Consider the following 45,981-nt stretch of genomic DNA (forward strand, 5'->3'; position numbering starts at 1 on the left):
CGTACACGGTCCGTCCGGCCCTCAGGGACGGGAACTAGTTGATCGCCTTGATCAGCTCACCGTCGGTCGTGTCGCCGCTCAGCTCCCAGAAGAAGGTGCCTCCCAGGCCCTGCGCGTTCTTGTAGTCCATCTTGGTGCCGATGGTGGCGGGGGTGTCGTAGCTCCACCAGTTGTTGCCGCAGTGCGCGTACGCCGTACCGGCCACCGTGCCGTTGGCCGGGCAGGTGTTCTTCAGGACCTTGTAGTCCTCGATGCCCGCCTCGTACGTACCGGCCGCCGCGCCGGTCGCGCTGCCGCCCGGCTCGGCCTGGGTGACCCCGGTCCAGCCGCGCCCGTAGAAGCCGATGCCGAGCAGCAGCTTCTCCGCGGGAACGCCCTTGGCCTTCAACTTGGTGATCGCCGCGTCGGAGTTGAACCCCTCCTGCGGGATGCCGTCGTACGACGTCAGCGGCGAGTGCGGAGCCGTGGGGCCCTGCGCCGCGAACGCGCCGAAGAAGTCGTACGTCATCGGCAGGTACCAGTCGAGGTACTGGGCCGCCGCCCCGTAGTCGGTGGCGTCGATCTTGCCGCCCTCGGACGCGTCGGCGGTGATGGCCGACGTGATGAGGCTGTCGCCGCCGAATTCGGTACGGAGCGCCGACACCATGTTCGTGAAGGCGTCGGGCCCGCTGGTGTCGCAGGTCAGACCGCAGGCGTTGGGGTACTCCCAGTCGATGTCGATGCCGTCGAAGACATCGGCCCAGCGGGGGTCCTCGACCAGGTCGTGGCAGGACTTGGCGAACGCGGCCGGATTCTGCGCCGCCTCACCGAAGCCACCCGACCAGGACCAGCCGCCGAACGACCAGATCACCTTGAGATCGGGGTGGAGCGCCTTGAGCTTGCGCAGCTGGTTGAAGTTGCCGCGCAGCGGCTGGTCCCAGGCGTCCGCGACACCGTCGACGCTCTGGTCGGCGGTGTACGCCTTCTCGTAGTCGGCGAAGGCGTCACCGATGGTGCACTTGCCGCCCTGGACGTTGCCGAACGCGTAGTTGATGTGCGTCAGCTTGTCGGCCGACCCGGAGGTCTCGATGTTCTTGACGTGGTAATTCCGGTCGTAGACACCCCAGTTGGCGAAGTATCCGATGACCTTCTCGCCGGCGGCTGTGGGGGCCGCCGGGGCCTTCTCCTGGTCCGCCGCGGCGCTGCCGGCGCCGGCGAGCAGGGATACGCCGAGCACGGCCGTACAGGCTGCGGCGACGAGCGCCCGGAAACGGGTGCGGGATCGGTGCGGTCTGAGCATGAGGTCTCCTCGTGGGGAGGGAGATCGACGTCCATGAAGTCGACTTGGCATGGACGCGAAGTGTGTTCACCGGGACGTTAGAAGGACTAGACCAGTGGGTCAATGGTGCGGACCAACTTCCTGTACGGAGGTCCGACGGCCCGGAAACGGAACCGAAGCGGAACCGGACAGGGGCTGACCTCCCGTGACTGCGTCCCGCCGATCAGGCATACTCAACGCGCCCACAGCCGCAGGTCAGCCACTCCCGTGATCCGGGAGGGCAGCATCGGCCGGGCAGTATTCCTGTCCGGGGGCACCCCCGGGCCTCGACCCGACCGGCGGCCGCCGCCACACCCAGCGTGCGCGCCCGCCGTAGCGTCCCGACAGGGAGGAGAGCGCCGCCATGCCCGACCGCGCCCCGCGAACGGTGGAACGTCAGCTGCCCACCGAGGAGTCCAAGGACCTGCTCACACTCGTACGCGACATCATCGAGCGGGAGATCGTCCCCAGGGCGGCCGAAGAGGAGGAGGCGGGCCACTTCCCCCGGGAGAACTTCTCCCTCCTCTCCGAATCTGGACTGCTCGGCCTCCCGTACGACTCCGAGTACGGCGGCGGCGACCAGCCGTACGAGGTCTACCTCCAGGTCCTCGAAGAACTCGCCGCGGCCCGTCTCACCATCGGCCTCGGCGTCAGCGTCCACTCCCTGGCCTGCCACGCCCTCGCCTCGTACGGCACCGCCGACCAGCAGGCCACCCACCTCCCCGCGATGCTGGGCGGCGGTCTGCTCGGCGCGTACTGCCTCTCCGAACCCGCGTCGGGCTCCGACGCCGCCTCACTGAGCACCAAGGCCGTCAGGGACGGCGACGAGTGGGTGATCACCGGCACCAAGGCGTGGATCACCCACGGCGGCGTCGCCGACTTCTACACCGTGCTCGCGCGCACCGGCGGCGCCGGCGCCGGCGGTATCTCGGCGTTCCTGGTGCCCGGCGACGCCGCCGGGCTGGTCGCCGCCGCGCCCGAGAAGAAGATGGGCATGAAGGGCTCGCCCACCGCCCAACTCCACTTCGACGGCGTCCGGATCGGCGACGACCGGCGGATCGGCGACGAGGGGCAGGGGTTCGCGATCGCCCTCTCCGCGCTCGACTCGGGCCGGCTCGGGATCGCCGCCTGCGCCGTGGGCGTCGCGCAGGCGGCCCTCGACGAGGCCGTGGAGTACGCGACGGGGCGCCGTCAGTTCGGCCGCCCCATCGCCGACTTCCAGGGCCTGCGCTTCATGCTCGCCGACATGGCCACCCGGATCGAGGCGGGGCGCGCCCTGTACCTCGCGGCGGCGCGACTGCGCGACGCGGGACTGCCGTTCTCCCGGCAGGCCGCGATGGCGAAGCTGTTCTGCACGGACGCGGCGATGCAGGTCACCACGGACGCCGTTCAAGTACTCGGCGGCTACGGCTACACCGCCGACTTCCCCGCCGAGCGCTACATGCGCGAGGCGAAGGTGCTCCAGATCGTCGAGGGCACCAACCAGATCCAGCGCATGGTGATCGCCCGGCACCTGGCGGGACCCGAGACCCGCTGAACCGCCCGTCGTACCTGTCCCGTCCGTCAGTTGTCACCAACCGGCGGACGGGTCAGGCGGATTGACGGGCGGTCAGCGCGACAGCAGGATCGTCTGGATCGTGACGAGGCGTCAGGCGGCGTGCCGGCGCGGCTGCGGCAGCTTGACGGGGCGTGAACTCGGGCCGCCCGCGTGGGAGAACGGCTGGGTGCGCCAGTCCAGTCCCTGAGGCAGCGTCAGCAGCAGCGCGGTGTCCTGTTCCTGGGCGTCGAGCGACTCGTCGGCCGGCCCGGCCTCCGTGGCCGAACGGCCCGTACCCGCGCACACGGTGAGCACGAACGGATTCCACGGGCTGGGGCACAGCGCATGCTCCGGCAGGACGTCCTCGTCCGCCAGCAGGGCGATCGGCTGGGAGCAGTCCGGGCACACGACCCGGAACATCTCGAAGGTGTCGTAGAAGTCGAGCTCATCGGCCTCGACGGAATCAACGGGCTCCGGTTCGATACGGCCGGCGCGCTTCAGGCTCTGCATTCAGGCACTCCCCCTCGGGTGGGCCGACAGCCACGTGCGGCCTCGACCACAGCAAGCAATTCCCGTCGCGCGAGGCAGGTAACCGTAAGGTCTCGACGGACCCCGCGACATACCTGTGGTGTTCGTCACATGCCCGGCGCAAGTGACGATCCGGTACGCCGTCGGCTGTGCCGGAAGCGACCTCGGGCAATAGGTTGATCCGCATGGAGGAGCTGGATCGTCAGATCGTGGAATTGCTCGTCAAGGACGGGCGGATGAGCTACACCGACCTGGGCAAGGCCACGGGTCTGTCCACCTCGGCGGTGCATCAGCGCGTCCGCAGGCTGGAACAGCGCGGAGTCGTACGCGGCTACGCCGCCGTCGTGGACCCGGAAGCCGTCGGGCTGCCCCTGACCGCGTTCATCTCGGTCAAGCCGTTCGACCCCAGCGCGCCCGACGACATCGCGGAACGGCTGGCCCCGATCCCCGAGATCGAGGCGTGCCACAGCGTGGCCGGCGAGGAGAACTACATCCTGAAGGTGCGGGTGGCCACGCCGCTGGACCTGGAGAACCTGCTGTCCCGCATCCGCTCCCTCGCGGGAGTCTCCACCCGCACGACGGTCGTCCTGTCCACCCCGTACGAGGCGCGACCGCCGTACTTCTAGAGGCTCGGTTCGCCTCCGGGGCGCTTTGAGTCGGTGTCGACGGTCGACCGTGCTCAGCCCCTCGTTCCTCGGGGCCTCCGCGCGCTCTCCCTTTCGACACCGACGCGCCCCTTCGGCTCACTCGCCTGGGCACCTGGCCCTCGGCTCACTCGCCAGGGGGATTCGCCGGGCGGGCAGATCCGGCCCGTCCGGCGTTCGAGGGCGAAACCGCCCACCGGGCGGACCCGGTCACGTCGTACCCCTGCGTGCCCGCACGTCCCGCGAGGCGGGAGACTGGGCGGCATGAAAGATCGCGCCGCCCCCCAGAGCGAACCCCGCACCGTGCTGCTGCGCGGTGGAGACGTCCACAGCCCCGCCGACCCCTTCGCCACGGCGATGGTCGTCGAGCGCGGTCATGTCGCCTGGGTCGGCTCGGAAGGCGCCGCCGACTCCTTCGCCTCCGGTGTCGACGAGACCGTCGACCTCGAAGGTGCCCTCGTCACCCCCGCGTTCACCGACGCGCACGTTCACACCACCGCCACCGGCCTCGCCCTCACCGGACTCGACCTGTCCGGCGCCGGGACCCTGGGTGACGCGCTCGCGCTCGTACGCGCCCACCGCACCGCGCACCCCGGCGACCGGGTGCTCCTCGGCCACGGCTGGGACGCCGCGCGCTGGCCCGAGCGCCGGGCACCCACCCGCCAGGAACTCGACGAGGCGGCCGGCGGACGATCGCTCTACCTGACGCGCGTCGACGTCCACTCGGCCGTCGTGACCACCGCCCTGCTCGACCTGGTGCCCGGCGTCACCGAACTGGCCGGATTCCACCCCGACGCCCCACTGACCGGCGACGCCCACCACGCCGTACGCGCCGCCGCGCACGCCTCCGTGACCCCCGCGCAGCGCAACGATGCGCAGCGCGCGGCGCGCGCCCGCGCGGCCTCGCTCGGCATCGGCACGCTCCACGAGTGCGCCGGCCCCGACATCTCCGCCGAGGACGACTTCACCGGGCTGCTCCGGCTCGCCGAGGACGAGCCGGGCCCGCGCGTCCACGGCTACTGGGCCGAGCTGATCAGCGACGACAAGGGCGCGGCACGCGTCCGCGAACTCGGCGCCGTCGGCGCGGCGGGCGACCTCTTCGTGGACGGCTCGCTCGGTTCGCACACCGCCTGGCTGCACGAGCCGTACGCGGACGCGCCCCACACCGGCGCCGCGCATCTCGACGCGGCCGACATCGCCGCCCATGTCACGGCCTGCACCGAGGCCGGTCTCCAGGCGGGCTTCCACGCCATCGGAGACGCCGCGATCAGCGCCGTCGTCGCCGGGACGCGCGCCGCCGCCGAGACGCTCGGCCTCGCCCGGATCCGGGCCGCCCGCCACCGGGTCGAGCACGCCGAGATGCTCACCCCCGAGACGATCGCCGCCTTCGCCGAACTCGGCCTGACCGCCTCCGTCCAGCCCGCGTTCGACGCGGCGTGGGGCGGTACGGAGGGCATGTACGCCGACCGGCTCGGCGAGGCGCGCGCCGGCACCCTCAACCCGTACGCCGCCCTGCTGCGCGCCGGTGTCCCGCTCGCCTTCGGCTCGGACAGCCCGGTGACGGCGCTCGATCCCTGGGGCACCATCAGGGCCGCCGCCTTCCACCGCACACCCGCCCACCGGGTCTCCGTACGCGCCGCCTTCACCGCCCATACGCGCGGCGGGGGCCGCGCCGCTGGCCGCGACGACACGGGGGTGCTCGTGCCCGGCGCGCCCGCCGACTACGCGGTCTGGCGCACCGAGGAACTGATCGTCCAGGCCCCCGACGACCGGGTCTCCCGCTGGTCCACCGACCCGCGTTCGGGCACGCCCGGCCTGCCCGATCTCACCCCCGGCGCGGCCCTGCCGGTCTGTCTGCGGACCGTGGTGGGCGGGCGAACGGTCTTCGTGCGACCGAACGAGTGATGTACCCGCGTTTCCGTACCGCCGACCGATGCCTGCCGGCCACTGTCGCGACCAGCGGATCTTCCCCGCTGACCTGCTGAAACGGGTAAATGCCGCAGGTCAAAGGAGTATTGACAGCAAGCACTCACCGGCCGGTAGGTTCGGCCGGGTCCACCAAAGGACGTCCGACCGGCAACTCCCACGCAGTCGTCGAACGCCGCTGGGTCATGGGGCGGTGTGCCGCACCGGCGCACCACCACTGGGAGCCAGGTTCAGCGCCCGCGCCTCGGGGGCGAGGGAAGGTTTCTGCCGGTCGGCGGGTGCGACCCGGGTAGGGCCCCGGCGTTCAGTAGACAACGGCTTTCGGTCGACCCGCAGCCGGCGGGTCCCAGGTCGGCCCGAAGGACGCCGGGACCCGATCCGTAGGCCCCCCGGATCTCCCCGCCCGCCCACCGCGCCGCCGGATTCCGGCCGCCCGCGCCCTTTCCCGTACGACACCCCGCCACCGTGTGGACGGCGACCCCTCGCGTGCTCGCTAAGGTGGTACTTCTGCGTACGGCGATTAAGGGGCAGTTGTGAACGACGGTGGTCAGAGGCAGTACGGCCCGCTCGGCGCAGCCTTGGTGATCATCCCGACCTTCAACGAGGCGGAGAACATCAAACGGACCATCAGCCGCGTGCGCGCGGCGGTCCCGGAGGCCGACATTCTCGTGGCCGACGACAACAGCCCCGACGGGACCGGAAAGATCGCCGACGAACTCGCCGCCGACGACAGCCAGGTCCACGTCCTGCACCGCAAGGGCAAGGAAGGACTCGGCGCGGCCTATCTGGCGGGCTTCCGCTGGGGCATGGAGCACGACTACGGCGTCCTGGTCGAGATGGACGCCGACGGCTCCCACCAGCCCGAGGAACTGCCCCGGCTGCTGACCGCCCTCAAGGGCGCCGACCTGGTGCTCGGCTCGCGCTGGGTGCCCGGCGGCCGGGTGGTGAACTGGCCGCGGACCCGCGAGATGATCTCCCGCGGCGGCAGCACGTACTCACGCGCGCTGCTCGGCCTGCCGCTGCGCGACATCACCGGCGGGTTCCGCGCCTTCCGTACGGAGACGCTCGACCGCCTCGGCCTGGACGAGGTCGCCTCGCAGGGCTACTGCTTCCAGGTCGACCTCGCGCGCCGCGCCGTGGAGGCGGGCTGCCATGTCGTGGAGGTGCCCATCACCTTCGTCGACCGCGAGCTGGGCGACTCCAAGATGAGCCGGGACATCCTCGTGGAAGCGCTCTGGCGGGTCACCGCGTGGGGCGTCGGGACGCGGACCAACCGCATGCTGGGGCGCAAGCCGCTCTGATCCGGCCGCCCCGTACGACAACCCGGGCCGCGCCCAGGCACACTGGACTCATGACGACCGGCGCACCGCCTCCCGCGGCTCCGCAGCGCTCCCGCGCGCGCAAAATTGTCCCTCTGGGCATCGCTCTCTGGCTGGTGCTCGAAATCTGGCTGCTGACCGTCGTGGCCGGCGCGACCAACGCGCTGACCGTGGTGGCGCTGCTGATCGGCGCCGGCATCCTCGGCTCGGTGGTCGTGAAGCGGGCGGGCCGCCGGGCCTTCCGGAATCTCACCGAGACCCTGCAGCAGGCCCAGCGGCAGCAGCAGAACCCCGACGCTCCCGAGAACGCCGACGAGAACGCGAACACCAGCTCCGGCAACGGCTTCCTGATGCTGGGCGGCCTGCTGATCATGCTGCCGGGGCTGATCTCGGACGCCGTCGGCCTGGTCCTGCTGATCCCGCCGGTGCGGTCGCTGCTGAGCCGCAGGGTCGAGCGGTCGCTGGAGCGCCGGATGCGCGCCGCGGGCCCCGGCGGTCTCGGCGACGCCTTCCAGCAGGCTCAGCAGGCCAGGATGTCGCGCCCGGACGGCAAGGTCGTCCAGGGCGAGGTCATCAAGAACGACGAGCCGCGGCCGCCGCGCGATCCCGGCCAGGACGGGCCGCGCCCGCCCCTGACGCCGTGAGGCGCTGACCCCGGGCAGGAGACCGAACAGCCGTGGGCCGCGACACTGTGTGTGTCGCGGCCCACGGCTTCTCGCATGTGCTGTTGTGGCGGTGCCCAGAGGGTCAGGCCGACTTCCGGCTGTCCCTCGGATGCACCGCGATGTTCATGGCGCCGGAGCGCAGGACGGCCAGCCGTTCGGCCAGCACCTCCTCCAACTCCTCGCGTGTGCGCCGCTCCATGAGCATGTCCCAGTGCGTACGCGCAGGCTTGCCCTTCTTCTCCTCGGGACCATCCCCGTCAACCAGGAGTGCCTGGGCGCCACACGCCTTGCACTCCCACTCCGGCGGAATTTCCGCCTCTACCGAAAACGGCATCTCAAATCGATGGCCGTTCTGGCATGCGTACTCCACCGCCTGGCGCGGGGCCAGATCGATGCCGCGGTCCGTCTCGTAGCTGGTAACCACAAGTCGCGTGCCGCGGAGAGCTCGCTCACTCATGAATCGTGCCTCCCGGGCTTGTCGCCCACAGGACAGGTGTCGCTGTCGTCGTCTTCCGGTCAACGTCCGGTCGGCGGTAAAGATTCCCGTTGCGGGTCATACGTCGCCGTCGTACCGCCCCTTGTTGTACCCACCAGTGCCCGGTTTGTCACATCTGGTGCTGAATGTCAGCCGACGTTGTCGTTTCTGTGACACGCAGTAACGGTCCGGCTGACAGGCCAACGGCGTACACTACCGCGCTTTCACTTCAACGTCTAAATTCAACGTCTAGATCCGCTCCGGCACAGGATTCCCCGCCTCGATCACGGCCCTGCGGACCGGCACCCGCGCGAGCAGTACGAAACCGATCACGAAGAAGACCACCAGGGAGAGGATCGCGTCCCGGTAGCTGCCGGTGACCTGGTAGGCGAGGCCGAACACCAGGGGCCCCAGCCAGCTCAGCCCGCGGTCGCTCATCTCGTACGCGGCGAAGTACTCGGCCTCCTTGCCGCGCGGCACCAGGTGCGAGAACAGCGAACGCGACAGCGCCTGACTCCCGCCGAGCACCATGCCGATCGCGGCGGCGAGACCGAAGAACCAGACCGGCGCGTCGGCGGGCAGGAAGTACCCGGCCCCCAGGATCAGCGTCCAGACGGCGAGCGAGGCGAGAATCGTGCGTTTGGCCCCGTGCGTCCGCGCCAGCCGGCCCATGCCGAGCGCGCCGGCCACCGCCAGGATCTGGACCAGCAGGACGGCCGTGATCAGCGTCGTCTGGTCGAGTCCCAGTTCCTCGGAGCCGTAGATCGAAGCCTGGGAGATCACCGTCTGTATGCCGTCGTTGTAGATCAGATAGGCGAGGAGGAAGGAGAGCGTGAGGGGATGGCGGCGCATGTCGCGCAAGGTGGCCAGCAGTTGGCGCCAGCCCGTACCGACCGAGCCCTCGCCCGCGTGGCCGCCGTCCTTCGCCACCCGTCGGTCGCGCAGCCGGCTCAGCGGCACCAGCGTGAAGGCGCCCCACCAGACACCGGCGGAGGCCAGACAGATCCGTACGGCGGTCGACTCCGAGACGCCGAACGACTCGTGGCCGGTGTAGAGGATCAGGTTCAGTACGAGGACGAAGGCGCCCGAGGTGTAGCCGAAGGCCCAGCCGCGTGAGGACACGGCGTCGCGCTCCTCGGGCGTGGCTATCTGTGGGAGGTAGGCGTTGTAGAGCGCCATGGACACCGACAGCGAGGCGTTCGCGACGATCAGCAGGGCGACACCCAGCAGATAGCGGTCGCCGTCCAGGAAGAACATGCCCGCCGTGGCCGTCGCCCCGACGTACGCCGCGACGGCCAGCAGCGGCTTCTTCCGCCCCGTACGGTCCGCGACCGCGCCGGCCAGCGGCATCAGCAGCACGGCCACCACGATCGAGACGGACACCGAGTACGCGAAGACGGAACCGGCCCGTACCGGGATGCCCAGCGGATGGACGAAGCCGTCCGCGTCGGCCGCGGCCTTCGCCACGGACGTCAGATACGGCCCGAGGAAGACGGTGACGACGCTCGTCGAGTAGACGGAGCACGCGAAGTCGTAGAAGTACCAGCCGCGTTGCTCACGTATGCGGCCCGTCCCGTCGTCGGTCAGGTCCGCGGTGTCGGCGGTCACCCCGCGCCCCCTCATTCGTCCCCGAAGGGGACATCCGTAACCGTCAGTGCCAGGCCCCTCGCTCGGTGAACACCGCGCGCAGGGTCTCCAGTTGATCGGTCATGATGCCATCCACTCCGAGTTCCAGGAGCGCCCGCATCCGATCCGCGTCGTTGATCGTCCAGACGTGCACCCGCAGACCACGGGCGTGCGCCGTCCTTACGAAGCGTTCGTCGACCACCCGTACGCCGCCCCGGTCCGGCGGGACCTGCGCGCACACGGCGCCCTCGCGTACGGGCGCCGGCACCCCGTACGAGCGCAGCCGCAGACCGAGCACCCCGCGTACGCCGTACGACGTGGCCAGCCGGGGGCCCGCCAGCCGCTGCGCCCGCGCCACCCGCGCCTCCGAGAACGAGCCCACGCACACCCGGTCCCAGCTGTCCGTCCGGCGGATCAGTTCGATCAGCGGGCGCAGGGCGGGCTCCGCCTTCATGTCGATGTTCCAGCGGGCGTCCGGGAACTCCTCCAGCAGCTCCTCGAAGAGGGCGAGCGGTTCGTTGCCGCCGACCCTGGCCCGGCTCACCTCGCTCCACGGCAGCTCGGAGATCCGGCCGCGCAGATCGGTGACCCGGTCGAGCGTCTCGTCGTGGAACGCGACGAGACGGCCGTCGGCCGTGGTGTGCACGTCGGTCTCGAAGTAGCGGAAACCGAGTCCGGCGGCGCGCCGGAACGCGGCCGCCGTGTTCTCGAATCCGTCGGCCGCGCCGCCTCGGTGGGCGAACGGGATCGGCGACGGATGGTCCAGATAGGGATGGCGTACGGGAGTCACGGCCGAAGTATGGCCTGCTCCGGGGAACCCCCGGCGACGACCGTGCCGCCGCCGTCCGTCGGCGGGACGACGAAGACGCGCAGGAACAGCTGCGCGAGCGGCCCGATCGCCAGCGCGTAGACGATCGTGCCGATCCCGACGGAACCGCCGAGGACGAAACCGGTGGCGACGACCGCCACCTCGATCCCGGTGCGGACCAGCCGCACCGAGCGGCCGGTGAGGCGGTGCAGCCCCGTCATCAGACCGTCGCGGGGGCCGGGGCCGAACCGGGCGGCTATGTAGAGACCGGTGGCCACGCCGTTGAGGACGATGCCGGCGATCAGCAGCGGGATCTGTACGGCGAGACCGCGGCCGTCCGGGACCAGGGCCAGGGCGGCGTCCATCGCGATGCCGACGACGAAGACGTTGGAGACCGTGCCGAGCCCGGGGCGCTGCCGGATCGGGATCCACAGCAGCAGCACGACCGCGCCGACGACGATCGAGACGACGCCCATCGTCAGCCCGGTGAGTTCGGAGAGGCCCTGGTGCAGCACACCCCACGGCTCCAGCCCCAGACCGCCCCTGACCAGCAGGGCCGCGCTCACGCCGTACAGCGTCAGACCGGCGTAGAGCTGGAGAAGTCGGCGGGGGAGCCGCTTGCCGCGGAGGGCGGGCGTGATGGACAAGGTGCTGTCCTCCAGGAGGAGTGGAAGGTGCGGGGCGGACGGAGCGGGCTGGAACGAGTGGACTGGTACGTGTCACTCTGTGGCGAGGTGGCATCGGCCAACCATGGCCAATTCGGGGAAGGTGGACTGATTTCCATGACGCAGTGGACTTCGGCGGTCGGAGCGGCACAGCTCGCGCGACAGCTCAACGCCCAGCAGCCGCGACCCGCCGGCCCCGGCACCCGTAAACCACCCGCCTACCGCGCCCTCGCCGACGGCGTCCGACTGCTCGTCCTCGAAGGCCGCGTGCCGGTCGCCGCCCGCCTCCCCGCCGAACGCGAGCTGGCCCTCGCGCTCTCCGTCAGCCGTACGACGGTCGCCGCCGCCTACGAGGGACTGCGCGCCGAGGGCTTCCTGGAATCCCGCAGAGGCGCCGGCAGCTGGACCGCCGTACCGGCAGGGAACCCGCTGCCCGCCCGCGGCCTCGAACCGCTGCCGCCGGACTCCCTCGGCTCGATGATCGACCTCGGCTGCGCCGCCCTGACGGCCCCCGAACCCTGGCTCACCCGCGCCGTACAGGGCGCGCTGGAGGAACTGCCCCCGTACGCGCACACCCACGGCGACTACCCGGCGGGACTGCCCGCGCTGCGCCAGACCCTCGCCGACCGCTACACCGCGCGCGGTATCCCGACGATGCCCGAGCAGATCATGGTCACCACCGGTGCGATGGGCGCGATCGACGCGATCTGCCATCTCTTCGCCGGGCGCGGCGAACGCGTCGCCGTCGAGTCGCCCAGCTACGCCAACATCCTCCAACTGATGCGTGAGGCGGGCGCCCGGCTCGTCCCCGTCGCCATGGCCGAGGGACTGGCCGGCTGGGACCTGCCGCGCTGGCGCCAGGTCCTGAGGGACGCCGCACCCCGCCTCGCGTACGTCGTCGCCGACTTCCACAACCCGACGGGCGCCCTGGCCACCGAGGACCAGCGCCGACAGCTGGTCGAGGCGGCGCGTTCGGCCGGGACGGTGCTCGTCGCGGACGAGACGATGTCCGAGCTGTATCTGGACGGGGACCGGCCGGGCGACGAACTGCCGCCGCCGGTCTGCGCGTTCGACCCCGCCGGCAGCACCGTCCTCACCGTCGGCTCCGCCAGCAAGGCGTTCTGGGCGGGCATGCGCATCGGCTGGGTACGGGCCGCGCCCGAGGTCATCCGCTCACTCGTCTCCGCCCGCGCCTACGCCGACCTCGGCACCCCCGTGCTCGAACAGCTCGCGATCAACTGGCTGATGGGCGGTGGCGGCTGGGAACAGGCGGTCGAGGTGCGGCGCGCGCAGGGCAGGGAGAACCGCGACGCGCTGGTGGCCGCCGTCCGCAGGGAGCTGCCGAGCTGGGAGTTCGACGTGCCGCGCGGCGGGCTGACGCTGTGGGTGCGCACCGGGGGACTGTCGGGCTCGCGGATCGCCGAGGTGGGTGAGCGGGTCGGCGTACGGGTGCCGGGCGGGCCGCGCTTCGGGGTCGACGGGGCCTTCGAGGGGTACGTACGGCTGCCGTTCACCGTCGGCGGCCCCGTCGCCGACGAGGCGGCCGTCCGGCTGGCGGCCGCCGCGCGCCTCGTGGAGAGCGGCGCGCGCGCCGGTACGGACACGCCGCGCACGTTCGTCGCCTGACCGGCGTCCCGCGCGCGTACGGCCGGGGGTGTCAGCCCTCGGCGGGTACGGCGGTGGGCATCGGCGCCGCGCTCTGGCGCGGTTGCTGCCGCACCTGCACGGCCGGCGGTCCGGGCTCCTGGTCGGGTCCGGGCGGCGCGGCCGCCGCCGGTCCGGGGCCGGGCTCGGGCGTCCGGGTGGCGGCGGCCGTCGATCCGTCGAGCGGTGTGTGCCGGTCCGGCAGCAGATCCAGCACCGCCCGCCGGTGCGCGTCGCTCGTGGCGTCGTCGTACGGATCGGGCGTCGCCGGGACCTGGAGCCTGAGCACCGGTCCGGTGCCGAGCCGCGCGTAACCCCGCCCGGTGGGGATGTCCGGGGTGGGGATGGTGTGCGGCGGCGCCCCGAGGACCGCTTCCAGCTCCTCGCGCGTGGCGGCGCCCAGCACGACCCGGGCGCGGGTGTGCGTCCGTACGGTCTCGCTGAGCGCGTCCAGGGTCTCGAACTGCTCCGCCACGACCACCGTCACGTTCGCGGCTCTGCCGTGCCGCAACGGCACCTGGAGCATCTCCTGCGGATCGGGCCGCCCGTCGGCGGCCGCCAGATGGGCGAAGGCACTCGGCCGGTCCAGCAGAAGCCAGAGCGGGCGCTTGGTGTCCTCGGGGACGGAGTGCCCGGACTGGCGGGCGCGGTTGGCGGCGATCAGCCGCCGTTCCGTCTCGTTGGCGGCCCATTCGAGTCCGGACAGCGCGCCCGAGAGCCCGCACTCCACGGCGAGCACACCCGTACGCCCGCCGAGGCTGGCGTACTCACCGGTGCCGCTGCCCTCCACGATCACCACGTCGCCGTGCGCGAGCGCCTGGAGGGCGATCGAGCGGAGCAGACTCGTGGTGCCGCTTCCGGGGTGCCCGACGGCGAGCAGATGAGGCTCGGTCGAGCGGGCACCCGTACGCCAGACCACCGGAGGGGCGTCACGGGTCTCGTCGCCCTCCATGACCGGCACGGTGCGCCGGACGGCGCCGGCGTCGGTGAAGCCGAGCACGGTCTCGCCGGGGGCGGTGACGAAGCGCTGGGCGGCGATACCGGTGGGCAGCGGGGGCAGCACGCTCATGACGAGCTCGTTGCCCTCCTCGTCCCAGTCGAAGAGATACTCCCGGCCGCGCCCGGACTTCGCGTGCATCAACTGCTCGATCCGGACGCGGGAGGAGTACTCACCGTCGGTGAAGTACGGCGGATACGACACCCGCAGCCGGGTGAGACGCCCGTCGGCGTCGAACTCGTACTCGTCGAACGCCTTGTCCCACTCCCCGCCGTGGGCGAAGAGCGGGCTCGGGTCCTCCGGCACGGAGAAGTATGGCACCAGCGCCTCGTAGAGAGACCGCAGGCGCTGCAGCTCCGCGTCGTCGGGCCCGGTCCGCACCGGGGTACGGTCGCGGCCCTTCCAGCCGGCCACCGCCATCACCGAGATGAGGGCGAGGAGCGGTCCGTACGGGACGAGCGCGACCACCAGGACGACGGCCGCGACCAGGAACAGCGCGGGACCACGCCGGTCCTTGGGCGTGGCCGCCCACTTCTGCCGTCCCGTGCCGGCCAGCAGCCGCAGACCACGGGTGATCGTGATCAGCGGATGGAGGACGTCGGTGGCACTGTCGGCGGCCGAGCGGGCCATCTCTCGGCTGCGAGTGATGTGAGCGCTGCCGCTGCTCAGAATGCGGGGGAGTGGTCGCCGGGCCACGTCTGTCTCCTGAAGGTGCGGATGGGGCTGGATGTGCTGATGGGATGGCAGGCGGTCAGAACTTGATCCCGCCCAGTAGGCCGGCGAGGCTGGCGCCTCCGGCCGTGATGCTCGGGGCGATGGCCGTGCCCGCGAGGTAGAAGCCGAAGAGCGCGCAGACGAGCGCGTGGGACGCCTTGAGTCCGTCCTTCCTGAAGAAGAGGAAGACGATGATTCCGAGCAGCACGACGCCTGACATGGACAGGATCATGAGGGGTTCTCCTGGTTGAGGGGGACAGTCACCATGAGTTCTTCCATGCTCACAGTAAGTATCTATGTGATAAAAGGTGCAAGTGGGTGAAATTCCTGGAATTTCACTTGACCGGCGGACAGCGGAACCTCGCGTACCGCTTACTGCGGCCTCTGTCCCCCGGAGCGGCCCCCAGGGCAGTAATCTGTCGATTCACTCGTACGGCGTCGCAGTCGTGCGTCCCAGGTCAGCGGCACCAGCGGCAGGAGAGGCGGTTCACCGATGAGCGAGGCCCCGGAGGACGCGGCCCAGGACGGCGCCGCACCCGACAGCGACGTCGTCGAACTGGCGACAAAGGTCTTCGACCTCGCCCGCCGGGGAGAGACCGACCTCCTCGCCGCCTACGTGGACGCCGGTGTCCCCGCGAACCTCACCAACGACCGGGGCGACTCCCTGGTCATGCTCGCCGCCTATCACGGCCACGCCCCCGCGGTGGTAGCACTGCTCTCGCGCGGCGCCGAGGCCGACCGGGCCAACGACCGCGGGCAGACCCCACTGGCCGGCGCTGTCTTCAAGGGCGAGGACGACGTGGTCCGCGCGCTGGTCGCCGGCGGGGCCGACCCGGCGGCCGGAACTCCCTCCGCCGTGGATACGGCGCGGATGTTCGGGAAGACGGACCTGCTGGAGCTCTTCGGAGCGCGGTGAAGGGAGGCGTCGTAAATGTGGTCGCGGTGGCGAAATGGGTGGGTCATCATGACGTCGGGCCCGGAAGGGGTCACCGACGAGAGGCAGAGGAAGATGGTCTACACCAAGCAGGAGACGACGGTCGAGCGATGTTGTCGCGCGGCCTAGGCAGCCTAGGCATCCCCACCCCCCGGTTGCGTCGACAGCTTGATGTGAGGCTCTCCCCATGTTCGATCCAGTCATAGCGCCGAGCGGCACGCTGCTCGGCCTGCTGCAAAGGGGGCGCGGCGACGGCACTCTGCACGCGCTGGCCGCACCCCGTGCCGAGGCGCTCCACGCCCTCAACCACTGTGTGATGAACGACCCGCGCCACGACTGGCAGGTCGAGAACCGCTCCCTCTACTACGCGCGTCTCTATCTGGACCTCCACGGAGATCTCGAAGCGCTCGAACACCACCTCTTCCGTGCCGAGGACCACTTCGACACCGAGGAGTCACGGACCGGGCTCGCCCTCGCCGTACTGGGCCACCTCGCCTCCTACGGAAGAGACGACGCCCTGGCGCTCCTGCGCCGGTACGCCGCGTCGGGATCCAACTGGACCTGGGCACTGGACGAGCTGGCGCTGCGTGACGACGACGCGGGTCTGCGGTCGCTCGCCCCGACGATCCTCGCCAGATTCCCCACGACACCCGAGGGCGACGCGGAGCTGGCCACCGCCCTTCAGGGCGCCTTCGAACCCCGGCCCTGGCGGCTCTGGGCCGACGACCCGCGCGAGTCGGTCGCAGGCCGTGTCAGGGCGGCACGGGAGCAGGGCTCCTTCGACCGGTGGCAGCAGCAACTGCGGCCCAGCGGACCGCGCCCCGGCTGGAGCGTGCAGGCCGTCTTCGAATGGGCCCAGGACGGCCTCGAACGAGGCACGACCCTGCACGTCCCCGCCGCACGCTGTCTGACCGCGGTCGCCGGACCCGACGACCGCGCCGCGATCGTCGAGGCCGGCCGCAGCGGACCCGACGGCGCGCGCTCGGCGGCCCTGCACTATCTCGCCGAGGCCCGCGATCCCGCCGTGCTCGACCTGATCGAGGCCGCGGCGGCCGACCCGTCGGAGAGCCTGGCCGAAGCCGCCGTCGCCGCCTTCGAGCGGATGTGCGGCGAGGCCGCCGTCGACCGGGCGCGCGGCTGGGTGCACCGGCCCGACGCCCTCGGCGCCTCGGCGGCGGGCGTCCTCGCCTCACGGGGCGGCGCGCAGGACACTCAACTGGTGCTCGGGGCGCTCCGGGAGGCCGTACGGTCCGACGGGCCCGACGCGCCCCGCCTGTGGACCCTCGTGGACGGCACCGGACGGCTCGGCATCGGCTGTGCCGCACCCGTGCTGCGGCACGTGTACCGGGAGACCGCCTCCTCACAACTGCGCGGCCGTACGGCCAGGGCGCTGGCGGCCACCGACCCCTCGTACGCCACGGGGTTCGCCGTCGAGTGCCTCTGGGACTGCGAGGAGACCACCAGGGAGGTCGCCGCGCTGCACGCCGAGACCGGTGATGTGCGGGTGGCCGACCGGCTGCGCCGGCTCGCGGCCGATCCGGCCGAGGAGGCCGAGGTGCAGACCGCCGTACGGAGCCGCATCGGGCCGGACGCGCCCGCCGTCTGACAGTGCCCCGCCCGGGGCGCGCCGGGCGGGGACACAGCGGGGCCGGTAACTCGCGGGCGACGGTTTCCGGCCGACCGGCGGGTTCTACCGGGCGGCCATGGCCGTACCGGCTCCACCAGGTGAACCGCCCGGCGCGCGCCGGTTGCGATCAGGGGCGCGAACGGCCGCGCCGCCTCCGAAGTTCCGCTCGGAGCACGGAAACACCAATGCTCACGGGACGTTTTCCACGCGGAAAGATCCACGTTGGCGGGACCACCCCCGGTGCGGCGACAACACCAGTATGCGTGTCGTCATCGTCACAGAATCTTTCCCGCCCGATGTGAACGGCGTGGCGCACTGCGCCCTCCAGACCGCCCGGCACCTCGTCGCCCGCGGCCATGACCCGCTCGTCATCGCACCGGCTTCGTCGTCGGCGGCATTCGCCGGCGCCGAGCCCCCGTCCCCCTCGGTCTCCCTCTCCCCGTCTCCCCGCACGGCCTCTTCTCCCCGTACGGCCGATTCCGACGCACCGTGCCCCGTGGTGCGCGTCCCCTCCCTGCCGCTGCCCGGCTACCCCCAGGTACGCGTGGCCCTCCCCAGCCGCCGCGTCGCCACGACCCTCGCCGCGCACCGGGCCGACGTCGTGCACCTGGCCGGTCCGTTCGTCCTCGGCGTACGCGGCATGGCGGCCGCCGCGCGGCTGGGGATACCCACCGTCGCCGTCTACCAGACCGACCTCGCCGGCTACGCCCGCACCTACATGGGCGCCGGCGAGGCGGCGGCCTGGCGGCGGCTGCGCGCCGTGCACAGCGCGGCGGACCGCACGCTCGCCCCGTCCAGCGCCGCCGTCAAGGACCTTGAGGAGCACCGCATACCGCGCGTCAGGCTCTGGCCGCGCGGCGTGGACACCGTCAGGTTCCGGCCCGAACTGCGCGACGACGCGTTGCGCCGCCGGCTCGCGTCCGGCGGTGAGCTGATCGTCGGCTACGTCGGCAGGCTGGCGGCCGAGAAGCACGTCGAACTCCTGTCGGGTGTCTGCGGGCTGCCCGGCGTCCGCGTCGTGATCGTCGGGGACGGGCCCAGCGAGCCGTCCCTGCGCACCACCCTCCCGGGCGCCGTGTTCCTCGGCCGCCGGACCGGCGACGAACTGGCCCGGATCTTCGCCTCGTTCGACGTCTTCGCCCACACCGGGCCGTACGAGACGTTCTGCCAGACCGTCCAGGAGGCCATGGCCAGCGGCATCCCCGTGGTCGCCCCCGCGGCGGGCGGACCGCTCGACCTCGTCGACCACGGCCGCACGGGGCTGCTGGTGCCGCCCCTCGACGCGCGGGCCGTCACCGGCGCCGTACGCGACCTCCGGGCCGCCCCGGAACTGCGCGCCTCCTACGGACGTACGGCGCGCGCCACGGTCGAGGGCCGCACCTGGGCCTCGGTGGGCGACCAACTGCTCGACCACTACGCCGAGGTCATCGGCGCACGCACGGCCGTGGTCGCGTGAGCGGCTTCGGTGCCGCTCCTCGCGGCGTACGGATCGTACGGCTGGCCAACTTCGTCACCCCGGCCTCGGGCGGCCTCCGGACCGCCCTCCAGGAGCTCGGCGCGGGCTACCTGGCCGCCGGGCACGAACCGGTCCTGATCGTGCCCGGCGAGCGCCGGAGCGACGAACACACGACGCAGGGACGGGTGATCACCCTGCCCGGGACGGTGCTGCCCGGCACCGGCGGCTACCGGGTCCTGACCGACCGCCGACGCCTCGGTGCCCTGCTCGACACCCTCGCCCCCGACCACCTGGAGGTCTCCGACCGCACCACCCTGCGGTGGACGGGGGAGTGGGCGCGCCGCCGCCGGATCCCGTCCGTCATGGTGTCCCACGAGACCGCCGACGGGGTGCTCCGCACCTGGGGCGTCCCGGAGGCGGCTGCCGGACGGGCCGCGGACCTGCTCAACCGGCGCAGCGCGTGGGCGTATTCACGGATCGTCTGCACCACCGAGTGGGCCGAGCGCGAGTTCGTCCGGATCGGCGCACGCAACGTGGTGCGCGCGCCGCTGGGCGTCGACCTGCTGCGCTGCCGGCCCGACCGGCGCCGCGAGGCGCTGCGGGCCAGGTACGCGCGCGGGGCGGACGTCCTGCTGCTGCTCTGCTCGCGGCTGTCCGTCGAGAAGCGGCCCGCCGTCGCGCTCGACGCCCTCGCCACGCTCCGTGGTCTGGGCGTGGGGGCGGCGCTGGTGATCGCCGGAGACGGCCCGCTGGCGGGCGTACTGGCGCGCCGGGCGCGCGAGCGGCGGCTGCCGGTGGTCTTCCTCGGCCACGTGGGCGACCGGGAGCGGCTGGCGGACCTCCAGGCCGCCGCGGACATCTGCCTGGCACCGGGACCGGCCGAGACGTTCGGCCTGTCCGCGCTCGAAGCACTCGCCTGCGGCACCCCGGTGGTCGCGAGTGCGTCGTCGGCCCTCCCGGAGATCCTGGGCGCGGCGGGCGGCACGGCGGGGGACACGCCGAGGGCGTTCGCCGACGCCGTACGAGAACTCCTCGCCCGCCCGGAGGCCGCCCGGCGCGCTGCGGCACGGGCGCGGGCCGAACTCTTCGGGTGGGACCGCGCGGTGGCGGCGTTCCTGGCGGCACACGAGGCGCCGGCGCGTACGGGGCGGGACCACCCGCTCGCGGAGGCCGGGACGGGCGCCGGGGCGCCGGTGGCGGTTTCGTCGCCCGAGCCGGCGCCCCGGGTTTCTTCGGTTCCGTCCGTGGTTTCCGCCGCTTCGGCGACGGCGCTCCCCACGGCGCTCCCGATGGCGGTCGGGTCGCCCGCGGTCGCGGCGCCGGTGGCGTCCGTCGCGGTGGCGCCGGTGCCGCCTCCGGTCGGGGGTGCGGGATGACCGTGTACGCGAACCTCGGGGCGCCGCCCGAGGCCGCCGCTCCCGTCGAGCCCTCCGTACCGAGGCCGCTCCGGTTCGCCGCGCTCGGGGACTCGCTCACCGTGGGCGTGGGGGACCGCGTGGACGGCGGCTGGCGCGGCTGGGCGGTACTGCTCGCCGAAGCGCTCACACCGGCCGACGACGGAACGGCGGCGCTCGGCGGGTCCGCACCGGCCATGCCTCACGGCGCTGCCGACGGGCGGGACCGCCGGACGACGGTCCCCGGCCGCCGCCTCTGGGCCGTGTCCGGCGCTGTCCCTCGCTCCGGCCACGCCGCCGGATCGGCCGGACGTCCCCCCGGCCACGCCGCCCCCGCCGAACCCGCCCCCACCTTCCGTAACTTCGCCACCAGCGGCGCCCTGACCCGTGACGTCCGTGCGCAACAGACCCCCGCGGCCCTCGCCTTCGCGCCCGACATCGCCTCCGTCGTCGTCGGCGTCAACGACACCCTCCGGCGCGCCTTCGACGTCGCCGCCATGGCCCGCGCCCTCGACGAGGTCTGTGCCGCCCTCACCGCGCGCGGAACCGTCCTGCTCACCGCCTGTCTGCCCGACCCCGGCATCATGCTGGGCCTGCCCACGCCCCTCGCGAGACCGCTCGCGCGCAGACAGCGCGCGGTCAACACCCTCATCCACACGCTCTCCGCGCGGTACGGCGCCGTCCATCTGCACGCCGCCGACCCGGCGTGGGTCGCCGACCGCTCCCTGTGGAGCGCCGACCGGCTGCACCCCGGCGAACGCGGCCACCGGATGATCGCCGCGCGATTCCACGCGATGCTCACCGCGCGCGGCCTGACCCTGGGCCCGCCACCACCCCAGGAGCCCGAACGGCCGCCGCCCACCCGGACGGAGGCACTGCTCTGGCTGGCGACGGCGGGCGCCGGCTGGATGGTGCGCAGAAGCACCGATCTGCTGCCCGAACTGCTGTGGCTGGCGGGCGCCGAGATGCGCCACCAGGTGCGCGGCACCGCCGACCACCTCGATCTGCGCGCCGAGCACGACCTCTCCCGTGCGCTGACAGCACTGCCGCCGGCCGCTCCGCTTGCGAGAATGGGGGAATGAGTGGGCGCTGGGAATTCTGGATCGACCGTGGCGGCACCTTCACCGACGTGGTGGGGAGGCGTCCCGACGGACGTCTCGTCACCAGGAAGCTGCTGTCGCACAACCCGGAGCAGTACCCGGACGCGGCGGTGGCCGGGATCCGGCTGCTGCTCGGCGTAGCACCCGACGATCCGGTGCCCGCCGACCGGATCGAGGTCGTCAAGATGGGCACCACCGTCGCGACCAACGCGCTGCTGGAGCGCCGGGGCGAGCCGACCGTCCTCCTCGTCACCGAGGGCTTCGGCGACGCGCTGCGGATCGCCTACCAGAATCGCCCCCGACTCTTCGACCGTCACATCGTGCTGCCGGAGGCCGTCTACGAGCGCGTCATCGAGGTTCCCGAACGCGTCGACGCCCACGGTGCCACCGTCCGGCCGCTGGACACGGACGCCGTCGTCGCGCGGCTGCGGGAGGCGTACGACGACGGCTTCCGCAGCGCCGCCGTCGTCCTCATGCACGGCTACCGGTATCCCGACCACGAGAGTGCCGTCGCCGAAGCGGCCCGCGCGGCCGGCTTCACCCAGGTCAGCAGCTCCCACGAAGTCAGCCCGCTGATCAAACTGGTACCGCGCGGCGACACGACCGTCGTGGACGCCTACCTCTCCCCGATCCTGCGGCGCTACGTGGACGAGATCGCCTCCGAACTCCGCGACATCCGCCTGATGTTCATGCAGTCCAACGGAGGGCTGCGCGAGGCCGCCCACTTCCGTGGGAAGGACGCCGTGCTGTCCGGACCGGCGGGCGGTGTCGTCGGCATGGCCCGTACCTCCGGACAGGCGGGCTTCGACCGCGTCGTCGGCTTCGATATGGGCGGCACGTCGACCGATGTCTCGCACTACGCCGGGGAGTTCGAGCGCGAGCTGGGCACCCAGGTCGCCGGGGTCCGGATGCGGGCGCCGATGATGAACATCCACACCGTCGCCGCCGGCGGCGGCTCCGTACTGCACTTCGACGGCCAGCGCTACCGCGTCGGCCCCGACTCGGCGGGCGCCGTGCCGGGACCCGCCTGCTACCGCCGGGGCGGCCCGCTCACCGTCACCGACGCCAACGTGATGCTCGGCCGGGTGCAACCGGACCACTTCCCCGCGGTGTTCGGACCTGACGGCGACCAGCCGCTGGACGCCGACGTGGTGCGCGAGCGCTTCACCGCGCTCGCCGAGGAGGTCGAGGCGGCCACCGGCGTACGGCGCGAGCCGGCCGAAGTCGCCGCGGGCTTTCTGGAGATCGCCGTGCTCAACATGGCGAACGCCGTCAAGAAGATCTCCGTGCAGCGCGGGCACGACATCACCCGCTACGCCCTCACCAGCTTCGGCGGCGCGGGCGGCCAGCACGCCTGCGCGGTCGCGGACGCGCTCGGCGTCGACACGGTGATCGTGCCGCCGCTCGCCGGGGTCCTCTCCGCGTACGGCATCGGACTCGCCGACGCCACCGCCATGCGGGAGCAGTCGGTGGAGGCCGAACTCGGCGACGGCGACGGCGACGGCGAGAGCGGCGAGGGCGGCACGCTCGGCCGGGTGCGGGAACTGTGCGCCGCACTCGCCGAGCGCACCCGCGCCGAACTGCGCGCCGACTCCGTCCCGGACGCCGCGATCACCACCTACGCGCGCGTGCTGCTCCGGTACGCCGGAACGGACGCGAGCCTGGCGGTGCCCCTCGGCGGCGTCGCCGACATGACGGCGGCCTTCGAGAGCGAACACCGCTCGCGCTACGCCTTCACCATGGACAAGCCGCTGGTGGTCGAGGCCGTGTCGGTCGAGGCCGTCGGAACGGCCGAGTCGCACAGTACGTACGCGGCGGACGCGGCCTCCGTAGAAGGCGACGGCGAGCCCGTACGACCCGTGAGGGTGCGGATGTTCGTCGACGGCACGGAGCGCGACTGCCCGCTCCTCCGGCGCGCCGATCTGCGGCCCTCCGACACCGTCGAGGGCCCCGCGATGATCGCCGAGGCCGACGCGACGACCGTCGTGGACGCGGGCTGGCAGGCGGCGGTCGGCGACCTCGGACATCTGCTCCTCACCCGCGTACGCCCCCGCCCCACCCGCGTCGCCGCGGGCACGGACGTGGACCCGGTGCTGCTCGAAGTCTTCAACAACCTCTTCATGGCCATCGCCGAGCAGATGGGCGTACGCCTGGAGAACACCGCCCACTCCGTCAACATCAAGGAGCGGCTCGACTTCTCCTGCGCCCTCTTCGACGCCGAGGGCAATCTGATCGCCAACGCGCCGCACATCCCCGTCCACCTCGGATCCATGGGCGAATCCATCAAGGAGGTGCTGAAGCGCGACGAGGGCTCACTCCGCCCCGGCGACGTGTACGCCGTCAACGACCCGTACCACGGAGGCACCCATCTGCCGGACGTGACGGTGGTGACACCCGTCTTCGACGAACAGGGCGAACACCTGCGCTTCCTGGTCGCCTCGCGCGGCCACCACGCCGAGATCGGCGGCATCACGCCCGGCTCGATGCCCGCCTTCAGCAAGACCATCCACGAGGAGGGCGTGCTCTTCGACAACTGGCTCCTCGTACGGGGCGGCAGGCTCCGTGAGACCGAGACCCGCGAACTGCTCGCCGCCGCGCGGTACCCCTCCCGCGACCCGGACACCAACCTCGCCGACCTGCGCGCCCAGATCGCCGCCAACGAGAAGGGCATCGCCGAACTGCGCCGCATGACCGAGCAGTTCGGCTACGACGTCGTCGACGCCTACATGGGCCACGTACGGCGCAACGCGGAGGAGTCCGTGCGCCGCATCATCGCCGGGCTCAGCGACGGCGCCTACCGCTACGAGACCGACAACGGCGCGGTCATCGAGGTCGCCGTACGCGTCGACCGCGAAGCCCGCAGCGCCGTCGTGGACTTCACCGGGACCTCACCGCAGCAGGAAGGCAACTTCAACGCGCCCACATCCGTGGTGATGGCGGCCGTCCTGTACGTCTTCCGGACCCTGGTCGCCGACGACATCCCGCTCAACAGTGGCTGTCTGGCACCGCTCGACGTACGGGTGCCCGACGGTTCGATGCTGGCGCCGGCCTTCCCGGCGGCGACGGTGGCGGGCAACGTGGAGACCTCGCAGGCCGTGACGGGAGCCCTGTACGCGGCGCTCGGCGTCCAGGCAGAGGGCTCGGGCACCATGAACAACCTCACCTTCGGCAACGAACGCGTCCAGTACTACGAGACGGTGGCGAGCGGATCGGGCGCGGGGGAGGGCTTCGACGGCGCCGACGCCGTCCAGACCCATATGACCAACTCCCGCCTCACCGACCCCGAAGTGCTCGAATGGCGCTATCCGGTGCGGGTCGACGGATTCGCCGTCCGGGACGGCAGCGGCGGCCGTGGCCGCTGGACCGGCGGGAACGGAGTCGTACGGCGTATCCGCTTCCTGGAACCCATGACGGTGACGCTGCTGTCCGGGCACCGCACGGTGCCGCCGTACGGCATGGCGGGCGGTGAGCCGGGTGAACTCGGCGCCAACGAGGTGGACCGGGCCGACGGGACCCGTGCGTCGTTGAAGGGCGTCGACTCGGCGGACATGGCCGTGGACGACGTACTGGTGCTGCGCACCCCGGGCGGCGGGGGATACGGCACACCGGGCTGAACTCGCCCGGTGCGGCGGGCCGGTGGCCGGTCCGCCGTATCCCTGCCCGCCCGCGGAAGTCGCTGGGGCTTCTGCGTCGTTTCGACCGTTGTCAGTCCGAGGACCTAATCTGTGCAGCGTGACTTCGCCTGCCTCGACGGACCCTGTTCCGCCCCAGCTCAGCGCGGGGCCGCGGCTCGCCCAGGGCCCGGCCGCCGACGAAGGGCTGGCGCGGCGGCTGCGCGCGCTCGCCTGCACCGCGCCGCTGCACGACCTCGACACCCGCAAGGCCAATCTGGCGGGGGAGTACTCCGTCTACGCGATGGCGGAGGTCGCGCTCGCGGCGATCGACCTCGTCACGCTCAACATGGACTTCGACACCGGCGCGGACCACGAGCAGATAGTGGCCAGACTCCTCCCACGCGTCGCGGCCCAGGCGCCGCACCGTCCGGTCACCGAGCACGAGCGCGTGGCCCGCTGGGTGCTGGAGAATCTGATCAACGTCGGCAGCGTCGACCGCGGTTTCCGCGCCGTGTACGGCACGTTCGGCGCCGACGGCGTCTACATCCGCCGGGACTACGACTTCAAACTGATCGAGGAAGTCCCCGGCCACGGCGGCAGCGTCTATCTGCGCACCACCGACGAAGCGGTCAACGTGCTGGTGGGCGCGTTGGACACGGACGTCACCAGCGCGCAGATCGCCGCCGAGGTCAAGCTGGAGGTATTGATCAACAGGGGGCGGCTCGCCGACGCCCAACTCGCCGCCGAACAGGCCCGGTACCGCACCGTGCAGTACGCGGAGACCCTGCGCAGAACCCTGGAGGCGACCCGGCGCAACGTCCGCGCGGTCGACTGGCTCAACGCCGTGCCCGACATGATCGCCGAGGCGCTCGACCATGTCGCCGACCGCTACCGCCACGAGAACGCCATCCTGAACAACATCCGCAAGTCCCGTGACGAGGCGGAGACCGGCGCCGACCCCAAGACGGCCGAGCACAAGCGGCGCGCCGCCGAGCTGGTCGACATCGTCAAGGACTGCATCCGCCGGCACACCCAGCTCCAGTCCCGACTCCTGGAGGCCGGACCGCTGTTCCGCGCCGAGCAGGACCGCCAGGCGTTCGCCGAGCCCACGACACGGACGGGCCTCGACCTCTACGGCCAGCTCGTCGCCCCGCTCCTGCCGCTGTCGGTCGACCGGGCGAGCCGCGTCACCGACGCCTTCTTCGCCCGTGGCACCGGACTGCGCACGCCCGCGTCCGTGCGGGTCGGCGACCTCGTGGACCTGCTCCTCACACCCCCCGTGGAGCGCGAACACCTCGGCGCGGAGATGCCCGAGCCCGATCTGATCGCGACCCCCGCCGACAGCCGCTTCAGCGAGGAGCAGTTGGCGAGCGCGATGGAACTGCTCGACCTGGAGCCCGACGCGCCGCGCAGACTCTCCGGCCTGCTCGCCGAGGCCCGCCGCCGCGACCAGGACCTGCCCTATCTGGTCGCGCTGCTCGCGATCCACGCGGCCAGCCCACCCGTCGGTACGGCCTACCGACAGGGCGAGGAGCGGCTGTTGTTCGCCGTGGACGACGGCACCCCCCTCGACGACGAGGAGTTCGGCGGCGCCGACCTCATAGTGGGCATGGCTCTCCTGGACGCCGCGGGCATGACCGCCGACCGTACGGACGCGGCATGACGCCCCCGAGGATCCACAGGACCCGTCCCGGGCCGACGGCCCGTGCCATTCGCATCAGGACCACCCGCATCAGGACCACCCGCATCGGGACCACCCGCATTAGAACCACCCGCTTCCGAACCATCCCCAGCGAGGAGCAGCGCCCGTGAGCGACCACCAGGCAGAGCACGCCGCCGCGTGGGGCGAGCCGGGCAGCACCGAAACGGCCCGCACGTCCGTGCCCCCGCCGCCGGGCGGCGCCGTCACCCCCGCCGACGCGGCCGACGCCGCCCGCCTCGTCTCCTTCGGACTCCAGCCCAAGCTGCTGCCCGCGCGGGACGCCGAATACGCCGACCTGCTGCGCCGCTACCGCGAGGAGACCTCTTTCGCGCGGCTCGCCGACGCGGTGGCCACCGGCCTCGGTCTTGTCGTCCTCGAAGTCTCCTCCCGCGCCGGAATGGCCGTGACGGCGGGCGAGGACTCCGTGTTCGCCGTCCGCATGGGCGACTACGCCCGCCGCGCGTCGACGGACTCGGCGGACCGCTTCCTGCACGGCCTGGCCCATCTCGCCGTCGCCGCCATGGCCTTCCCCCGCCCCGAGGACCTCGCCGACGACGGGTACATCGGCCGGATCACCGTCAACGGCGTCGACGCCTTCGTACGGCAGGCGTGCCGCAGGCTGGAGGAACAGGCCGAGGAACAGGGCGAGAACACCGACCCGGAGACCGACGCCCCCGGCCTCGAGTCCGCCTGGCGCGTCTACGCGCGCCGCAGCTCGACCGGCGCCACCAAGGACGCGCGCCGCCTGGCGGGCTCCACCACCGGCATCATCGGCAAGGCCATGGCCTTCCTCACCGACTCCGGCTTCCTGCACCGCACCGGCGACGACGCCGGAGGCGCGTACCGCACCACGGCCCGCTACCAGCTCCAGGTCCGCGACATGGCCGGCAGCGCCGCCATGGCCGAACTGCTCGCCCTGGGCGTCGTCCCGGTCACCGACGGCTCGGCGACGCTGCTCCCCCCACCCGACCCGGACGACCTCGACCTGGTCGCCGACGCCGGACTGCCGTTCCACTCCTGAGCCCAGCGGTCCACCGGCCCGGCAGCCCAGCCCCGCCCCCCCACCCCGTCCGGTCATCAGCCGGTCCTGATCACGACGAGAGTCCGCCGCCATGTACGAGCTGTCCCGGGTCCGCCTCTACTCCATCGGGCCTGCCGGTGCGCGCTACGCCGACACCGTGCTCGACCTGCGCGGAGTCGGCGAGCCGGTGCCCCACCCCGCGCCCACCCAGGCGGAGTTCTTCGAGGACGAGCCGGTCGGCCCGCCGCGCCGCCCGGCCCCCGCCGGCGTGCTCTTCCTGGAGAACGGCGGCGGCAAGTCCGTCCTGCTCAAACTGATCTTCTCGGTCATGCTGCCCGGCCACCGCAACACCCTCGGCGGCGCCAGCTCCGGAGTGCTGCGAAAATTCCTGCTCGCCGACGACTGCGGCCATGTCGCCCTCGAATGGCAGCACACCCTCACCGGCGAGCTGGTCGTGGTCGGCAAGGCCAGCGAATGGCGCGGCCGCCAGGTGTCCAACGACCCGCGCAAGTTCGCCGAAGCCTGGTACTCCTTCCGGCCGGGCCCCGGGCTGAGCCTCGACTCGCTGCCGGTCGCCGAGTCGACCGCCGTCCGGCGGCCCGTGGAAGGTGTCTCCGGCGCCAGGGGCCGGCGCCGCACCATGAAGGGATTCCGGGACGCCATCACCGAGGCGGGCAAGGCGTACCCGCATCTGGACGTGCACTGGGAGGAGATCCACGACCGCTGGATCGAGCATCTCGGCGATCTGGGCCTCGACCCCGAACTGTTCCGCTACCAGCGGGAGATGAACGCCGACGAGGGCGAGGCCGCCGGGCTCTTCGCGGTGAAGAAGGACTCCGACTTCACCGACCTGCTGCTGCGCGCCGTCACCGACACCCGCGACACCGACGGGCTCGCCGACCTCGTCGGCGGCTTCGGCAACAAACTGGGCCGCCGCGCCGAACTGACCGCCGAGCGGGACTTCACGGCGGGCTCCGTCGATCTGCTCGGCCGGATCGTCGACGCCGCCGACTCCCGGTCCCGGGCCCGCGACATCCACGCCGGCGCCGAGCGCCGCACCCGTACCCTCGCACGCAGACTCACGGCCCGCGCCGCCGTCGAACGAGACCGCGTGGGCGACCTCGCCCAGCAGGTCACCGCCGCCGCCCACACCGTCACCGAGGCCGACCGGGCCCGCGGGCGCAGCGCGCTCATCGCCGCCGAACTGGCCTACCGGCACGCCTCCCTGGCCCTCACCGTCGCCGAGAAGGCCGCCGCCGCGCAGCGCCGTGAGCTGACCGACGCCCGTACGCTCCACTCCGCCTGGCAGGCCGCCGAGAACGTCCTGCGGCACCGCGCCGCCGCCGACCGTTCGGCGCGCGTCGCCGTCGCGATCCGCGAGGCCGAACGTGACGCGGCACCCGCCCTGGCCGCCCGCGCCACCGCCGCCGCCGACCTCGTCCGCGCGCTCCACGCGGCCGCGGCCGACGGCGAGAGCTTGGCCAACGAGGAGGAGGAGCGCTCCGCCGCGCTCCAGGAGGTCGGCGAGGCCGCGCACCGTGACGCGACAGCGGCGGCCACCGAGGCGCAGCGCGCCCGCAGCGAGACCGGTCATCTGCGCCAGCGGCTGTCCGAGGTCGAGCAGGAGACCGCCGAGGCGGTACGGGCCGGCTGGCTCGACGACACCGCACCGGACGCCGACCCGGCACGGGCCGCGCTCGCCGCGAGCGACGCGGAGAAGTCCGCGGTCGCCGCCTGGGACGCGGCCAGGGAGACGGCGCGCGCGGCGGCGGACCGGGCCAGGGAGGCTGCGGCGACCGAATCCCGCGCCGAACTCGCCGAGGCCCGCGCCGTCGACGCCGCGCGCGCCGCAGAGCACGAGTACGACGCGGAGCGCCGTACCGCCGAGTCGATCGCCGAGGAGGAACGCCTCACCGAACTGCTCGGCCTGCCCGGCGCACCACCACGCGCGGGCGTCCCCGGACCACGCAGCGCCGGCCAGGGCGGCCCGGAAGGCCCGACCGGTCCGGCGGCGGCCCCCGGAACCGCTCCCGGAACGTCCCCCGAGGCGGGCTCCGGTGGCACGAAGCGCCCGGACGGCACCGGCACCGCCGTCGGGCAACTGTCCAGGACGACCGGCGCCCCGGCGGCCCCCACCGCCCAAGGTCCCCTCACCCCCGAGGAACTGGACCGGTACGCCGACGAACTGCGCGAACTCCTCGACCAGGGCGTCACCGCCGCCGAACGCCAGCTGTTCGACCTGCGTACGGCCGCCGCCGACGACTCCCGCATCCTCGGCGCGCTCGGCGACGGCGGGCTGCTCCCGCCCGGCCCCGACGTCCTGGCCACCGTCGAATACCTCGGCGAACACGGCATCCCCGCCCTCCCCGGCTGGCGCTATCTCGCCCAGGCCGTCGACCCCGCCGACCACGCCGCCGTCCTCACCGCCCGGCCCGAACTGGTCGACGGCGTCGTCATCACCGAACCCGCCTCGCACGCCAGGGCACGCGAAGTCCTCTCCGGCGCCGCCCTCCTGCCGCGCTCCACCGTCGCCGTCGGTACGGCCGCGGCCCTGCTCGCACCGGTGCCGGGTCCCGGCCCGCACGGTGACGCGGCCGGCGGCGAGGACAGCGGTGTCTTCCTCGTACCGCCCAACCCGGCCATGCACGACGAGCACGCCGCCGACGCCGAACGGCAGTCCCTGCGCGCCAAGTCGACCGCCCGCGACGAGGAGATCCGCACCCTGTCCGCCCGGCTCTCCGCCGACCGGGCCATCGCCGCGCGCCTCGGCTCCTGGCGCGCCACCTGCGCCCCGGGCAGACTCACGGAACTCGCGGAGACCGCCCGGGACGCCGACGATCTGGCGAGGTCGGCCGGGGCCGAACTCGCCGAGGCCCGTACGGTCCGGATCGAGGCGGACGAGGCAGCCGCCGACACCGCCCGGGTACGCGACGAACGGCAGGAGGCCGCCCAGCGCGCCCGCCGGGTCTCCGACGCCCTCGCCGGCCTCGCCTTCCGCCTGCGTGAACGGGCCGGCTGGCAGGTCAAGCTGCGCGCGCTCGCCGACGACGCCGCGGAGTCCGAAGCCCGCGCCACCGCCTGTCTGGAACGGGCCCGCGCCGCCGACGAGGACCGCCGCGCCGCCCAGCGCGCCGCCGACGACGCCCGCCGTACGTCCCGTGCGCTCCGCGCCGAGCGCGCCGAGATCGCCGGCGCCCCCGAGAATCTGCCCGAGCCCGACGGGGACGCGCCCCGCACCGCGCTGCCCGCGCTGCGCGAGGCATACCGGGCCGCCTCCCAGCTGTACGAGAAGGTCGGCGTCGGCGCCGACCTCCGCGCCGAACAGGCCCACGCCGAGAGCGACGAAGGCGCGGCCCTCGCCGAACTGGACCGGCTCAGCAACAAGGTCCGTACCCGCGCCGCCCAGCTCCTGGAGAGCACGGACGGCGCCGACGGACCGTCCCGGCAGGCCGCCGCCGCCCGCGCCGAATCGCTCGTCCAGATGCTGGAGTCACGCGCGTCGGCCGCCAGCGAACACCTGGGGCGCCTGCGCGGCGAGGCCGAACGGCTCGCACCCGCCGAGGGCGAGACACACACGGACCTGCCCGACGGGCACGTCCCCACCGAGGTGGCCCAGGCCCAGGCCCTGCTCCGTACCGCCACCAACGAACTCGCCACGCGCACCGACGCGTTGGACACCGCCCGCTCCGCACACAGCGAACTGCTGCACGCCCACCGCACCGCCGAGGACGCCACAGGCGGATTCGAGGAGACCGCGGCCCTCCTCGGCGATCTCCTCCGGGGCTCGGCCTACGAGGACACCGACGAGGCACCGGAAGCCTCCGAGCCCTATCCCGGCAGTATCGAAGAGGCCCGGATCGCCGCCGCCGAGACCCGCCGCTCGCTGCGCGCCTGCGCGACGGACCTGTCCGCGGCCGACGCCGCCGTCCGGGAAGCGAGCGACATTCTCGTACGGCACGCCAACTCCACCCGCTACGAGCAGGTACGCACCCCGGCCCGCCAGCAGATCCGCGAACTGCCCGCGGCCGCGCTGCCCGACCACGCCGCGAAGTGGGCCAACGCCTTCGCCCCCCGGCTGCGCGTCCTCACCGACGAGCTGGAGCAACTGGAACGCAACCGCGACTCGATCGTCGACCGGCTGCGCGGACTGGTGGAGTCCGCGCTCACGACCCTGCGCTCGGCGCAGCGGCTCTCCCGGCTGCCCGAGGGACTGGGCGAGTGGTCCGGCCAGGAATTCCTCCGGATCCGCTTCGAGGAACCCGACCAGGCGACCCTCACCGAACGGCTCGGCGAGGTCATCGACGAGGCGACCCACGCCGCCCTCAAGAAGAACTCCGACCTCCGCAGGGACGGCATGTCCCTGCTGCTGCGAGGCGTTCAGGCCGCCCTCCAGCCCAAGGGCATCGCCGTCGAGATCCTGAAACCGGACGCCGTGCTGCGCGCCGAGCGCGTCCCGGTCGGTCAGATGGGCGACGTCTTCTCCGGCGGCCAACTGCTCACCGCCGCGATCGCCCTCTACTGCACGATGGCCGCGCTGCGGAGCAACGACCGGGGACGCGACAAGCACCGGCACGCCGGCACACTCTTCCTCGACAATCCGATCGGCCGCGCCAACGCGACGTATCTGCTGGAGCTCCAGCGCGCCGTCTCGGACGCGCTCGGCGTCCAACTCCTCTACACGACCGGCCTCTTCGACACGACAGCATTGGCCGAATTCCCCCTGGTCATCCGGCTGCGCAACGACGCGGACCTGCGGGCGGGCCTGAAATACATCAGTGTCGAGGAACATCTGCGGCCGGGGCTTCCCCAGCAGGACCCGGACGGCGAGACGGTGCACGGCGAGATCACGGCCACGCGTATGTTCAAACGTTCTCAGACCGCCGTCGCGGCTGCTGCCACGACGACGGCCGACGAGACTTCGGTCGACCAGACACAGGCTGGCGGGACACGGGCGAACCAGACGTCGGCGGAGCCGACGGCCCCGCCGCGGGAAGACACCCTCCAGGACAGGTCCTAGGAGCCCAGCAGCCGCCGGGACGCGGGCGTTCAGGCTTCGGAGAGCCTGCCGGCGCCCCGGCGTCGTATCCGCGCGCCGTCACGCTCCGCCGTCCGCGCCGTACGCCTGGCCCTGCGGCGCTCCCTGCGCAGCTGCCGTGCCGTGCTGCTCGGTACGGACACCACACCGTTGCGCTGATTCCACACCTGGCGCGTCACCCATACGTCGAGCACACCCCAGGTCGCCACCACCGTGCTGCCCACGCTGCTCAGCACCATGGGGAAGGCCAGCCACGAACCCGCGAGGGTGCAGAAGAACGCCACCATCGCCTGCATCAGCGTCACCGACGCTATGATCACGGCCCGCACCGCCGCCGTCCGCACCGGATCGGGCATCCGGCGCCGTATCGCGGGCTCCTCCACCCAGAGCCGCCGCGACAGGCCCGTGCCGCGCGGGGCAGGCAGCTCGACCTCGACCTCCGCGGGCGACTTCCTCGTGGCCGCCCCGCGGGCCTCGCGGCCGTCGTCGCGACTGTCCCCGGGGCCGTTCCCGCGCCCCGCCGTACGTGCCTGCGCCTGTGCCTGCTTGCCCGCCTTCGTCGCTGTTCTCGTGTCCGACTTCGAATTCATGGACCGTAACTCCCCACCGCTGTCCGACATCAGGGTGACTGCCCGGCCCCGGCCGCTTCACGCGAACCATGGCACCGAATGTGTGGCGGGCAGCGCACCGGCGCTGTCCGCCCGCCCCGTCCCTCGCTCCGAATTCCCCACCCTGAGCCGGTACTTCCGTACGTCAGTACCCATACACATAGACGAGCGACAGATCAGGAAGATTCCCGCGCACATACGGTTCAGGCCATCTGATCGATTGCGAAAAGTGACGTCCCGCCAGGTACTGTGCGCGACAGCGGCGAAAGTCAACTCCGTGAATACCAGGACAACTCGTGATCAACTCATCCGAGCGAGACCGAAAATCGCCCGGACGTGTCTTCGAGTTGTAGGTGTGCGGTAGTAGGCTCACGCCGTTTGTTGACGAGGATGTCCATTCTGATGAAGACGCCTTCCACGTCGGGTGGAAGGTGGAGCTGGGGGAGGCCATGCGCTTTCGCGGGAAGTCCATCCGCCGGAAGATCGTGGCGTTGCTGCTTGTGCCGCTCATCTCCCTCACGGCCCTGTGGGCATTCGCCACGACACTCACCGGCCGCGAGGCCAACCAACTCCTCGATGTCGCCTACATCATCGACAAGGTCGGCGACCCCGTGGAGGACACGGTCCGGGTGGTCCAGCGGGAACGCCGCCAGACCCTTGTCTACCTGGCCGACCCCCGTAACTCCGACTCCCTCGCCGCCCTGCGCCGGCAGCGCGCGGCCACCGACAGGGCCGTCACGAGGATCAAGGCGAACGCCGAGGACCCCTCGGTACGCGACCAGATGAGCGGCACCACCTCCGCACGGCTGACCTCGCTCACCGACGCGCTCGACGGCCTGGGCGCGCTGCGCCGTTCCGTCGAGAAGAGCACCGTCACCCGCGGCCAGGCACTCGACTTCTACAACAGACTCGTCGACCCGTGCCACAGCTTCCTGTCGACGCTGCACGCCCTGGAGGACGTGGAGCTGGACAAGCAGGCGCGCGCCCTGGTCGGCGTCGACCGCGCCCAGGAGATGCTCTCCCGCGAGGACGCGTTGGTCGTCTCCGCGCTGGTCACCCGCCGTACCACGTCGGACGAGATCCGGCTGATATCCGACCTGGTCGCCAACCGCACACTGCTCTACGAGACCAACCTCGACGTCCTGCCCGCCTCCGAGCGGGAGATCTTCGAGCAGTACTGGGGCGGTCCCGGCACCCAGCCCCTCCGCGAGGCGGAGGAACAGCTCATCGCCGCGGGCCCGGGCAAGGGCCCGGCCTCGGTGGACGCCGCCCGCTGGCAGGAGATGGCCAACCCCGTTCTCGAAAGCCTGGAGCGTGAGGGCGAGGCGGCCGACGAGCGCTACCAGGACCGGGTCGAACCGGCCGGGTTCAACGTCTTCGTCCTGGCCGGAATCGCCGGCGTACTCGGCTTCCTCGCGCTGCTCGTCTCCCTGATCGTCTCCATCCGCGTCGGCCGCAGCCTCATCCGCGACCTGTCCGGCCTCCGTAAGGAGGCGCACGAGGTGTCCGGTGTCCGACTGCCGAGCGTCATGCGACGCCTCGCGGCGGGCGAGCAGGTCGACGTCGAGACGGAGGCCCCGCGGCTGGACTACGAGCGCGACGAGCTGGGCCAGGTCGGCCAGGCGCTCAACACCCTCCAGCGCGCCGCCGTCGAAGCGGCCGTGAAGCAGGCCGAGTTGAGGCACGGAGTCTCCGAGGTGTTCGTCAACCTCGCCCGCCGCAACCAGGTCCTCCTCCACCGCCAGCTCACGCTCCTGGACACCATGGAGCGCCGCACCGAGGACACCGACGAACTCGCCGACCTGTTCCGCCTCGACCATCTGACCACCCGTATGCGGCGCCACGCCGAGGGCCTGGTGATCCTCTCCGGAGCCGCGCCGTCCCGCCAGTGGCGCAAGCCCGTCCAGCTCATGGACGTCGTACGGGCCGCGGTCGCCGAGGTCGAGGACTACGAGCGCGTCGAGGTCCGCAGACTGCCGAGGATCGGTGTCGGCGGCCCCGCCGTCGCCGACCTCACCCACCTCGTCGCCGAACTCCTGGAGAACGCCACGGTGTTCTCACCCCCGCACACGGCGGTGCAGGTCCACGGCGAACGTGTCGCCAACGGCTTCACCCTGGAGATCCACGACCGCGGCCTCGGCATGAACTCCGACGCCCTCCTCGACGCGAATCTGCGGCTCGCGGAGACGCCCGAGTTCGAGCTGTCCGACACCGACCGCCTCGGTCTCTTCGTCGTCAGCCGGCTCGCGCAGCGGCAGAACGTTCGGGTCTCGCTCCAGCCGTCTCCGTACGGAGGCACCACCGCGATCGTGTTCCTGCCGGCCGCCCTGCTCACCGAGGCGCCCGAGACCCAGGGCACCGGATTCCGGCTCGACCGGCAGAACCTCGCGACCGACAACGGCCGAGGCCGCTCCGACGGCCGGCTGGCGTCGCTCTCGCAGGTCCCCACCGGACTCAGCGGAAGCCGCTCCGTGCTGGACGGGCCCATCGAACTCGAACCTCCCCTCACCGGGCGCGAATTCGACGACCTGCCCAACCGCGGTGACACCACCGCCGCCACCGACCTCGGCAACGGCGACCTGGACGACACCGAGAGCGAGCGCGGCGGGATCTTCCGCGCCCGTGAGCACCTGCGGGACACCCGCGGGCGTGAGGCGGGCCGCCCGCGCGGAGCGCGCGACGGCGTCTCCGGAGAACTCCACGAGCAGCACCGCCAGGCCGCGGACCAGGACGGTCCCAGCGGCCGTGACAGCCTCGACGACGCCGACCCGCTCGGGTTCCCGTCGCAGCTTCCCCGCCGCAGCCGCAAGACCCCGAAGCTGGTCGCCGACCACGGAAGGCGTCTGGACGAGCGCGGCGGCGCCCACCCGGCGTCGGAGGCGTCGCCGGGCACGCCCGCGCCGGCGACACCCATGCCGGGGACACCCGTGCCGAACGAGCCCGTGCCGAGGACGCCCGTGTCGAACGCGTTCGCACCGAACCCGTCCGCACCGACCGACGGAGCCGCCGTGACGCCTGACGAGAACGGGTCTCCCGCCCCGCTCGGCGGCCTTCCCCGGCGCGTCCGGCAGGCCAGCCTCGCGCCCCAGCTCAAGGACGCCGTACGGGAAGAGGCCGAGGCGTCGCCCACCGACGCCACGGAGCGGGACTACGAGCGGGACGCGGACCAAGTACGGAACCGTATGGCTTCCCTTCAACGGGGCTGGCAGCGTGGCCGTCAGCAGAACAACGCCGAAGACACCGATGGCACCGAAGGCATCAACGGCCCCGGCGACACAGCAGGAACGACACCGGAGGGGGACGGTCGATGACCGCACCGAAAGCCGCATCATCCGATTCCACACGCCGCGGATCCGTTCCGGGCGACCTCAACTGGCTCCTGGACGAGCTGGTGGAACGGGTCGGCAGCATACGCAAGGCGATCGTCCTCTCCGGGGACGGCCTCGCCACGGGCACGTCGAAGGATCTGACCCGTGAGGACGGCGAACATCTCGCCGCCGTCGCCTCCGGCTTCCACAGCCTCGCCAAGGGCGTCGGCCGCCACTTCGAGGCGGGCAAGGTCCGCCAGACCGTCGTCGAACTCGACGAGGCATTCCTCTTCGTGACGGCGGCGGGCGACGGCAGTTGCCTCGCCGTGCTCTCCGACTCCGATTCCGACGTCGGCCAGGTGGCCTACGAGATGACGCTCATGGTCAAGCGCGTCGGCGTCCACCTCGGTGCCGCACCCCGCGCCGGACAGCCCACCACCGGGTGAGCTGAATGTCATGACTGATGCAGGCGAGGGTCCGAAGCACTGGTTCGACGGCGACGCCGGCCCGGTGGTGCGCCCGTACGCCATGACACGCGGCCGGACCAGCAGCGCCACCCGGCACCGGCTCGACCTGATCGCCATCGTCATCCCGGCGCCCGCGGCCGACGACCCCGCGGGCGACCGGACACTGTCTCCCGAGCATGTGGAGATAGTCGAACTCTGCAGAGCCAGTCCTCAGTCGATCGCGGAACTCGCCGCGGGCCTCGACCTCCCCGTGGGGGTGGTCAGGGTCTTCGTAGGAGATCTGGTCGAGAACGAACTGGTGCACGTAACCCGTCCCGTTCCGCCGGCCGAGCTGCCGGACGTGAACATTCTCCGCGAGGTGATCAATGGTCTTCGGGCGCTCTAGCCGTGGACAGCGGCCGATCGAGCCGGTGACTCTGAAGATCCTGGTGGCAGGCGGCTTCGGGGTGGGCAAGACCACCCTCGTGGGCGCGGTGAGCGAGATCAAACCGCTGCGCACCGAGGAACTGCTCACCGAGGCGGGCCGCCCCGTCGACGACATCGCGGGCATCGAGGGCAAGACCACGACCACGGTCGCGATGGACTTCGGGCGCATCACGCTCCGGGACGACCTGGTGCTCTATCTGTTCGGTACGCCTGGCCAGGACCGCTTCTGGTTCCTGTGGGACGAGTTGGCCCAGGGCGCGCTCGGCGCGGTCGTCCTGGCCGACACCCGGCGGCTGGAGGACTCCTTCGCGGCGGTCGACTACTTCGAGCGGCGGGACATTCCCTTCGCCGTCGCCGTCAACTGCTTCGAGGACGCGGCGCGTTTCCCCGCCGAGACGGTCCGGACGGCGCTCGACCTCGACCCCGAGGTCCCGCTGATGATGTGCGACGCGCGCCGTCGGGAGTCCGTCAAGGACGTCCTGGTGGCGGTCGTGGAGCACGCGATGATCCGCGCGCGCAAGCAGCGCGAGCCCGCGGTCACCACCAGCTGACGACACACCGACGGTACGTACCGACGGCACGCACCGACGACACCTACGGAACACGGCCCGTACCCCCACCGACAGGGGTACGGGCCGTGAGTCTCAGCGCTTCGACAACTCAGCGGTTCAACAACTCAGCAGCTCAGCGGTTCTCGGCGAGCCACTTCGCGGCGATCTCGGCCAACTCGGCGTCCCGTCCCGCGAGCATCATCCGGATCATCTGCACATCGCCGCGCAGCGACCACGCGGGATGCCCGAAACTCGCGGGGTTGTTCTTCTCGATGAAGAAGTGCGCCGGCCAGGCCGTTCCGTAGCCGATCAGCGGCAGCGCCGCCGCGTACCGCTTCCGGCCGCGCGCCAGGCCGTAGACGCTGACGGCGAGGCCGGTGAGCGTCCCCGTGAGATGGACCCAACGGGTGGCGGCGCGCGAGTGCATCGCCACGTAGTAGGGCCAGAATTCCTCGTACGACTCGTATGCCGCCGTTGTCTCCGTTGCCATACGGGCACCGTAACGGCTCCGCCCGGAAGGGGAAACGGGCAGGAGGAGAACCGAAAACGGGCGGCTCGCGTCCGAGAGTAGTGAGCGGGCGGCCGGAGCCCACGGGGGTGGTCCCGGCCGGCCGCTCACCCGCTGGTCGTCCCCTCGCCGTCAGCGGCCGAGGACGGAGCGCCAGGACACCGGGAAGTCGAAGTAGGTGTCGGGGAATAGCTCCGGCTTGTGGGTGAAGTGCCACCACTCCTCGGGGAGGTTGGTGAATCCGGCGTCGGCCAGCGTGCTCTTCAGGAGCTGCCGGTTCGCGCGCTGCCCACCCTGGATCCGGGGATCGTCGGTGTGCGACAGCGTGTCGAAGCAGTCGTAACCGGTGCCCATGTCGACGGAGTTGTCCCGGAACCGCTCGCCCTGCGGCGCGTAGCAGGGGACCAGCTTCTCGCCGGGCAAGTACGGCAGGGTCGGCTTGGCCGGCAGCTTGACGATCGTCAGATCCACCGTGCTGCCGCGGCTGTGACCGGACTTCTCGGCGATGTATCCGTCGGTGAACAACCTCGACTTGTCGACCTGCGGATAGAACTCCGGCTTCATCCTCTCGTCCGTCAGGTCCTTCGCCCAGCGGACGAAGTGATCGACCGCCCGCTGCGGGCGGTAGCAGTCGTACACCTTGAGCGAGTAGCCCTGCCGCAGCAGCTTCGACTGCGCGCGCTGAAGTGCCCGCGCGGCCGGGCGCGTGAGGATGCAGAGCGGCTGGTCATAACCGTCGATCCGCTCGCCCACGAAGTTGTGCGGGGTGGTGTAGCGGATCTCCTGGATGATCGTCGGTGCCACGGTCGGCAGAGCCACGAACTCCTCGGGTGCCGTGGGCCGGGACGTCCGGGAGCCGCCGCCGGAGGACCCCGGCGCCTCGGAGGTCGAGGTCGCCCCGGACGCCCCCGGGGCTGCGGCGGTCACGGCGAGCAGGGTGGCCGCGGTGGCGGCCAGCGCGCGGAGTGCGGAAGCGAGTCGTGTCATGGGCACACCGTCTATCAGTTCCACGGCCCGCGGGAAAGAGTGATCGGCTACAGTCCGCGCGTGCCCGACCCCGAGAACGACTCAGCCGCCCCCAGGAACCAGGTCGTGCGGAACTCGCACTGCGGCAGCTGCGGCGCGCCGTATCCCGCCGGCGCCGACTGGCCGCGAACCTGCCACGTCTGCGGCGACACGGCCTATCGCAATCCGCTGCCTGTCGCGATCACCCTGCTGCCCGTGACCGACGACCGGGGCACCTCGCTCGTCGTCATCACCCGCACCATCGAACCCCGGCGCGGCCACCTCGCGCTCCCCGGCGGCTTCATCGACCACGCCGAGGACTGGCGGCACGCCGCCGTACGCGAGTTGCGGGAGGAGACCGGCATCGAGGCCGCCGAGCGGGACGTCCGACTGGCCGACGCGATGAGCGCGGCCGACGGCGCCCATCTGCTGCTCTTCGCGCTCCTGCCGGCACGCCCCGTCGCCGAACTGCCGGCGTCGGTGGCCACCGACGAGACGGACGGCTGGCAGCTGCTGCGGGCTCCCGCCGAGCTGGCGTTCCCGCTGCACACGGCGGCGGTACGGGCCTGGTTCGCCGGCCGGTACGACACCGCGACGCGCCCCGGCTGACCTTCGCCCCGGAGACCCGGAGACCCGGCGCCCTACCCCCGTACCCGCACCGGCAGTTCCGGCGGCACCACACCGTCGTCCGTCACACGCTCGACCACCACCTCGCCGCCCACCAGCCGTGACGTGTACCGCTCCACCTCCGGATACGCCCACCCGTCCCCGGCGTCCCGCACCACCAGCCCGCCACCCGTACGCCCCGGCGCCGGGGGCCACACCTCCAACTCAAGGCCCCCGACCGCCCCGTCCGGACCGGCACCGCCCCGCACCGGGATCACCGAGCCCGCCCGCGCCAGCACCGGAATCCTGGACGGCGGGGCGTCCAGCAGGACCTGACCCGGCCCCTCGTACGCGGCCCCGGTCGCCGTGTCGTACCACCGCCCACGCGGCAGCCGCACCGCGCGCCCGTCCGTACCGGCCTCCAGCACCGGTGCCACCAGCAGCGAGTCCCCGAGCAGAAACGCGTCCTCGCAGTCCCGCAGCGCCCGGTCCTCCGGCGCGCCCCACCACACCGGACGGGCGTACGGCGCGCCCGTCAGCCGCGCCAGCTGGGCCAGCGTCATGAAGTACGGCCCCAGCCGCTCCCGCTCCAGGAGCGCCGCCCGCGCGTGGCCGAGCACCTCGTCACCGAACTCCCACGGCTCCCTGCGCCCCGCGTCGATCGACGCGTGCGTACGGAACAGCGGCAGATACGCGCCCAGTTGATACCAGCGCAGAAACAGCTCCGGCGACGGACTCCCCGTGAAGCCACCCACGTCCGGCCCCGAGTACGGCACCCCGCACAGCCCCAGCCCCAGCACCAGGGCGAGCGAGGCGCGCAGCCCCGGCCAGCCGGTGTCCACATCGCCCGACCAGGTCCCGCCGTACCGCTGCATCCCCGCCCAACCGGACCGCGAGAAGAGAAACGGCCGCTCGTCGGGCCGCAGCCGCCGCAACCCCTCGTACCCGGCCATCCCCATCGTCAGCCCGTACACGTTGTGGGCCTCCCGGTGATCGCCACCACGCCCGTCGAGCGCGTGCCTGGCCGACAGCGGCAGCGTCATGTCCCCGAACGGCGCGAACGACACCGGCTCGTTCATGTCGTGCCAGACGCCCGAGAAGCCCTGCGCGAGCCGCTCCTCGTAAAGAGAGCCCCACCACTCACGCACCGCCGGATCGGTGAAGTCCGGATAGACGCACTCACCCGGCCAGACCTCCCCCCGTACGTCGTCGCCGCGCGCGTCCCGTACGAACGCGCCGGCCGCCGAACCGCTGTCGTACGTGTCGTTCCCCGGCTCCGCCTTCACCGCCGGATCGACGATCGAGACCAGCCGCACCCCCTCGGCACGCAACTCCTTGGCGAGAGCGGGCAGATCGGGGAAGCTCCGCCGGTCGACGGTGAACACCCGATGCCCGTCGTAGTGGTCGATGTCCAGATGGATCGCCGACAACGGCAGCCCGCGCTCCTGATAACCGGTCACGATCCGCCGCACCTCCTCGGCGCTGCCGAAACCCCACCGCGCGTGCTGCGGCCCCAGCGCCCACGCGGGAGGCAGCGCCGGCACACCCGTCAGCGCCGTCCAGCCGTGCAGCACCCGCGCGGGCGTGCCGAGCAGCACCCAGCAGCGCAACGGACCGCCGCCCATCCGCAGCTCGGACGTGCCCGGCCGGTCATGACCGGAGCCCGCGCCCTCCTCACCCTCCTTAAGAGTGACGCGCCCGTCCCACGAGTTGTCGTAGAAGGCGAGGTGCGTACCCGCGTCCGCCACCACCAGCTGCACCGGCATGGTGATGTACAGCGGATCGTCGCCCGGGCCGAAACCGCCCCGCGGATCGGTGTTCCACAGGCGGTACACGCCGTCGCGCAGCCGAGGCCCGGACGCCCGCCCGCCGAGCCCGAAGAAACGCGCGTCCGCCGCCACCTCGGCCCGCTGCGCCCACCGCGCGGGCCCGCCCCCGTCCACCGGCTCCCACCAGCGCGGCGGCAGCTCACGCCGCAGCACGACACCCCCGGGCGTCGCCACCTCCACACCGCCGTGCCGGGACACCGCCACCGTCACGCGCTCGGACACCACCCGCCAGCCGCCGTCCTTGTCGGGCTCCAGCACGGCCCGCGGATCGGGCTCCGGCGGATCGCCCGCCAGCGCGTACGACGGCGCGGGCTCCGCCCCGTCCCACCCCCAGAAGACCCCGCCGCCCACGGCCACCCACACCCGCAGCTCGGCCCGCGCGAACCGGACGATCCCGCCCCCCGCCAACGGCTCCGCACCACGCACCGGACCGGGCACCCTCGCCCGCTCCGCGCCCCGCGCCGGCAGATCCCGCTCGTCCGTACGACGGCGGCGCCAGGCCGACCGCACCGTCCGCATCCCCCGTACCGAACCGGCATCTTTCATCGAGCGCAGCAGTTCACGACCGTCCATGCTGCTCAGCCTGCCATCCGGCGGAGACCGAACCGACCGCGTTCAACTCCCGTTCACCCATGGTCCGGCCACATGTCGCCCGCGCCTCATTCCCGCACATCAGCAGGCGTCACAGGGGGACTGTCTGGTGCGAAAGACGATCACATGGCATCGTCCGTGGGAGCCGGGGCGCACCTCCGCACGCGTGCGCGCGCCCCACGCACACCACGCGTCGAGCCACCCCGGGAGCCACCGCATGACCTCAGCAGCAAGCCCAGCGCCCCTGTGGCAGCCGAACGCCGACCGCATCGCGGCGGCGCACGTGACCAGGTTCCAGACCTGGGCGGCCGAGCGGTACGGGGCCCCCGCCGAAGGCGGCTACGCGGCGCTGCACCACTGGTCGGTCACGGAGCTGGAAACGTTCTGGACGGCGATCGCCGACTGGTTCGACGTACGGTTCTCCACCCCGTACGAGCGCGTACTCGGCTCACGCGCCATGCCCGGCGCCGAGTGGTTCCCCGGCGCCACCCTCAACTACGCCGAGCACGCCCTGCGCACCGCCGAGGACCCCGCGCGCGCCGACGAGCCCGCGCTCCTGCACGTGGACGAGACCCAGGGACCCACGCCCGTCAGCTGGGCGGAGCTGCGTCGCCAGGTGGGTTCACTCGCCGCCGAACTGCGCGCCCTCGGCGTACGCCCCGGCGACCGCGTCAGCGGCTACGTCCCCAATGTCCCGCAGGCCGTCGTCGCCTTCCTCGCCAGCGCCGCCGTGGGAGCCGTCTGGACGTCCTGCGCACCGGACTTCGGCGCCCGCAGCGTCCTCGACCGCTTCCAGCAGATCGAGCCCGTCGTCCTGTTCGCCGTCGACGGCTACCGCTACGGCGGCAAGGAACACGACCGCACCGGGACCGTCGCCGAACTCCGCGCCGAACTGCCCACCCTGCGCGCCGTGATCCACATCCCCCTGCTCGGCACCCCGGCCCCCGACGGCGCGCTCGACTGGTCCGCCGTCACCTCCGCCGACACCGAACCGGTCTTCGAACAGCTCCCGTTCGCCCACCCCCTCTGGGTCCTGTACTCCTCCGGCACCACCGGCCTCCCCAAGGCCATCGTCCAGTCCCAGGGCGGCATCCTCCTCGAACACTTCAAGCAGCTCGGCCTCCACTGCGACCTGGGCCCCGACGACCGCTTCTTCTGGTACACCTCCACCGGCTGGATGATGTGGAACTTCCTCGTCTCCGGCCTGCTCACGGGAACGACGATCGTCCTGTACGACGGCAGCCCCGGTTACCCCGACACCGGAGCCCAGTGGGGCGTCGCCGAGCGGACCGGAGCCACCCTCTTCGGGACCTCGGCCGCGTACGTGATGGCCTGCCGCAAGGCGGACGTCCACCCCGCACGCGACCACGACCTGTCCAAGATCGCCTGCGTCGCCACCACCGGCTCCCCCCTGCCGCCCGACGGCTTCAACTGGCTCCACGACGAGGTCGCCGACGACCTGTGGATCGCCTCCGTCAGCGGCGGCACCGACGTCTGCACCTGCTTCGCCGGAGCCGTCCCCACGCTCCCCGTCCACATCGGCGAACTCCAGGCGCCCTGCCTCGGCACCGACCTCCAGGCGTGGGACGCGCAGGGCGAACCCGTCATCGACGAGGTCGGCGAACTCGTCGTCACCAATCCCATGCCGTCGATGCCCGTCAGGTTCTGGAACGACCCCGACGGCAGCCGCTACCACGACAGTTACTTCGACATGTACCCCGGCGTCTGGCGGCACGGAGACTGGATCACCCTCACCGACCGCGGCTCGGTCGTCATCCACGGCCGGTCCGACTCGACCCTCAACCGCCAAGGCGTACGGATGGGTTCGGCCGACATCTACGAAGCCGTGGAACGCCTCCCCGAGATCCGTGAGTCCCTCGTGATCGGCCTTGAGGAACCGAACGGCGGCTACTGGATGCCGCTCTTCGTCCACCTCGCCGAAGGCGCCGTACTCGACGACACCCTGCGTGCCCGGATCAAGGCGACCATCCGCCAGGAACTCTCGCCCCGCCACGTCCCGGACACGATCATCGAGATCCCGGCCGTCCCCCACACACTCACCGGCAAGCGGATCGAGGTCCCGGTGAAGCGCCTGCTCCAGGGCACGGAGCTGGCCAAGGCGGTGAACCCCGGCTCGGTCGACAACCTCGAACTGCTGCACTTCTACGAGTCCCTGGCCCGGGAGCGTCGCGAAGGCCGCGGCTAGCACGAGGCGCCATTGTCAGACCCCCCGATTACTCTGAGTGAGCAGTGATCGACAGTGCTCAGCGCTCAGGGGGAGTCATGGCGCACACCAACCGCAAACACCACAGGAACAACCGACGGATCGGCCGGACCGGAGGGACGGGCCCGGCCGGCACTTCGAGGCGCGCACGGAGCGAACGGCGCGTGCTCCGCCGCGAAGTGCCGTGCACCGTCGGGCTGCTCGCCGACGAGCAGGACTTCGGCGCCATGCGGCGCTACCGCACCTTCACCTTCGACGACCACCGGAAGTACCTCCGACAGATCGACGGACTGCTCCGCTCCCTCGCCACCGAGGGAGCGCACACCGCGGTCGCGCTCTTCGACCCGGAGGAATTCGCCGAGTACTGCGCGGAGACCGGCCTCGATCCGGACACCGAGACCAGCCGGGCCCGCTTCACGGCACGTATCGCGGTGACGGGCGGCGCCGTCGTGCCTTACACCGGACAGTCCGTCGGGCGCCTCGTTCCGGAGCTGGTCAACACCGCTGTCCGCAGGGCCACTTGGGAGTACGCGACGATGGTCCTCGCCGACCTCGGGGAGTGCGCCGACTGCGGCGTGGACATCGGACGCGCCTCGTTCGACCGCGCCTCACGGCACCTGACCCAGTTGATCGAGCGGGCCGGACCGGGCACACACCATCTCGTGTGCAGCATCCCCACACCGGACGAACAACTCCTCGCGGCCCTCCATGTGGAACGGCCCGACACGGGGCCCGCCCGGCTCGACGCGTCCGAGAGCGCGGAGTTCGTGACCGTCCTCGCGGCGGGCATCGCACTCGACAGCCACGGGGGAGTCGTCCTCCGTACGACGGGGCCCGACGCCCCTGACCGGCTCCACGGCTGGCGGCTCAGGAACAGCGGCCTCGCACCGCTCAGCGAGGGACAGGTCTTCAGCGCCTACTGCACCGACGCCGACACGGGCGAACCGCTCTCCCCGGAACCGGGGGTGGAGTACCGCGCGGGCTTCGACCTCGGCATCGAGGACGCCGACCTCCACCGCTGAAACGCGAGGAGCTTCCCGCCCCCACGGGGCGGGTAGCTCCACCTACACCAGCAGTCCGGTCCCGGTGCGGTCGGCGGCGCCTGGGCGGCCGACCGGGCGCCCTCGGCG

34 protein-coding genes are annotated in these 45,981 nt (G+C 72.2%); 22 read left to right on the plus strand and 12 right to left on the minus strand.

The window, feature by feature from the left end:
- Positions 1–34 precede the first annotated feature (34 nt).
- Positions 35–1,279 carry a glycoside hydrolase family 18 protein gene (locus tag ACFUN8_RS19755; RefSeq protein ID WP_383638966.1) on the minus strand — a complete coding sequence of 415 codons (1,245 nt, stop codon included), beginning with the start codon at positions 1,277–1,279 and terminating at the stop codon, positions 35–37.
- 382 nt (positions 1,280–1,661) lie between these two features.
- Between ACFUN8_RS19755 and ACFUN8_RS19760 the strand changes: the two genes are divergently transcribed.
- Positions 1,662–2,834, plus strand: a complete 1,173-nt coding sequence (locus ACFUN8_RS19760) for an acyl-CoA dehydrogenase family protein (RefSeq protein WP_383638969.1) — start codon at positions 1,662–1,664, stop codon at positions 2,832–2,834.
- A 111-nt stretch (positions 2,835–2,945) separates the two neighbouring features.
- Here ACFUN8_RS19760 and ACFUN8_RS19765 read toward each other — a convergent pair whose 3' ends face one another.
- Positions 2,946–3,344 (minus strand): hypothetical protein, encoded by a 399-nt coding sequence (locus ACFUN8_RS19765; RefSeq protein WP_383638972.1) that lies wholly within the window; start codon positions 3,342–3,344, stop codon positions 2,946–2,948.
- Between the two features lie 203 nt (positions 3,345–3,547).
- Here ACFUN8_RS19765 and ACFUN8_RS19770 point away from each other — a divergent pair, with 203 nt between their 5' ends.
- The 4 genes from ACFUN8_RS19770 (at position 3,548) to fxsA (ending at position 7,895) form a co-directional block, all read left to right on the plus strand.
- Positions 3,548–3,988, plus strand: coding sequence for an Lrp/AsnC family transcriptional regulator (locus ACFUN8_RS19770; RefSeq protein WP_383638975.1), 441 nt, complete (start codon positions 3,548–3,550; stop codon positions 3,986–3,988).
- A 282-nt stretch (positions 3,989–4,270) separates the two neighbouring features.
- The gene (locus tag ACFUN8_RS19775; RefSeq protein ID WP_383638978.1) at positions 4,271–5,911 is read left to right on the plus strand and encodes an amidohydrolase; all 1,641 of its coding nucleotides are present in this window, start codon (positions 4,271–4,273) and stop codon (positions 5,909–5,911) included.
- A 554-nt stretch (positions 5,912–6,465) separates the two neighbouring features.
- Entirely contained in the window at positions 6,466–7,233 is a 768-nt protein-coding gene (locus ACFUN8_RS19780) for a polyprenol monophosphomannose synthase (RefSeq protein ID WP_383638981.1), read from the plus strand.
- 50 nt (positions 7,234–7,283) lie between these two features.
- Entirely contained in the window at positions 7,284–7,895 is a 612-nt protein-coding gene (gene fxsA / locus ACFUN8_RS19785; RefSeq protein WP_383638984.1) for an FxsA family membrane protein, read from the plus strand.
- Between the two features lie 103 nt (positions 7,896–7,998).
- On the opposite strand, the gene ACFUN8_RS19790 is transcribed toward fxsA, so the two are convergent.
- From ACFUN8_RS19790 to ACFUN8_RS19805, 4 genes are all read right to left on the minus strand, one after another.
- On the minus strand, positions 7,999–8,373 hold the full coding sequence (locus tag ACFUN8_RS19790) for an RNA polymerase-binding protein RbpA (protein WP_003959706.1): 375 nt from the start codon (positions 8,371–8,373) through the stop codon (positions 7,999–8,001).
- Positions 8,374–8,640: 267 nt separating this feature from the next.
- A complete protein-coding gene (locus tag ACFUN8_RS19795) occupies positions 8,641–10,014 on the minus strand; it encodes an MFS transporter (protein WP_383638987.1) in 1,374 nt (457 codons plus the stop codon).
- Between the two features lie 28 nt (positions 10,015–10,042).
- Positions 10,043–10,807, minus strand: coding sequence for a glycerophosphodiester phosphodiesterase (locus tag ACFUN8_RS19800; RefSeq protein WP_383638989.1), 765 nt, complete (start codon positions 10,805–10,807; stop codon positions 10,043–10,045).
- On the minus strand, positions 10,804–11,472 hold the full coding sequence (locus ACFUN8_RS19805) for a YitT family protein (RefSeq protein WP_383638992.1): 669 nt from the start codon (positions 11,470–11,472) through the stop codon (positions 10,804–10,806). The genes ACFUN8_RS19800 and ACFUN8_RS19805 overlap by 4 nt, the downstream gene beginning before the upstream one ends.
- Before the next feature lie 135 nt (positions 11,473–11,607).
- Between ACFUN8_RS19805 and ACFUN8_RS19810 the strand changes: the two genes are divergently transcribed.
- Positions 11,608–13,116, plus strand: coding sequence for a PLP-dependent aminotransferase family protein (locus ACFUN8_RS19810; protein ID WP_383638995.1), 1,509 nt, complete (start codon positions 11,608–11,610; stop codon positions 13,114–13,116).
- Positions 13,117–13,147: 31 nt separating this feature from the next.
- Here ACFUN8_RS19810 and ACFUN8_RS19815 read toward each other — a convergent pair whose 3' ends face one another.
- Entirely contained in the window at positions 13,148–14,827 is a 1,680-nt protein-coding gene (locus tag ACFUN8_RS19815; RefSeq protein WP_383638998.1) for a hypothetical protein, read from the minus strand.
- A gap of 55 nt (positions 14,828–14,882) precedes the next feature.
- A complete protein-coding gene (locus ACFUN8_RS19820; protein ID WP_189109156.1) occupies positions 14,883–15,077 on the minus strand; it encodes a hypothetical protein in 195 nt (64 codons plus the stop codon).
- Between the two features lie 261 nt (positions 15,078–15,338).
- On the opposite strand from ACFUN8_RS19820, the gene ACFUN8_RS19825 reads away from it, so the two are divergent.
- The 9 genes from ACFUN8_RS19825 (at position 15,339) to ACFUN8_RS19865 (ending at position 32,710) form a co-directional block, all read left to right on the plus strand.
- Positions 15,339–15,761, plus strand: coding sequence for an ankyrin repeat domain-containing protein (locus ACFUN8_RS19825; RefSeq protein WP_383639001.1), 423 nt, complete (start codon positions 15,339–15,341; stop codon positions 15,759–15,761).
- A 205-nt stretch (positions 15,762–15,966) separates the two neighbouring features.
- Positions 15,967–17,385, plus strand: coding sequence for a HEAT repeat domain-containing protein (locus ACFUN8_RS19830; protein WP_383639004.1), 1,419 nt, complete (start codon positions 15,967–15,969; stop codon positions 17,383–17,385).
- A gap of 280 nt (positions 17,386–17,665) precedes the next feature.
- Positions 17,666–18,862 (plus strand): glycosyltransferase family 4 protein, encoded by a 1,197-nt coding sequence (locus ACFUN8_RS19835; protein WP_383639007.1) that lies wholly within the window; start codon positions 17,666–17,668, stop codon positions 18,860–18,862.
- Positions 18,859–20,238, plus strand: a complete 1,380-nt coding sequence (locus ACFUN8_RS19840; protein WP_383639010.1) for a glycosyltransferase — start codon at positions 18,859–18,861, stop codon at positions 20,236–20,238. The genes ACFUN8_RS19835 and ACFUN8_RS19840 overlap by 4 nt, the downstream gene beginning before the upstream one ends.
- Positions 20,235–21,338: an SGNH/GDSL hydrolase family protein gene (locus tag ACFUN8_RS19845; protein ID WP_383639013.1), complete on the plus strand. Its 1,104-nt coding sequence runs from the start codon at positions 20,235–20,237 to the stop codon at positions 21,336–21,338. The genes ACFUN8_RS19840 and ACFUN8_RS19845 overlap by 4 nt, the downstream gene beginning before the upstream one ends.
- Entirely contained in the window at positions 21,335–24,970 is a 3,636-nt protein-coding gene (locus ACFUN8_RS19850; RefSeq protein WP_383639016.1) for a hydantoinase B/oxoprolinase family protein, read from the plus strand. The genes ACFUN8_RS19845 and ACFUN8_RS19850 overlap by 4 nt, the downstream gene beginning before the upstream one ends.
- Positions 24,971–25,088: 118 nt before the next feature.
- Positions 25,089–26,633 carry a hypothetical protein gene (locus tag ACFUN8_RS19855; RefSeq protein ID WP_383639019.1) on the plus strand — a complete coding sequence of 515 codons (1,545 nt, stop codon included), beginning with the start codon at positions 25,089–25,091 and terminating at the stop codon, positions 26,631–26,633.
- A gap of 145 nt (positions 26,634–26,778) precedes the next feature.
- Positions 26,779–27,693: a hypothetical protein gene (locus tag ACFUN8_RS19860; protein WP_383639022.1), complete on the plus strand. Its 915-nt coding sequence runs from the start codon at positions 26,779–26,781 to the stop codon at positions 27,691–27,693.
- A 91-nt stretch (positions 27,694–27,784) separates the two neighbouring features.
- Positions 27,785–32,710, plus strand: a complete 4,926-nt coding sequence (locus tag ACFUN8_RS19865) for a hypothetical protein (protein WP_383639026.1) — start codon at positions 27,785–27,787, stop codon at positions 32,708–32,710.
- Positions 32,711–32,739: 29 nt separating this feature from the next.
- Here the strand turns inward: ACFUN8_RS19865 and ACFUN8_RS19870 are convergent, their stop codons facing one another.
- Entirely contained in the window at positions 32,740–33,318 is a 579-nt protein-coding gene (locus tag ACFUN8_RS19870; RefSeq protein WP_383639029.1) for a hypothetical protein, read from the minus strand.
- Between the two features lie 467 nt (positions 33,319–33,785).
- Between ACFUN8_RS19870 and ACFUN8_RS19875 the strand changes: the two genes are divergently transcribed.
- The 4 genes from ACFUN8_RS19875 to ACFUN8_RS19890 are packed head-to-tail and all read left to right on the plus strand — an operon-like array spanning position 33,786 to position 38,088.
- The gene (locus ACFUN8_RS19875) at positions 33,786–36,647 is read left to right on the plus strand and encodes a nitrate- and nitrite sensing domain-containing protein (RefSeq protein WP_383639032.1); all 2,862 of its coding nucleotides are present in this window, start codon (positions 33,786–33,788) and stop codon (positions 36,645–36,647) included.
- Complete coding sequence (locus ACFUN8_RS19880) at positions 36,644–37,090, plus strand: roadblock/LC7 domain-containing protein (RefSeq protein WP_383639035.1); 447 nt, start codon at positions 36,644–36,646, stop codon at positions 37,088–37,090. Before ACFUN8_RS19875 ends, ACFUN8_RS19880 begins: the two co-directional genes overlap by 4 nt.
- Positions 37,091–37,100: 10 nt before the next feature.
- Positions 37,101–37,496, plus strand: a complete 396-nt coding sequence (locus ACFUN8_RS19885) for a DUF742 domain-containing protein (RefSeq protein WP_383639037.1) — start codon at positions 37,101–37,103, stop codon at positions 37,494–37,496.
- The gene (locus ACFUN8_RS19890; RefSeq protein WP_383639040.1) at positions 37,477–38,088 is read left to right on the plus strand and encodes an ATP/GTP-binding protein; all 612 of its coding nucleotides are present in this window, start codon (positions 37,477–37,479) and stop codon (positions 38,086–38,088) included. The genes ACFUN8_RS19885 and ACFUN8_RS19890 overlap by 20 nt, the downstream gene beginning before the upstream one ends.
- Before the next feature lie 133 nt (positions 38,089–38,221).
- On the opposite strand, the gene ACFUN8_RS19895 is transcribed toward ACFUN8_RS19890, so the two are convergent.
- Together ACFUN8_RS19895 and ACFUN8_RS19900 are read right to left on the minus strand one after the other, a co-directional pair.
- Positions 38,222–38,578 (minus strand): Mpo1-like protein, encoded by a 357-nt coding sequence (locus ACFUN8_RS19895; RefSeq protein WP_383639043.1) that lies wholly within the window; start codon positions 38,576–38,578, stop codon positions 38,222–38,224.
- A 150-nt stretch (positions 38,579–38,728) separates the two neighbouring features.
- Complete coding sequence (locus tag ACFUN8_RS19900; protein WP_383639046.1) at positions 38,729–39,583, minus strand: M15 family metallopeptidase; 855 nt, start codon at positions 39,581–39,583, stop codon at positions 38,729–38,731.
- A gap of 60 nt (positions 39,584–39,643) precedes the next feature.
- Between ACFUN8_RS19900 and ACFUN8_RS19905 the strand changes: the two genes are divergently transcribed.
- Entirely contained in the window at positions 39,644–40,210 is a 567-nt protein-coding gene (locus ACFUN8_RS19905) for an NUDIX domain-containing protein (RefSeq protein WP_383639049.1), read from the plus strand.
- A gap of 32 nt (positions 40,211–40,242) precedes the next feature.
- Here the strand turns inward: ACFUN8_RS19905 and ACFUN8_RS19910 are convergent, their stop codons facing one another.
- Positions 40,243–42,609: a glycoside hydrolase family 31 protein gene (locus ACFUN8_RS19910; RefSeq protein WP_383639051.1), complete on the minus strand. Its 2,367-nt coding sequence runs from the start codon at positions 42,607–42,609 to the stop codon at positions 40,243–40,245.
- A gap of 235 nt (positions 42,610–42,844) precedes the next feature.
- Between ACFUN8_RS19910 and ACFUN8_RS19915 the strand changes: the two genes are divergently transcribed.
- On the plus strand, positions 42,845–44,833 hold the full coding sequence (locus ACFUN8_RS19915; protein ID WP_383639054.1) for an acetoacetate--CoA ligase: 1,989 nt from the start codon (positions 42,845–42,847) through the stop codon (positions 44,831–44,833).
- Positions 44,834–44,910: 77 nt separating this feature from the next.
- Positions 44,911–45,873 carry a hypothetical protein gene (locus ACFUN8_RS19920; protein WP_383639057.1) on the plus strand — a complete coding sequence of 321 codons (963 nt, stop codon included), beginning with the start codon at positions 44,911–44,913 and terminating at the stop codon, positions 45,871–45,873.
- Positions 45,874–45,981 lie beyond the last annotated feature (108 nt).

The sequence above is a fragment of the Streptomyces sp. NPDC057307 genome, assembly GCF_042667665.1.
GTDB lineage: Bacteria > Actinomycetota > Actinomycetes > Streptomycetales > Streptomycetaceae > Streptomyces.

Bases quoted from the DNA above. Each gene is read 5' to 3' on its own strand.
- ACFUN8_RS19915 (WP_383639054.1), top strand. From the start codon at position 42,845: ATGACCTCAGCAGCAAGCCCAGCGCCCCTGTGGCAGCCGAACGCCGAC.
- ACFUN8_RS19870 (WP_383639029.1), bottom strand. From the start codon at position 33,318: ATGAATTCGAAGTCGGACACGAGAACAGCGACGAAGGCGGGCAAGCAG.
- ACFUN8_RS19920 (WP_383639057.1), top strand. From the start codon at position 44,911: ATGGCGCACACCAACCGCAAACACCACAGGAACAACCGACGGATCGGC.
- ACFUN8_RS19885 (WP_383639037.1), top strand. From the start codon at position 37,101: ATGACTGATGCAGGCGAGGGTCCGAAGCACTGGTTCGACGGCGACGCC.
- ACFUN8_RS19865 (WP_383639026.1), top strand. From the start codon at position 27,785: ATGTACGAGCTGTCCCGGGTCCGCCTCTACTCCATCGGGCCTGCCGGT.
- ACFUN8_RS19845 (WP_383639013.1), top strand. From the start codon at position 20,235: ATGACCGTGTACGCGAACCTCGGGGCGCCGCCCGAGGCCGCCGCTCCC.
- ACFUN8_RS19890 (WP_383639040.1), top strand. From the start codon at position 37,477: ATGGTCTTCGGGCGCTCTAGCCGTGGACAGCGGCCGATCGAGCCGGTG.
- ACFUN8_RS19895 (WP_383639043.1), bottom strand. From the start codon at position 38,578: ATGGCAACGGAGACAACGGCGGCATACGAGTCGTACGAGGAATTCTGG.
- ACFUN8_RS19760 (WP_383638969.1), top strand. From the start codon at position 1,662: ATGCCCGACCGCGCCCCGCGAACGGTGGAACGTCAGCTGCCCACCGAG.
- ACFUN8_RS19770 (WP_383638975.1), top strand. From the start codon at position 3,548: ATGGAGGAGCTGGATCGTCAGATCGTGGAATTGCTCGTCAAGGACGGG.
- ACFUN8_RS19850 (WP_383639016.1), top strand. From the start codon at position 21,335: ATGAGTGGGCGCTGGGAATTCTGGATCGACCGTGGCGGCACCTTCACC.
- ACFUN8_RS19880 (WP_383639035.1), top strand. From the start codon at position 36,644: ATGACCGCACCGAAAGCCGCATCATCCGATTCCACACGCCGCGGATCC.
- ACFUN8_RS19875 (WP_383639032.1), top strand. From the start codon at position 33,786: ATGCGCTTTCGCGGGAAGTCCATCCGCCGGAAGATCGTGGCGTTGCTG.
- ACFUN8_RS19765 (WP_383638972.1), bottom strand. From the start codon at position 3,344: ATGCAGAGCCTGAAGCGCGCCGGCCGTATCGAACCGGAGCCCGTTGAT.
- ACFUN8_RS19910 (WP_383639051.1), bottom strand. From the start codon at position 42,609: ATGGACGGTCGTGAACTGCTGCGCTCGATGAAAGATGCCGGTTCGGTA.
- fxsA (WP_383638984.1), top strand. From the start codon at position 7,284: ATGACGACCGGCGCACCGCCTCCCGCGGCTCCGCAGCGCTCCCGCGCG.
- ACFUN8_RS19810 (WP_383638995.1), top strand. From the start codon at position 11,608: ATGACGCAGTGGACTTCGGCGGTCGGAGCGGCACAGCTCGCGCGACAG.
- ACFUN8_RS19900 (WP_383639046.1), bottom strand. From the start codon at position 39,583: ATGACACGACTCGCTTCCGCACTCCGCGCGCTGGCCGCCACCGCGGCC.
- ACFUN8_RS19835 (WP_383639007.1), top strand. From the start codon at position 17,666: ATGCGTGTCGTCATCGTCACAGAATCTTTCCCGCCCGATGTGAACGGC.
- ACFUN8_RS19820 (WP_189109156.1), bottom strand. From the start codon at position 15,077: ATGATCCTGTCCATGTCAGGCGTCGTGCTGCTCGGAATCATCGTCTTC.
- ACFUN8_RS19825 (WP_383639001.1), top strand. From the start codon at position 15,339: ATGAGCGAGGCCCCGGAGGACGCGGCCCAGGACGGCGCCGCACCCGAC.
- ACFUN8_RS19775 (WP_383638978.1), top strand. From the start codon at position 4,271: ATGAAAGATCGCGCCGCCCCCCAGAGCGAACCCCGCACCGTGCTGCTG.
- ACFUN8_RS19795 (WP_383638987.1), bottom strand. From the start codon at position 10,014: ATGAGGGGGCGCGGGGTGACCGCCGACACCGCGGACCTGACCGACGAC.
- ACFUN8_RS19830 (WP_383639004.1), top strand. From the start codon at position 15,967: ATGTTCGATCCAGTCATAGCGCCGAGCGGCACGCTGCTCGGCCTGCTG.
- ACFUN8_RS19755 (WP_383638966.1), bottom strand. From the start codon at position 1,279: ATGCTCAGACCGCACCGATCCCGCACCCGTTTCCGGGCGCTCGTCGCC.
- ACFUN8_RS19790 (WP_003959706.1), bottom strand. From the start codon at position 8,373: ATGAGTGAGCGAGCTCTCCGCGGCACGCGACTTGTGGTTACCAGCTAC.